Consider the following 57,671-nt stretch of genomic DNA (forward strand, 5'->3'; position numbering starts at 1 on the left):
GCACATCACTTCCTGTGTTAAAAATATTAACCGGTGTTCCATTGTTATCCGTAATAGTAAAATTGCTGAAGCGATATTTTCCATTGCCGCTGCGACCTGTACTGTCTAATAAATTATTATTTCTGCTTAAAGGATGATGGTAAATCTGGATTGCTTCCGATGCAGCACCCCGGAAAATGATTTTACCATTATCCAGCAGCATGGCACTTTTACATAGCCTGCTAATTGCTCCCATATTATGACTCACAAATAATAATGTTCTTCCATCCTTTTCGCTTACATCCTTCATTTTGCCAAGACATTTATTTTGGAATTCTGCATCGCCTACTGCAAGCACTTCATCCACAATTAAAATCTCCGGTTCCAAATGAGCCGCTACTGCAAAAGCGAGCCTTACATACATCCCGCTGCTGTACCGTTTTACAGGCGTATCAATAAATTGTTCGATACCGGAAAAGCTGACGATCTCCTCGAATTTATTTTTGATTTCCATTCTCTTCATACCCAGAATGGCGCCATTCATAAATATATTTTCACGGCCTGTAAGTTCCGGATGAAAACCCGTGCCTACTTCAAGCAGGGATGACACTCTTCCGTTCATTTCCACCCTCCCTGATGTAGGTTCTGTAATACGTGAAAGAATTTTAAGCAGCGTACTTTTTCCTGCTCCATTCTTCCCAATAATACCAATTACTTCCCCTTTTTGCACTTCAAATGATACTTCCTTTAGAGCCCAGAATTCAGCAGCATTATTTTTACGTCTTAAAAAAATATTTTCAATACGGTCAGAAATGGCTTCCCTGAAATTTCCGCTATGCCTTCTACCTATAGTATACTTCTTCGATAATTGCTCTACCCTGATTACTGGCTCCATGCTCTGTTCTGTTAAATGATGTCGGCAATCCTGCTCTCTGTTTTCCTAAAATAAAAAATACTGCTGACAAAAAGCAGAACAGTAATAGATAAACTATATAGTAAATACTGTTTTTCAGGTAAGGGAATATTAAGCAGGGACCACCGAAAAGCATCTACCAAAACAGCCATTGGGTTTAGGTACACTATCCATTTATATTCAGAAGGAATCAATGATGTAGGATATGCTATCGGAGTTATATATAATCCGATCTGAACCAGGAATGGGATGATGTATTGAAAATCACGAAAACGAATGGTAAGCGCACTAAGCCAAATTCCTGCTGAAAGAGATAATAATATTAAGATAAAAATTATGAAAGGCAAGGCAATAATCTGAAGCGGCGGAACCACATGGTAGCTGATTAATAATATTAAAAGGATTACAAAAGTGATGCTGAAATCTATTAAGCCTGCCAGGCATTTTGAAAAAGGAATAAGTAACCTTGGGAAGTAAATTTTAGTTACAAGTTGCTGTGCATTGATAATGGATTGTCCTGCCTGGGTAATCACATATGATAAATAACTCCAGGCCCACATTCCTGTCATGGCAAAAACAGGATATGGAATAGAGCCACTGTCAATTTTTGCAGCTTTGTTAAATACAAAAATGAATATTAGTAGCGTAAAGACAGGTTGAATTACAGCCCATACAATACCGAGCACCGTTTGCGCATAACGTATTTTAAAGTCACGATAAGCAAGCATCCATAGTAAGTCGCGGTAATAAAATATCTCCCGTAAATTTACCTTCCATTTTGATTGACCGGCTTCAATTACCGTTTTCATGGGTGTTTAAGTTCGCTGACGGTGAAGTTATAATTAATGTGAATCAACAGGCTTGCAATTGAAGTAACAACCACAGTGAGATATTTGAATGTATTAATTCCTAAGGTGGTATTAATCTTTAATAGTTATTGAATGGAATTCAAATTTAAAATTCCCTTATCGGTTCGATTCTCAGATTTTGATTCATTAGGCCACGTGAATAACGCGGTTATTTTATCTTATTTTGAAGAAGCAAGGATCCGATATTTTGAAGAAGTAATAACCGGCAATAAAGTAAATTGGTCAGAGAACGGAATAATACTTGCCAAAGTAATAATTGATTTTCGCAAGCCCATTAAGGATTATCATAACTATTTTGTGTTTATCTGTTGTTCCCGCCTTGGCACAAAAAGTTTTGATTTTTCATACAAAATTATTCAGGAGCTTAATAATGATATACAGGTGATGGCTGAAGGAATAACCGTTATGGTTTGCTACAATTATAAAACTGCGCAAACTATTGAAATGCCTTTGGGTTGGAAAAAGAAAGTGGAATTATTTGAAGGCAAAAGCTTATCTGCATAAGGGTGAACTGAATAACGCTTTTTGTAAACAGGTATTAGAAATGAGCTGATTGCGCACGCTCTATCACCGTTACGCTCCAGGCTTCTGCTTTAGAAGCAAATAATTTTTTTGATTTTACCCAGGTCTTTTTAAAAAATTCAGAGAAACGATAATGGTCCAGGTAATGCTCATCCTCCCAAATACTATATGTAAAAAAAATACTTGGATCACTCAACTCCTGTAACAATTCAACGTGGTGACAGCCATCGAAAGAAGCAATAGTCTCTTTTACTTCTTTAAATATGATGAGGAAATCACTTACTTTATCAGGCTGAAGGGTAATTTTTACTAATCGGGTAATCATAACAGATAATTTAATTATTTGGTGTTTTGCAGGCCCGCAAATTACTTTAAAGGTATTGAGCGAGAAAGAAATTAATTCTGCCCAAGCTCATAACTATATATTAATAAGTGACTAATTTCACCACCTTACAAAATATTTATGCCTTTAGATTTAATTGGGAAATTAATTACAATGCTTCCGGAACAAACCGGTCAGGGACAAAATGGAAATTGGTTTAAGCAGAGCTTTGTTCTTGAAACTCAGGATCAGTATCCTAAAAAAATATGTTTTACTGCCTGGAATGACAAAGCGGAATTTTTAAAATTATTAAAAACTGGGGACGAAGTAAAAGTTGCCTTTAACTTAGAATCCCGGGAATATAATGGCCGGTGGTATACCGATGCAAAAGTATGGAGGATTGAAAAAATGTCAGGCGGTGAGCAAAGCACGCGCTCTGAATATGCTTTAAACACGGAACCTCCGCAGGAAGACGTATCACAGTTTAGAGACGATCTTCCATTTTGATTAGCCTAATGGTTTAATGAATATCCTTTTCTATTATACTCAATAAGCTGTTATCTTTTTAACAATTAGCTGATCAAGCTGTTTTATAAAAAAAATATATCCGCAATTAGGGCATACAATACTAGTGTACCCCCAATAGAAAATGAAACTGCAAGAGCATGTACCATTTTTAAAGGAAGATAACAGCCACAAATGATCTTATTTTTTCCAGACAATAAGAGAGATTCAGTAACAGTGGTCATGATTGATTTTTTAGAATGAGAGATAAGTAAAATTATCTGTCACCGTTGCATCAAACAATAACACATTTGAGGTATGCTATACTTACTTCAGAAAAATGAAGCTGGATTTTATCGTCCGGCGATAACCAGATTCAGTGCTGTTAGTTATATAATCCTGGTCAATAGTTTAATAACCAAAAAGAAGAATAATCCTGTTCCAGTCCAGGCTCCAAACTCCACCATCCATTCCTTTAACTTGTCTTTCATTTGTTCTTATTTGCAATGCATTTTGGCAAATAATATGCAAGATAAAGAAGGAAAATACTTAGTTTAATTTATCATATGTAGGTGCTTGAAATACTTTGTATAAAAAATCTGGTATATGCAAAACGTGACAAATTAATGACGAGAGTCCGGATAAAGTTTTTACGGTTCGTCTTTGTTTAACTGATTACTTGTAATAAAATCAGACAACTACAGCGGCGTTTCTTAATATTTTTTCATAAAATGATTCATACATAGGTAATATCTTTTCTATATCATATTTTTTTGCTTGTTCTAAGGATTGCTTTTTAAATTGATTTAAGATTTGCTCATCTGATAATAAATAAACAGCATTTTCAGCCATTTCATCTGTTTTACCAACTGAACTCATGAAACCGGTAACGCCCTGAATTATAATTTCCGGAATCCCTCCTGCATCGGTAGCTATCACAGGCACCTCAGTAGCCATGGCTTCAAGAGCTGCTAAACCGAAGCTCTCAGTTTCAGAAGGCATTAAAAACAAATCACTAACCGCCAGAAGTTCTTCCACCGGGTCTTGCTTTCCCAGGAACCGTACGTCATCCATCAATTGTAAATCGCGGCACATGATCTCCATGGTCTGCCGGTCTGGACCATCCCCAACCAATAGAAGCTTTGAAGGTACCTGCTCGTGTACTTTATAAAAAACTTTTATTACATCCTGCGTGCGTTTTACCTTACGGAAATTGGAAGTATGAATTAATATTTTTTCTCCATTAGGCGCAATTGCCTTTTTAAAATGTTCCTTTTTTGCTTTCCGGAAACGTTTCAGATCCACAAAGTTGGGAATCACTTCGATTTCCTGTGCGATATTAAAATTTTTATACGTCTGTTTTTTCAGATCCTCTGATACAGCAGTTACTCCATCTGATTGATTTATTGAAAAAGTTACTACCGGTGCATATGTTGGATCTTTTCCTACCAGCGTTATATCAGTTCCGTGAAGGGTGGTTATGTATGGAAGCTCAAGACCTTGTGTCTTCAGGATTTGCTTCGCCATATACGCAGTGGCCGCATGTGGAATGGCGTAATGCACGTGGAGCAGATCCAAATGCTCAAATTTTGCTACATCCACAATTTTACTGGATAAGGCGGTTTCATACGGAGCCCTTTCAAATAAGGGGTAATCAGCAAAACTTACTTCATGGTAAAAAACATTTTCAACAAATGAGTCAAGCCTGGCAGGTGCACGGTAAGAAATAAAGTGCACTCTATGGCCTTTTTGCGCAAGCGCTTTTCCCAATTCGGTAGCAACCACACCGCTTCCGCCATAGGTAGGGTAGCAAACAATTCCAATTTTCATAGATACTTATTTATAATGTAAAGATACCTGCTTCGTAAAAGCATAGAGACAAACTTCACGAACATAAAAAATTCATCAATAGTTTAATATGCTTTAACTTATTCAATTGTATAATGTCAAATAATTCTTTTATGTGGATTACTATTTTATTTTTTAAGTTTTGGATCAAAAGCATCCCGTAATCCTTCCCCTATCAAATTGAATCCGGTAACCGTACTAAAAATCATCAATCCCGGAAATATTACCATCCACCATGCATGGTAATTACCTCTTGCATCATTTAACAGCGATCCCCATGTTACTAAATCGTGAGGCACACCCACACCTAAGAAAGACAGTGATGATTCTAACAGTATGGCATTTGCAATCCCAAATGAAATGGTAACAATTGCGGGTGAAATTGCATTGGGTAATGCATGGCGGAGGAGAATCCTGAGTTGGCTATAACCTAATGCCCGCGCAGACTGGATGTATTCCTGATTTCTGACCCTTAACATCTCCGCACGGGTTAGCCTCGCTATTACTGTCCATGAGGTAAACCCTATAATAAGTATTACGTTTAGGATGGAAGGTTTTAAAATAGCAGTAAGCGATAAAATAAGCATAAAAACAGGAAGCGAAACAAGGATTTCGATAAGACGGGATATAATGGAATCAACAGGGATGTATATCTTATTTTTTAAGAATGGTAGCTTACTGATCCATTTTCCTATATAAGTAAACAGGCCAATAAATACAATTAAATCAGACAGGATGAATATGGCTTCGAATAATATGGTGACGAATGAATTGCTGAATGTTTTACTTAAGATTCCTTTCCAGATTTGAATTCCATAAAACCAGCCTGCACAAATGCCTAAGATAACCATCCAAAATTCACCTCTTGTACTGATGAACGTGCGATCTCCGAAAAACCCTGCCAGCGAGCCCAGAATTAATCCGATGAAAGCTGCGATACCCATTGAAATAAAACCCACAGTAATTGAAACTCGGGTACCGTAGATTAAACCTGCCAGCAAATCGTTTCCCCGCTGTCCTGTTCCAAGCCAATGCCTGCAGCTTAAAGGAATTGGTAAAATTAAACCTGAAGGATTTAAAAATTTCTGTTTTTCAAAGGGACCTGTGAAGTTTGCATTCATAAAATCACTCTTCCAGGGAGAATACCGTATTGGAGCCCATATCACTGTTTCAAAATAAAATTGATTCCAGCTATTGTTATTTAAATCTATGGTTTCAGTGCTATCGTTCTGGCTATTCTTTATCTGGTATGAGTGCCTGAAAGTGAATGCAGGAAAAAAAAAGGATTTCTGATATTTAATCAGAAGCGGACGGTCATTTGCAATTACCGGTGCGAGTATGGCAATGAGCATCAAAAATGCGAGAAAATACAATGAAGCATATGCTCCTTTATTCTGTTTAAACTGACGCCAGAAATAGTGAGTAAAACTTGATCGATCAGTTTTCATTTCCCTAAACTGATATTACCATTTTAAAATTGGTGGAAGTGCTTTACACTGGTGATACTTTTCATTTTAATTGATATTCTTAACTAGTCCCGGCAGAAAATGAAATTCTTGGATCTGCGGCAGCATACAATACATCCGCAAACAAATATCCGGTAAGGGTCATTATACCTGTAATAGTAAATACTCCGACAATTACCGGATAATTCTGACTTTGAATTGCCTGAAATGTTTCAAGCCCCATTCCAGGTATCGTGAAGATGGTTTCAAGAATAACACTACCGCCAACTGCCGCAGGAAAAATATTGGAAAATACGGTGATAAGAGGCAACCAAGCATTACGGAGTGCATGTTTATAGATCACTGCTCTTTCACTCAATCCCTTTGCCTTAGCAGTGCGAATATAATCCTGATGAATTACGTCCAGCATGGCTACGCGCACAATCCGGCTTAAATAAGCCAGGGAGCTATACGTATAGGCAATAAGCGGCAAAATCAAATAAGGCAAACTGATCTTTATTTTCGCGAACACGGATGACTGGTCCGGGTACCCGGTAACAGGCTTAACTCCAGAGGCTGGAAACCAGTTAAACAATTCAACATTCGCAAACGTCAATAGTAATAAAGTTGCTACCCAGAATACCGGCATAGAATGTAAAAGGAACAGTATAACAGAAGAACGCCGGTCAAAGCGGGAGCCGTGTCTTACTGCCGCTTTTATGCCAATAAGAATGCTTATAAGGTAGGCAATGAATACAGATGAAAGCGTCAATATCAATGACCAGCCAATATGTTTTTTTATCTCAGCCATTACGGGTTCGCGCGTAACATAGGACATACCAAGGTCGCCACGGATAATACCCCGTGAGTAGATACTATGATTTCCTGTAAGCGCACTGCCATCTCCCAAGAGCCAGCGCTGGTATTGATTATCGGAATAAAAATGAATTGATGGAATAAAATTTTCCCAGCGCCCGGGCGACGTTACCACTTTTTCAAACTTTTCTTCCACCGTTTTCAATAATGCAGCAGAAGGATTTAAAAAGATATAACGGTAATACAAAGAGCTTAAGGCTTCTATTTTTAACTTAATTAATGCCGGATTACTTTCCGCTAATAAAGAATAAGTTTTTGAACGCGATTCAATAATAGCGTCATGAATCTCATTTATTGACATTTTCTTTTTTTCACCACTATCCAAAACTATTTCTTCCTGTGCCCTATTTAATTCCTGTAACGCGGCATGGTACTGTTCAATCCATTTCCAGTTTCCATATGCATAAATCAATTTAGCCATTGCATTCCGTACATTTTTGTCCGGAATTTTATATAAGGTATCCGGAAAGGCCATGGGTAAAACAGAAAAATAGAAAACAGGGAGATCGAGACCCAGACGATGCCTCCAGTAAATGCGTTGCTGTTGTTGTGATGCTGTGTTTGCATTTACAATATCTTCAGATGGAGAAGCGGTCATTAAACGCTCTACAGGATCACCCGGTGTATTTACATTTATTATAAATCCCAAAATTGAAATAAGGATAAGGATGGGAATAAAAAGAAGTATGCGATTAACCAGATATTTAAACATATTGCACCAGAAAGATATAAAAGACAGAGAAAGCAGCAGAACGTATTATTTTCTGCTCTGTGTAATTACCTTAGGCCTTGAAAGCAATTTCAGATCATTTACAATTACACCGGGAAGCTCCGAGGTGAGCGTCACATTCCCGAACCGCTTATGAACAATTACTTTCCGGTAAGGTGTATACATAAATATGCAAGGCTGATCATCATAAACAATTTTCTGAAGCCGCTTCACCATCGATATCCGCTTTTGCTCTTCAATGGTCACCTTTATAGAATCAATTAACTGGTCAGATGCAGCGGTGCCAAAGCCGCTATAATTACCTCCATTATCACTCCAGGAACGGGTATGCCAAAGTTGCGTGTAATCTTCGGGCTGCGAATTAGTGGACCAGGAAATGAATGCCATATCGAAATCATGCTTTGCAGCATTCATACGCAGCGTAGATTGGTCGGTGGTTTTTAAAATTAAATTTATACCTGCCGTTTTCATTGATTCCGCTATCACATTTACCAATTGTTGCATGGATTTTCCTGAAATGGTATAGATCAATTCGATGCTCATTTCTATTTTTTCACCATCCACTATTTTATCGCGAATACCATTTCCATCAGTATCTTTCCACCCTTCCTTATCCAATATTTTTTTGGCGCCCTCCACATCAAAAGAAATAAGTTTTAAATCCGGATTAAATTCTTTTTTAAGAGGAGAAACCATGCTGGGCCAGCGTTTTGCCTTACCTAATGCTATTACCTGGATAATCTGATCTACCGGCACCAGCATCGCCATCGCTTTTCTTACGTTAACATCTACCAGCAGTTTTTTTCTATGCGAGCCATCCGGTCTTTCATTCATAACAATCATAGTGCTGGTATACATCTCCATAAAGGCAGAATTGTAATTATGGTTAAAGGCAGAATCATTTTGCAGGCTCATAAGTGCCTGTGTAGTAAGCCAGGTAGAGACGTCAATTTGCTGGGATTCACATTCAAGCTTTGCTGCATTTTCGTCGCGTATAACTTTAAAAATAATTTTATCAGGAAAATTACTGAGGTACCTGTTGGGATGCTCCAGCTTTTGTACCCAGTTATTTTCTTTTCGCAGAAGCGTAATCGTCTGATCCCGATCCCAGGAAATTACTTTATAGGGGCCCTCACCAAACTGAAGACTCAAATCGTTGCCATATTTTCCCTCATTAAAATTATTTGCCCACGCGACAAGATCAGGGTGCTGGTCAGATTTTAAATTTAAATCGTCCAGTTGTTCCATGGAATAATTTGCCAGCACATTTGCGGAATCATAAAATTTATGTGAAAGAATAAAGTAGTCTGAAATCATCTGGAGGTTTGAAATACTTTTTTCTTTCATAACTATCGTAAACTTTTTATGGTTAGCAGAATCGGGAATAATGGTTTTTATATTCTCCAGATATGGCTTCATATTTGGATTATTCGTGAGCGGGCATTTATTTGCTTTAAAGGTAAAAATGACATCATCCGTTGTTATCGGCGTACCATCATCCCAGGAAGCCTCCTCCAATAGATCGTACGTAAATCTCAGATAATCATCAGAAATCACAGGCATGGCTTTTACCAGCATAGGAATTATCTGTTGGTTTGCCTGGTCATAAGTCAGCAGCGTAAAGTGAGTCAGCCGCAGAATCCATAAAGCATTAAAGAAGGATGTATTTACAGGATGAAGATATTGCGGATCAGATAACCAATGTACCACCAGTACATTATCTTTTGACCACGCGGGGTCAATATGTTGCGCATCCTTGAGCTGAACAAAAGCTCCGTGGTTTACATTAGAAATAGTAGTTCCTCTATCATTATGATTACACGAAGGGAAAAAAATACCTGAAAAAATAAAGGCCCAAATCACATACCGGAACCGTTTCATGAAAATGGTTTTGATCCATCTAATCTAAGTATTGAACAAATGCTCAATAGTTTTATTTTTAAAGTATCCTTACTTTCTGTTCCCCAAACAATCAGCATTATGGGGCGTTAATTATAAGATGGAAACCATTTTAATAACAGGAGGAACAGGATTGATCGGGAATTACCTTACTTCCTTTCTTCAAAATGCAGGATATAAAATAACTTATCTAAGCAGAAAAAAGAACACTACCGGAACAGTAAAGACCTATCTATGGGATCTTAAAAATTACCGGATTGATGAAGAAGCAATTACCACATGTAATCACATTATTCATCTTGCAGGGGCAAATGTAGCAGATAAAAGGGGACACCTGCCTATAAAAAAGAAATTGCGGACAGCCGCATAGAAAGTCTAAATCTCCTTTATGAATCTTTAAGTAAAATTCCGAACCAGGTACAAACCATCGTTTCTGCTTCCGGTATAGGCTATTATGGTGATCAGGGTAATGAATGGCTATCAGAGGACCAGCTAGCAGCGCGAAACAATGATTTTTTAAGTCTGGTATGCGATCAATGGGAGCAGGCAGCCCGAAAATTGTCACAATTAAATAAAAGGGTTATCATCATCAGGACCGGAATTGTGTTGACAGAAAAAGGTGGTACGCTTCCTCCTTTATTACAATCGCTGAAATTTGGAATTGCACCTATTTTCGGCAGCGGAAAACAATATTACTCATGGATTCATATCCAGGACCTTTGCCGTATGTATTTGTACGCAATAGAGAAAAAAAATTTAAAGAATGTTTATAATGGAGTGGCCCCCTGCCCGGAGCAATACCGTGAGCTGATTAATGCGATAGCCCGGGTAAAGAACAAAATAAAAATAAATATACCTGTGCCCCTTTCTTTGCTAAAAATTTTTCTTGGAGAATTTTCAGAGACTCTTGGAACGAGTATTCGATGCTCTTCAAAAAAAATTGAAGATGCCGGTTTTCAATTCCGGTACCGTGAGCTAAAAGAAGCATTAACTGATCTTATTTAAATTATTCTTCATTTTCCGAAATGTTATCTTCGCGCGATTTATAATTCGATGTCATCTGCTGTTATTTTTTCATGCATTATTTTATACTCCGTAGTTCTTTTTGCAATTACCTTTTTTACAAGCAGGAAGGCAGACAATGCGTCTTATTTTATTGGAAATAAATCATCCCCGTGGTATGTAGTAGCGTATGGCATGATTGGCGCGTCTTTATCAGGGGTTACATTTATGTCGGTACCCGGAGCCGTATACACAACTCAATTTTCATATCTGCAGGTAGTGCTTGGCTATTTGGTTGGGTATGCTATTATTGCTCTGGTCCTGATGCCGGTATACTACAGGCTCAACCTAACCTCCATCTATACGTATCTGGATCACCGCTTCGGCAGCGTGAGCTACAGGACTGGCTCACTGTTTTTCATTTTGTCAAGGACTATCGGCGCAGCTTTCAGGATGTATATTGTTGTAAATGTGCTTCAGACATTTGTGTTCGAGGGGTGGCATGTTCCCTTTGCTGTAACCGTACTTACTTTTATTGTACTCATTTTACTATATACGTTCAAGGGAGGCGTAAAAACCATTATATGGACGGATACTCTTCAAACAACCTTTATGCTGGTTGCAATGCTCTTTACAATAGTTTTTATTGCTCAGCAGCTTAACCTGGATTTTCTATCCCTGATAGAAAAAATTCATGGTGCAGATTATTCCAAAATTTTTGTGAGTGATGTAAAGTCTCCTAATTTTTTTATCAAAAACTTTTTGGGTGGTGCAGCAATTTCCGTAGCCATGACCGGGCTTGATCAGGAAATGATGCAGAAAAATCTTAGTTGCCGAAATATCCGTGAAGCTCAAAAAAATATGTTTACATTTTCAATGATACTGGTATTGGTCAATACCCTGTTTCTCATTTTGGGAGCAATTCTAATCTTTTATGCCTCCGAAAAGGGAATTGAAATTAACCCCTTGCATACTGATGATCTGTTTCCAACTGTAGCCTTACACTTTCTTACTCCCATAGCCGGCCTCATCTTTATTTTAGGGTTAATCTCTGCTGCGTATCCAAGCGCTGATGGCGCATTAACGGCACTTACTACTGCTTTCTGTTTTGATTTTTTGGGTATTCATAAAAATACCAGGCTTACACCTGAGCGACGGTTAAACATCCGCTACGCGGTTCATATTGCCTTTGCCATTGTTCTCCTGATCACTATTGTTGGTTTCCGGTTAATTAACAATGATGCTGTAATCAGAAATCTTTTTAGGGTTGCCAGCTACACCTATGGACCTTTGCTGGGTCTATACTCCTTTGGATTTTTTACTACCAGGAAACTAATGGAGCCTTTTGTTTGGATGGTATGTATTTTATCACCGGTAGCCTGTTACTTTTTATCAGAATATTCACCAACAATCTTTAATGGTTATCGTTTTGGATTTGAACTGTTGATCGTGAATGGATTATTCACTTTTTTAGGCTTGTTCTTAATCAGTAAGAAAAATACAGTGATCGCGGATGTTTAGAAGGCCAAATCGAGAAAACCAATTTTTTAAAAAAAATTTTACTTTTTATTTAATAGCTTACGTTAAAGCATATTTCAACAAGAGTAAACCAATTCATTTTTTCTTCACTCTTAGCTGCCTTGTTTGTTGCAATTTGATTAAGGCACAAACTCCGCCTGTTTTCGGCAATCCACTTGATATTCCCATCCAGCTTGCCGCTAATTTCGGAGAGGTACGCCCCGATCATCTCCATACAGGATGGGACATTCGTACGCATGAAAAGACGGGCTACCCGGTTCATGCAGCCGCAGATGGATACCTTTCAAGAATAAAAGTGTCGGCATCGGGCTTTGGACTGGTATTGTATGTAACACACCCTAACGGATATATGACAGTCTATGCGCACCTTGACCATTTCAATACCGCAATCGGTAATTTTGTTAAACAGCAGCAATATTTAAAACAATCTTTCGAAGTTGAACTGTTTCCCTCAATAGAAAAATTTGTGGTAAAAAAGGGAGATGTAATAGCTTATTCCGGAAATTCAGGAGCTTCAGGCGGGCCTCACCTGCATTTTGAGATTCGCGATGCAAGCGGTGAAACGTATCCGCTAAATCCTGCTCTTTTGGGACTGGTAATTGCAGACACAGTAAAACCTGTGGTAAGCAGATTGTATTTATATCCCCTATCCAATAATGTAAATGATACCTCGTATTATTATAAAGTACAAAAAGACAGCTGCGACTATTCTATAAAACCAGACTCCATTGTCAGTGATTACGCCGCCGTAGGCTTCGGAATAGTAGGTGCGGATTACAAAAATGGAAGCAGCAACGATTATGGAATTTATTATATAGAGGAAGCCCTGGATGGCAAGGATATCTTTAGTATAAAGTTTGACCGGCTGGACTTTTCAAATGCACGCTACGTAAATGCGCATATTGATTATGCAAAGCTTAAACAGGAGAACATTACAATTCACCGGCTTTACCGTCTTCCCGGCGATCACAACAGTATCTACAGGCATTTGGTTAATGACGGACATATCGTCTTAAAAGATACTTTTTTTCACCAGGTCGTAATTACTTGTAAAGACGAAATGGACAATACTTCATACCTAATCTTTTACCTTCGGTTTTCAGGAAAAACATTCCCGGCTGATAGTTCTATTGCTACAAATACTACTTTTTTTACATTTAATAAACCCCATGTTTTTTCTGCTGATAGTATCAGGCTGCAGTTTCCTTCAGACATTCTGTATACTAATTTAAATTTTCAATATTCCTGTTCTTTTTCTTCCTCAAAGGATATTTATTCTGCGATCTTTAATATTGGCAATGCTTCAATTCCCTTGCACAGTTACTACCAAGTATTTATTTTGGCGCGAGCTATTCCTGACTCTTTAAAATCTAAAGCGTTAATTGTTTATCAAAACTCCGGAAGGGAATCTGCATTGGTTTCTCACTGGACGAGTGAGGAATTAAATGCACGTGCAAGAGAATTCGGGTACTTTTATGTGAAGCTCGATACCATTCCTCCCAGGATCGCAACTGCGGGCATTAAACAGAATCAGCATATAAAAAAACTTTTCCTTCGCTTTTACATTTCCGATAAGCTATCGGGAATAGCCACCTACAATGGTTACCTGGATGGGAAATGGATCTTGATGGAATACGACCAAAAGAATAACCGTCTTAACTGTAATCTTCCCACAAATTTGACTTATGGTGAACACAGATTGAACCTGATTGTTACAGACCAGGTAAACAATAAAAATTCATTCACTCTGACTTTTAAGAAATAAAGGCATGGAAATTGGCTCTAACGCCCCATTGTTTAAGGGAAAAGATCAGGACGGGAATGTGATTGCGCTCTCAGATCTAAAAGGAAAAAAGGTGATCTTATATTTTTACCCTGAAGATGATACCCCTACCTGCACTCAGGAGGCCTGTAATCTTCGGGATAATTATCACGTATTAAAGGAAAGAGGATTTGAAATACTTGGAGTAAGTCCTGATGATATCAAAAATCATCAAAAATTCCGGCATAAGTTTAAACTGCCATTTTCCTTAATCTCAGACCCGGAAAAAAAAATTATAGAGGCTTATGGTGTTTGGGGGCCGAAGAATATGTTTGGTCATAAATACATGGGAGTATTACGGCATACTTTTGTTATTGATGAAAAAGGAAGAATTGAAAAAATTTTTAAGAAGGTTCGGAGCAATATTCATACTGATCAGATATTAAAAAGCTATGCTCAGTGAAAGAAATTCAAATAAATGAACCCAACGGATTATTTTCGCTCCCGATAATTTAGGGGTTACAACTAACAAACTCTAACAATGCGTAAATTAAAATTTGCTATAATATCGACTGTCTTATGTGGTCTTTTATTCGTTCAGATTCAGGAAGTCCATACACAATCGGCGCTACCTCCTGCGGGCAAAACCGGCGCTCCGGGTGAAACTACCTGTGGTGAAGTTGCCTGCCACAATACTACTCCTAACACCGGGCCGGGTAATGTGGCTATTTCTTTTAGCAGCAGTACAGCTTCCTATATCCCTGATACCACTTACCAGCTAACCGTAACTGTTTCTCAAGCTGATATTCACAAATTCGGCTTTGAAGCCACCGCCATTGATAGTATTGGCAACAGGGCCGGCAATTTCTCCTTAATAGATTTGACCAATACCTCTCTTCCTCTTGGCGGTTTTCAAGGCCGTCAGTATGTAGGTCATCGGTTTGCAAGCGCCGTAAATACATGGACCGTTAATTGGACTGCACCCGATCATAACATGGGTCCTGTTACCTTCTATGCCGCGGGAAATGCCGCCAATGGCAACATTCAAAATACCGGTGATGAAATTTATACTTCCTCTATGGAAATTGCGGGAGAATTTGGAACTGCCGCTTTAAGTCCTTCTAATAGTTCTGTTCCCTTTCAGATCGTAAATCCGGCACTTAATGCGATTGATATAAAATACCAGTTAAATGCTACAGGCCCGGTAACTATTTTTCTTTATGATGAAACCGGCCGGTTAATTCAGCAATTGTGGAATGGGGAAGAAGTAAAAGGTCTTCAAACGCATTCTTTTCCAGTCAGAACGTTTGTTAATCCAGGGGTATACCTTTTACAATTGAACATTAGAAACAATAGCCACAGTGAAAAAATATTTATACAATAACAACTACCATTTTGTTAGCTATGAAACGATTGATAATGATTGCGGCGGCAGTATCGGTAATTACGTCATTTTTTATAATTGATGGATGTTCTTTTGAGAAAGCTGAAGTAGCAGTACCGGGTGATACTTGTCTCCTTGCAGGCGATACCGTTTCATATAAAAATGATATAGTTCCTATACTTGAAACTTATTGTAATAATCCGGACTACGGAAGCTGCCACCAGTCGATTGATAATAATGGTTCGGGTTTTGATTATACCATCTATAGCGGAATTAAAATAGAAGTAGATAACAATCAATTACGAAGCCGTGTAATAGAACAGAAAAATATGCCTCCATCAAATTCAGCAGGCCCACAAAGCCTGACTGCATGCGATCTAAAGAAAATTGATGCATGGATTAACCTGGGAGGCCCCGAAAATTAATTGTTTCCAATACTGTTATTGCAATTATTCAACTTAAATCTTTTTAAATGAAAATGATTATTGTATTCCTGTGCCTCATAGGAAGTTATTTCCGGGCATCTTCACAGGACGTTCTTGTTAGTACCAATGGTTCTATTTCTTTTTTCTCAGAAACTCCCATTGAAAATATCGATGCTACCAGCAGCCAGGTGATAGGAGCCTTAAACGTGAAAACCAAGAGTATTTTTTTTAAAGTGCCTATGAAAACCTTTGAGTTTAAAAAAGCATTAATGCAGGAACACTTTAATGAAAACTATATCGAGAGTGATAAGTATCCTTATTCGACTTTTAACGGTTCCATTAATGAGGATATCGATTTGACAAAGGAAGGAACCTACCAGGTAACTGCTACCGGTAAGCTAAATATACATGGCGTAGAAAAAGAACGTACCATTCCCGGAACGATAGTGGTAAGTGCTGGCCAGATCGAAATTAATTGTGCTTTCGATACTAAGGTGGTGGATCACCAGATAAAGATCCCAACGGTAGTAGTGCAACATATTGCTGAAGTAGTAAATGTAAAAGTTCATTCAGTAATGACGCCAATCAAATCGGAGAGGTAAATTTTATTCTTCACTCATGAAACCCTCATGCGTTTTATATACATGAGGGTTTACTTTTAATAAAATAAATCGACCTTCATCTCTTAAACTTTATTAGTGCATTTATGTTAAATCAATCATCATGAGAAAAAATATTACTTTTTGTCTGTGTTTCATTTTTTTAATAGTACATGCTGCTTTTTCACAACAGGATTTGTCTGCTATTGTTGATGAGAATGCACCTAAGGAACCCTCTGAAAGGGTATCAGCTACATTTAAAGGTTACAAAATCATCAATGCTCAAACAATAGAAACAGCTAAAAAGCGTAACCTGTTTTTTAATATTGCCCATCGCTTTGGTGATATCGGCGGGATTGGAGGCGGGGCCCATTCTTTATATGGATTTGATGTATCAACGGACATTGTTTTTTCTTTTGACTACGGTATTACGGATAACCTGCAAATAGGTATCGGTCGCGCAAAAGGGATCCAGCCTTACACAGAGCTTTATGATGGAAATATAAAATATAAATTACTGGAGCAGACCGTTGATGATAAAATGCCTGTAAGTGTTTCATTGTATGGAATTGCAGGTATATCAGGACGGAGGCCCTCCATAGATACCACTTCCGATGCAGCATTTGATGACCTGACTCAACGGACTTCTTATGTAACACAGGCTATTATTGCCCGAAAATTTTCTCAACGTATTTCATTTGAAGTTTTACCAACCTGGGTTCACCGGAATTATGTGATTTTTGGTGATAAGAATGATTTTTTCTCCCTGGGAATAGGCGGAAGAGCAAAACTCACCAAGCGCTTTGCATTGATTTTCGATTACTTTCATAATTTTTCTTCTTTCCAGGAAGATGCAGTGGATGCTAATGGTAAAACTGTTTTTTTTGATCCATTGTCCGTAGGTGTAGAAATAGAAACAGGGGGTCATGTATTCACGCTCAGCTTTACCAACAGCACCGGTATCCTGGAAAATTCCTGGCTGCCAGAAACCCGTTCTAACTGGCTTGATGGACAATTCCGTTTCGGTTTTAATATTTCAAGAAATTTTGTGATTGGAGGAAAAAGCTGGTAGGGTAATTTTAATCAGTAGTTTTGTCAATCTGCTATATAGCTGCAAGTTATTCAAGTTAATTATGCCAGATGGTTATTCCTTTACCAGAAGGATCTTATACTGTAAATGCCTCCAAAGAATTTGTTCAATATGATTCTGATAAAGACAATCTAAAGGATCGGGCTGCTTCCTTGCTGGTGGATATAGTTCCTTTTCTGATAGCCACATCGCAGGATTTAATTGTAGTTGATCCGGGTCTGGGGTTGTTAAATTCAAAAGGAGAATATCATATTCAGGAAAATATAGCTATGCATGGCCATTCTGTTGATGATGTCTCAATAGTATTGCTCAGCCATTTACACAAAGATCACGCGGGTGGAATTAGCTATGGAAGAGAGAATGCATTTAATCTGATGTTTCCAAAAGCAAAATATTACTGCCAGGAAAAAGAAATGGAGTATGCTTTTACTAAAAAAAACTCTCCTTCATTTCTCCCTGACCGGCTTCACTATTTAAAACGCACTTCAAACCTGGAGCTTATAAATGGAAATGGCAAAATCGGTAATGATATTCAATATGAAATCAGTGGTGGTCATACACCTTTTCACCAGGTTTTTTTGATTGAATCTGATCAACAGAAACTTTTTTTTGGAGGCGATGTGCTTCCGCAACCTTCTCAGCTACAGCGAAAATTTATTGCTAAATATGACTATGATGGAAAGGCCGCCTCTGCAAAAAGAATAGAATACGGCAACCGGGCCTTTGCAGAAAATTGGATATGCCTGTTTTTTCATTCAGCAACCATATCAATGGCGAGAGTAAAAGAAAAAAATAGCAAGTTTCTTATTGAAAAAGTTTAGCAATGCAAAGCTGATTGTTTAATGATGACAAGTGTAGAACAGGAGCCAATTAAATTAGAGTACATGTATGTATGGTTCCAACTATCCGTGTTTATTCTTATAATAGCCGTCGTTACTTTGAAGCATCGTATACAATATGCCTTCTTTTAATGCATAATCCGACTGCATTATTTTCGTAATATTTAATTTCTCAATTACATATTGAATAAGAATAGCCGCCACCACCATCATTTCCGCCCGGAAAACTATTAAACCTTTAATTTTTTTTCTTTCAGCCAGATCTTTGCTGAGTAAATCTTTATAAATTTTATAGAATTGATCCACATCAATCCCGAAAGAAGGATTTGTTCGGAATATTTTGGGTGCGATGTTGGTAGAGATCATGCTGGCTATGGAATCAAAAGAACCGGAAGCTCCAATGAGCTGTATCACATTAAACCGGCTTGCTGCTGTGGTTAATGGACGAAGCTCTTTTTCAAGGTAGGCTATAATGTGTTTGACCTCCTTTTCTGTTATAGGCTCTGTTGTATGAAACCTTTGCTTTAATTCCGAGGCTCCGAGTGGAAAGCTTTGCTTCCAGAAAATGCTTTCGCTGTTGGCCAAAATAAATTCAGTGCTTCCACCGCCAATATCCATTAACAGCGAAGTTTCATGGTTCATTTGTACAGCTTGTTTTACGCCCAGATAGATTAACCCGGCTTCCTCATCGCCGGATATTTTCCTGAAATCCATTGGGCAAATGCTTTTAGCCGCTTCAATGAATTCATCTCCATTTATTGCCTTTCGGATAGCCGCTGTCCCAACCGCAACAATTCTATCAGGGTTGTATCGGTCTATCACCTGTTTATATTTTTTTAACTGAGCTAATCCACGTCGAAAAGGAGAGGGTCCTATTTTATCTAATCCATCCTCACCAAGCTTCACAAATTCTTCAGCCTTATAAACAACTTCGAAAGAAGAAGCGGAGACAGAAACAATCAACAGGTGGAACGTATTTGTACCCAAATCCAGGATTGCCCGGTACGGATTCATAATAAATGTAAATTAATTATAGAGACTGGGTGTTTCCACCTTACCGGTATCATATTTTTTAGATTTGAAGGCAAGTATCAGAATGGGAAAATAGTTACATTTCGAAAAAAAAAGAACTCTTTATGGACCATATTACCAGGCGCAATTTTTTAAAGCTTTCTGGAACTGTGGGTGCATGTGCTTGTGGCATAGGTGCATTCTCATTAATTGAAAGCTGCTCCACCACTGGCAAGTCGGTTGCAACAGCAAAACCAAACATCACTGAAACTGCCGACCAGCTTTTTTTTCCTAAGTCCATGGTTTCGGAAAAAGGATATATGCTCATTCAATCCCGCAGGTTTAAAGAACCAATATTTGCAACCCTTAACACTGATGGAAGCTATACCGCTGTTCGCTTGTTATGTACGCATAAAGGCTGTACACTGCACCCTGCCCAGGGGAAATTACTCTGCCCATGTCATGGTTCAGAATTCACAGTGGATGGAGCGGTAACAAAAGGCCCGGCAAAAACAGATCTCGAAAAATATTCTGTCACTTCAGATGAAACCAACGTATACATTCACTTTGCATAATCACACCAATCTTTAAGGCAATTTGTGAAGAATAAACCAGCTCTTTATGATTGGCTTATGCTGATTGTGCTTTCGCTTATCTGGGGCAGCTCTTTCATATTGATGAAAAAAGGCTTGGAGGTATTTGCTGCACCACAGGTAGCCGCCCTTCGTGTCATAATTACCGCTTTGATACTTGTTCCATTCGCATTTCTAAGAAGAAATGAGGTTCCAATTGCTAAAATTAAAGTGATTTTTATACAAGGGCTTTTCGGCAATTTTATTCCTGCCTTTTTATTCACTGCAGCTCAGCAACATATTGAAAGTTCACTTGCAGGCATTCTAAATTCGCTGAGTCCTGTCTTTGTTTTTATTCTAGGGATCTTCCTCTTTAACACTAAATACAATTGGAAGAATATAACAGGTTTGAGCATTGCCTTTGCAGGTGTAATTGTATTAATGCTTTTTCAAACGGGAAAAGATACGATGTCCGGGGGCTGGTATGGTTTACTGATTGTAATGGCAACACTCTGTTATGGCATCAGCGCTAACATTATAAAGAAGTATTTGGCTGATGTGCGACCCCTAACTATTGTAACATTTGCTTTTATGACGTTGCTTTTCCCGGCTTTAATCTGTTTGTCTTTTTCAAATGTCGGAGAAAGCTTTCAGGAAGGAAAAAATACTTATACCGCTCTGGGTTATATTTCCATATTAGCAATTGGCGGATCAGCACTTTCTTCTGTAATCTACAATAAGCTGATCCAGCGCACCACAGCATTATTTGCCGCATCAGTTACCTACCTGATGCCAGTTGTAGCCTTATTCTGGGGATTTGTAGCGGGTGAAACCATTAGTAGCATAGATTTTTATGGAATGGCTTTAATATTTTGCGGAGTATATTTAGTAAGCAGGTAACATGATGTCCTGTTTTCAGGATTTATTATAATAATTTTATTAATAAGTAAGTTTTAGCCAAAAATAATTGTGTGTGATTGAGCAAATGCAGAATTGAATTCTATGCACTTTCGCGATAAAAGAATAACATGCCGCGTGTAATGCAGATATTGAATCGATTAAACATGGGGGGCATTTCCCTTAATGCAGCGATTCTCTCAAAATATCTTGCACCGGAGTATGAAACTCTTCTCGTAACCGGCATGATAGATGAAACAGAAGAAAGCTCTGATTTTTTGCTCCATAATATGGGATTAAAGCCGGTTTATATTCCGGAAATGTATCGCGCTATTGATCCATTAAGGGACCGAAAAGCATATTTTAAAATTAAGCAGCTTATAAAGGAGTTTAAGCCTGACATCGTTCATACACATGCAGCTAAAGCCGGAACATTAGGCCGTCTTGCTGCTGCAGCGTGTAAGGTTCCTGTAATTGTGCATACATTTCATGGGCATGTATTTCATTCTTATTTTCCCGGCTGGCAAACCAGGATGTTTATTGGCATTGAACGTTTTCTGGCGGAGAAGAGCTCCTGTATTATTTCTATAAGTGAGCGCCAGCGCAGGGAATTGAGCAAGATCTATAAAATTTGCTCTCATGAAAAGATTGAGGTTGTTCCTCTTGGTTTTGACCTTTCCAGGTTTTCTGACATGAGCGGCGAAAAAAGAAAATTGTTTCGAAGCAAATATTTGGTGGATGATGATGAAATAGCAATTGTAATAGTCGGTCGCTTAGTGCCTGTAAAAAATCACGGGCTGTTTCTAAGATCTATACAAAGTGTGGCTGCACGATCAAGAAAAAAAATTCGAGCCTTTATAGTAGGTGACGGAGAGGAAAGAAAAAATCTGGAGGCCCTGGCTCAATCACTTGAACTGGATTTCACCGATTTTGAATCAGCCCCCAGGAAAGCTACCGTTACATTCACCTCGTGGATAAGGGATATCGATAACGTGTATGCCGGATCGGACGTTGTTGCGCTTACGTCCTTAAATGAAGGAACACCAATGAGCATTATTGAAGGGCTTGCAGCGGGTAAGCCTATTGTTGCTACACGGGTAGGCGGTATTACAGATATTGTTCACCCCGGACTAAATGCCCTTATTGCTCCACGAACAAGCGAAAGAGTATTTTCAAAACACCTTCTGCGCCTTGTTGATGATGATGCATTGCGAAATAATATGGCACAATATAAAGACGGCATTATGGAGCGTTTCAATTCTTACCGGCTGGTTAAAGATATGAGTCAGATCTATTCCCAACTACTTACTGCATCCTGAATTTTTTTGTTTCCTTACTTTTACTAATCCAATTGACCTATGCTCGTTGCATGCGATATACGTTGGGGGGGGATTATTGAACTTTTGTTTGACAATAAATAGAATTGATTGAAAAGAATTCATTGCGCACTTGTGATAATAATCTTATTTTCTTCCTGTAAGATTTTTTATCCCGACAGGTTATTTAAAGCGGATAGGGATTTTAAGCTATCTGACTCGATGAAAGTGGCTAAAGAATACGTGATCAGATCGGGAGACCTTCTTTCTATTGGTGTATTTTCGAATAATGGTTATGAGCTGATTGATGTGCTGGGGAAAGAGAATACTTCCTTTTCTTCTTTAAATTACATAGTAAAAGAAGATGGATTTGCATTATTACCTCTTCTTGATTCCGTTTTTCTTTCAGGAAATACTATAGGTGACGCAGAAAATTTACTGCAGAAAAAATACAGCTACTATTTCGTAAATCCATTTGTGCGCATTGAAGTAACAAACAGAAGGGTATATGTTTACCGTGGAAGGCTGGGAGCAGCAGAAATAACCCTTGATAAAGAAAATATGAACTTGCTGGAAATACTTGCAAAAGCCGGAGGTATTCCTCCAGGGGGAAGAGCAGATCACATTCGCATTTTAAGGGGAGATCTGAAAGACCCTAAAGTATTTGATATCGATCTTTCCACGGTGGAAGGTATGATGAAGGCAAATCTTAACGTGGAAGCAAATGATGTAATCTATATTCAAACCCTGCTTACTCCTAATGATGTTTTAGTTCAGATAACACCCGTGCTTACCTTGATTTCTTCTTTAATCCTGATCACTTATTCTATAATTACTCTTACCAAATAAGATGAGTGAAAAGCCAACCATATTAAGCCCTCTGCAACGCCTGCTTGGTGAAGACTTTAACCCGGCACTGCTGTTTATAATGATACGCAAGAGCTTTTGGTGGTGCCTGCTGATCCTCTTGCTTACTACCTTTGCAGCTTTTATTTATTTGCGTTACACACCACCCACTTATGAGGTAAGCGCTGCTTTGATTGTGAAGCCAATAAATACTGCACAGGCGCTCAACATTGAAAACAACAATAATTTGTTTCAGGGGAAGAATTCAAACATCGATATTGAAAAAGATATTCAGATCATGAAGTCGAACATGATCATAGACCGCGTAATCGATTCTTTACAATTACAAGTCAGTTATTATGTAGCCGGTAATATATTAGACGAGGAACTTTATAAAAGCAGTCCATTCCGAATTGTTGCGGAAGTAAAAGATGGCTCCCTGTATAATCAATCCATTAATTTCAAATTTATTTCTGATAAACAATTTCAAATCAGTTACCTGTGGAACAGCAGGGAAGAAGTGAAAAAAGGTGAATTCGGAAAAAAATACTCTTTACCCGCCTTTACTTTTACCGCTCTTTTAAATAACTCCATTTTTGAAACTGAAAATAAGGCTTCATTATATGCCAGTTATTTTTTTGTCATCAATACCAGAAGCTCCCTCTATTCTCAGATTCGCTCCGCCTTACAGGTGGCACCCAATGACCCTACGATCGGCATCCTGATGCGCAATCGTAAGCCGCAGAAGGCGACGGATATTGTAAATGCGGTATGCGAAGAATTTATCAGGTACGACAAGGAGAAAAAAACAGAAAGCGCAACACTCATCCTTAACTTTATTGAAGCCCAGGTAGACTCCATCAGCAATGATCTCAGGAATTATGAGGACCAGATGACTGCCTTTAAGCTTGCCAATGGTATTGCGATCGGAGGCATGGAAGAAGATCTGAACACTACTCTAAAAGATTTGAAACTGCAGTTAAATGAACAGGATCTGCAATACAGCACTCTTGAATATTACCGCAAATATTTTTTACGCTATCAGGACTCTACTAAGCTGTTATACGGAATAATTGATCCCCAGTACACTTCTTTGAATGATTATATTAAGAATCTTGACGATTTACAATCGAAGCATCAGGAAATGCTGCTCAGGCTTTCTCCTAATAATCCGGAGATGATCAACCTTGACGATCAAATAGCCGATATGAAGCATAATATCCTGGAGAGCATTCTGAACATGGAAGATAAGCTGCACGATAAAAGCAATATGCTGCAACAGGAAGTTCATAAAAATCTTGGGCAGTTTTCAAATGTACCGGCCATACAAGCAGAATTTTTGCGGCTTAGCAGATTGAGCGATCTTAAAGAAAAATATTACCTTCTTCTTCTTGATAAAAAATCTGCTTTCAGTATTACAAAAGCAGGTTTTGTATCCGATTATACCATTCTTCGCCGGGCAGATGTGCCTACCGTGCCGGTTTCTCCAAATACCAAGCTTATAAAATTACTTGGAATTGTTACAGGGCTCCTCTCCTGTTTTATACTTATTATCACCCGTTATCTACTACACAATAAAGTATTATCAGTTGCGGAAATAATGAAATACTCAGACGCTGGCTTACTGGGTGTAATTCCTAAATATCGCCAGCTGATGGATATTTCACAGCTGGTGGTGAACAAAAGCCCGAAGTCAATTATCTCTGAATGCTTCCGGTCTATGCGCACAAACCTGGATTACATATCTCCTTCCAGGAATTCACAGCTCATGACGGTTACCAGCACTGTTTCGGGTGAAGGAAAAACTTTTATTGCCGTAAATATGGCGGGCATTCTTGCAGTAGGAGGTAAAAAGGTGGTGTTGCTCGATTTCGATTTGAGGAAGCCGCAAATTCATAAAGCATTTGGCATAGATAATCAGAAAGGCATCAGTACCCTTTTAATTGGCAAGCATCAGCTCGACGAATGCATCAGGCATTCAGAATGGGAGAATCTGGATATGATCACCTCCGGCCCGCTGCCACCGAGCCCTGCTGAATTTATTTTATCTAAAGAAACGGAAGAGCTGCTAAGCAATCTGAAAAAAAGATACGATGTAATTGTGGTTGATACACCACCTATTGGCATAGTTACCGATGCACTTGAACTTATAAAAAAGGCAGACTTTCCAATCTATATTGTTCGGGCAGATTACTCCAGCCGCAATTTCCTGAATAATATCAACCATCTCGTTAATGATTATCACATCACCAAGCTTTCAGTAGTACTCAACGATATGGGAGAGGGTGCTTCCATCTACAGCTACAACTATGGTTACGGCTATGGTTACGGATATGGCTATGGCAGCGGCAATGCTTACCATCAATACGGCAGTAATTATTATACGGATGAAATGGTTTCTCAAAGAGGATTTTTTAAAAGAATGCTGGGCTTTGTAAAATCATTTTTCTAATAAGGTGAGTTTAAATCTTAATCCCGATACAATTTTTCTCTATATTGCTTATGTATGCTTTTTTTTGCTGTCAGTTATATTTTCTTTATTAATCAATGGCTTATTAATCCGCTTTACGCGGACCCTTGGTAATCGCCAGATTCAGCACCAACGGCATATGCGCTGGTCAAGCAGTGTAAAGCCATCCATTGGAGGATTTTCCTTCTATATATTATTTCTTGTAGCTGTTTCCATGACTGCCATTTTCAATCTCCGGACAAAAGATCCTATCAATGAGCATCTGCTTGGATTAATTTTTTCAGCCTCTATCGGTTTCCTAATCGGGCTGGCTGATGATGCATACAATACCAATCCATTATTAAAATTTTTAGGGCAGGTAACCTGTGGTATTTCACTTGTTGCAACCGGCACCTATATTCACGCAACAGGGATATACCTGATAGATGTTCTTATCACACTTATGTGGGTAGCAGGTATTATGAACTCCATTAATATGCTCGATAATATGGATGGAATCAGCGGAATAGTTTCTCTATTTATTCTTTTTGCATGTTTTCTTGTGTTGCTGATTGAAAAAGATTTGTTTTCTGTGTACTCAATACTGCTTATTGGCGTGGCAGGAAGTATTACAGGATTTCTTTTTTATAACTGGAATCCTGCACGTATTTATATGGGCGATACAGGAAGTCAGTTTCTTGGTGCTTTTATTTCATCAATGTCAATACGGATCCTGTGGAAATTTCACGATCCCGCTGGAAGCATAATCCAGTTTAGACAATTTTTAATTCCGCTTATAGCATTTACAATTCCTTTTATTGATACGGGCACTGTAGTTATCCGCAGAATTGCAAGGGGTCAGTCGCCCTTTATAGGTGGTAAAGATCACATCTCCCATCACTTCGCCTATGCGGGGCTTTCAGATCAACAGGTTATTTTTTTATTGGGAGGAATTTCATTTTTATCTGCACTCATTACTTCGGTTATTGTATATGTAAAAGAACAGTTGAATGAAACAACCATCATTCTATTTTATAGTTATTTTTTCCTGCTGTTTTTTATAGTGCAGTATTTTTATAATCGCGGAAAGCGAAAGCAAATAAATAAATCGCACAGGACAGAAACGGATAATTAGTTAAAGAGAAGTCTCTGAACGGAGGCTTTTCGAACTGCTCCTGACCATTATTCCGACAGTGAGTTTTTCACAGAGCCCGGATTCCTTGATTTTGTTTTTGCATATTCGGAGTAGTTGCTCAAGCAAAGGCTGTAATATTTCTTTTTTCATGATCTTTAATTTTTGATAAGAATATTTATACACAAAAAGTCAGGAAGCATGCACCAGAGTTATTGATATAATTCATATTGAACTTTATCCCGGTTTTACTTTTAGAATTTTTAATTTATTGAAATATTGAGGCTCATAATAAACCGTAAATAATTAACCGGTAGCAATGGTATTTAGCAGCAGTATTTTCCTGTTTTATTTTTTCCCTGTATTTCTGCTAGCGTATTTTATCACTCCGGTTCACTTGAAAAATTATACAGCGCTTATTGCAAGCGTTGCCTTTTATGCCTGGGGTGCACCGAAATTCATTTTCATTGTTCTTATCATCCTTATAGCAGATTTCTTCCTCGGTAACAAAATCTTTGAATCACGAGGCAACAAGAAAAAGTGGCTTCTCATCTTTTCTCTTTCAATTAACGTGGGTTCACTGCTCTATTTTAAATACGCGAACTTTTTTGTCGAAAACTTCAATGACACACTTCAAGCCTTAGGATTTAATGCAGTTAGCTGGGCACGCATTGCACTTCCGATAGGCATATCGTTTTTCACCTTCCAGGAAATGAGCTATACTATTGACATTTACAGAGGAGTGCATAAACCTCTCACAAAGTTCAGCGACTATATGCTTTTTATTTTCATGTTTTCACATTTGATCGCCGGCCCCATTGTTACCTATCATATCCTTGCCGATGATATCGTGGAACGGCGACACCAGCTTAATTTAAACTACAAAATACAAGGTGCTCTTCGTTTTACTATTGGCCTGGCTAAAAAAGTTCTTATAGCCAACCAGTTGGCTGTAGTTGCGGACCAGGTGTTCGGGCAGCCCGCTGGGCAACTTAATTTTTATTCATCCTGGATGGGTGCTATAGCTTATACATTTCAATTGTACTTTGATTTCTCCGGCTATTCAGATATGGCTATAGGGATTGGAAAATTCCTTGGCTTCAACTTTCCTGAAAATTTTAACAATCCCTACATTTCACAGAGCATTACTGAATTCTGGCGGAGGTGGCATATTACTCTGGGAAACTGGATGCGCAACTACCTTTATATTCCTCTGGGGGGCAATCGCGTTTCTATATCCAGAATGTATTTCAACCTGTGGGTTGTATTTCTGATTTCCGGATTTTGGCACGGTGCAGAATGGACGTTTGTGGTTTGGGGAATCTATCATGGTCTCTTTATAGTATTAGACCGGCTATTCCTGGTTAATCTTCTGAAGCCTGTAAGCAAAATATTCCGCATCGCTTTAACCTTCTTAATTGTAGTGCTGGGATGGATACTTTTCCGCTCAACCAGCTTAGCACAGGCATTTAACTTTTATCACTGCATGTTTTCATTTAACCTGACAATGGCATCTCCTGACCTTGATTATAAATTTATTTTCTTTCTGCTAATAGCCATTTTTTTTTCATTCTTCGGAGTGGTTAATGCTATAGAACAAAACCAGATAAAATGGTTTAATCCCGAGCGATGGTTAATTCCAAAAATATTAAGTTCCATATTGTTAATGTTTTGGTGCCTTGCAGAAATTTCATCCGGAAGCTTTAATCCATTTATATATTTCCGTTTTTAATGAAAGTAAAAAAATTTATATCGCTTTTTTTATGGATCAGCATTATTGCAATACCAATGACGCAAACCATTTTTCATTGGCCGGTTATAAAGCAGCTAAACGGAGCGTATGTTAAACCACTAAAGCCAGCCTTATCCTTGCACACATGGAGTAATGGCTCTTTCCAGGACAGCATGAATCAATATGCGGAAATTTATATGGGCTATCACCCTACCTTAGTGCGTATCAGAAATCAACTTGATTATTCCTTCTTTGACATTATTCATGCGAATGATGTTGTGAAGGGTAAGCACGCACAGTTATTTGAGAAAACATATATCGAAAAATATTATGGAATAGATACCACCAATCAGCATGCTCTTTTTTCTATTATCGAAAAACTGAAATTCCTGCAGGATACACTTGCCCGCGAAAATAAATTGGTAATGGTAGTAGTTGCGCCAGGAAAAGCGCACTTCATGCCAGAAAATATCCCAAAGGGATTTGATTCTTCCAACATCAGGAAATCAAACTACAATCTGCTGATTCCTTTATTGAATAAGAATAATATAAATTATATTGACTTTAACAGCTATTTTCTTTCCATAAAAAAACACTCACCTTATCCGTTGTATGCTACAGGGGGAACACACTGGAGCGTATATGGCGCCATGTTAGCCGCTGATTCAATGACCCGATTTTTGAAAATGAAATCACATTTACCGGTTATCTCATATGACATTTCGCATGGCTTCTGGTCGAAAAAACCATTACAGGGTGACGATGATTTAGTTTCTATATTAAATCTTTCCTATCACGTAAATACTGAATCCCTTTGGTATCCCTGGACTATAACAGATACTACCCAGGGAATAAAGCCGGATGTTTTAGTAATCGGTGACAGTTATTACTGGCGGATATTAGGTAATTATTTTCCGTACGAAGTTTATGGACCAAACTTCAGCTATTGGTATTACGGTTGGCAAGCCTGGCCCGAAAGCAGCATCAATGGAAGGGAGGCCGCAGTAGGCCACATGAACCTGAAACAAGAAATTGAAAAGAGGCAAGTGATCCTATTTCTCGATGGAGAAGCTAATTATGCCGATATCGGCCATGACCTGATACAGAAGCTCTATGCTCTCTACCATCCTTAGCCATTACGCCTTTTTAGCTGGCGGGTTAATTCTTTTGCATTCTTTATTGCGTAACCATCCCTGTCATTATTAAAATAAACCCAGACCCGCATAGCTTTACTTGCTACAATACGCTGCACCCATTCAGCGAGCTCCTGCTGAGTATAATCATGCCGATACCATTTTTTAATACCATGAAATCGTATATAAACATCATCCGCTGTTTTAATTAACTCATCGGGCAACCTTGGTGCACTGCAGCAACAAAATATGATTCCGGCTTTCCGGAAGGCAGTGTATACCTTTTGATTCCACCAACTGGCGTGCCGGAATTCGACGACGCTTTTTCTTTCAGTGTCTAACTGGCTAACAATCGCTTTTAATCGTGCAGGAGTATAGTGATAACTGGGTGGCAACTGGAATAAAAAACATCCCATTTTAGACTTTAATAAATCTGCAATTAATCCAAAGTCCTTCACATGCTCCCCTGTTTGGCTAAAGCGTCTGGTATGCGTAATTAGTTCATTGACCTTTACCGTGTAAATAAATTTTCGGCGACCTACCTGCCTAACCCAGGAGTTAACAGTGCCCAAGGTTGGCCATGAATAAAACGGAGCATTTAGCTCCACTGTCTTAAAGTGACTGGCATAATATTCAAACCATTTATTGTTCTCCAGGGTGGAGGGATAAAAAATATCCCGCCAGTGCCAGTAAAACCAACCGGAACATCCAATATAATATTGCTGAACAGAATTAGCCGGAATATGGCTTTTTAAAACAGATCGTTTTTTTTGTGATTCGAATTTAAGTCTTGCCTGATGCATCTTTTCTGCACGTAGAATATTCTGCAACCGCTGCTTTTCCCTGCGTTCCTCGCGTTTTTGCCGGCGTTCTGTAAGAGTTAAAATGGCAGGTGTTTCCATTAGCTGTTAATAGTTTCGTAACTCAGTTATTTCAGCCCAACCAATCAATAATATCTATAAAATGGTTCACTATTTCTTTTCAAAAATTTCCTTTAGCTTTTTTACGTAGGCGACTTGTCGCCATGCTTCACGAGCTTCCTGTGCAGGATATCCAAAGTATGTTTTACCCCCTTCCAACGACTGCGAAACACCTGATTGCGCAAGCACCACTGCACCTTTGCCGATTACTAAATCTTTATTTACGCCCACCTGCCCCCACAAGATCACATTATCTTCAATCTTCGCTACACCTGCCACACCTACAAAGGCTGCAAACAGACAATTCTTACCCACCACGGTATCATGCCCGATATGCACATGGTTATCCAGTTTGGTTCCGTTGCCAATTTCTGTAGTTCCCGACACGCCCCTGTCTATTGTGCAGCAAGCGCCTATTTCCACCCTATTGTGTATGGCTACATTTCCACAGGAATACATTTTTATATAACCCAGATCCGGATATCTTTTAAAATAAAAAGCGTCTGCCCCAATCACAGTACCCGAATGAATAACACAATCATCGCCTATTTCACAATGGTCATATATACTTACGTTAGAGTGGACCAGGCAATTCTTTCCTATTGTAACATAATTTCCAATAAATGCCCCGGGCTGAATGATGGTTCCCTCACCTATGACGGCCAAATCTGAGATGCTTTTTGTGGCATTCTCAAAGGGACGGTAATTCATCACCAGAAAATTATAATCCCTGAACGGATCGCTGGAAATAAGAAGGTGTTTGCCTAAAGGTGGGTTTACTTCCTTATTAATCAGGATTACTGATGCATCCGATTTAAGCGCCTTATCGTAATATTTCGGATGATCTACAAAGGTGAGGTCACCTTGCCGCACCATGTGGATTTCGTTAATACCTTTCAGAAGATAATTTTCATCCCCGATTAATTGTGCCTTAATAAGCGAATTAACAACTGAAAGTGTAACGGGCGGGTTAAGATTCATGGGTACAAATATTCCTGCTGCGAAGGTAGCCAGAAGTAATCTTAATCATTTATGTAGGCCAAATACTGTAGTGGACTTTTTATAAAATAGGAATATAAACCGTTCCTCCTGTTTCCGAATATCATCCTCTAAAATCTATCTTTGTGCGATTTAAATTTTTATCCTGATATGAAGACCACTCCTTTAACAGAAATCCATATACAGCTTGGAGCAAAAATGGCGGAATTTGCCGGTTATAATATGCCTATTTCATATTCAGGAATTAACAATGAGCATCAATGCGTACGGAATAATGCCGGTATTTTTGACGTTTCCCATATGGGTGAATTTGTTTTGCGTGGTCCGCGTGCGCTTGAACTAATACAGAAAGTTACTTCAAACGATGCATCAAAACTCCAGGTGGGTAATGTTCAATATTCCTGCATGCCCAATGAGCAGGGAGGTATTGTAGATGATTTGCTGGTTTATCACCTGCAGGAAAATTCTTACATGATGGTAGTAAACGGATCGAACATTGAAAAGGACTGGAACTGGGTTGTACGAAATAATAACCTTGACGTAGATCTTAGAAACATCAGCGACCGTGCAGGTCTACTTGCAGTTCAGGGTCCTAATGCTGTTAAAATTCTGCAAAAGCTCACGGATGTCGACCTTTCTTCAATCCCTTATTATTCCTTTGAGCGCGGGGTTTTTGGTGGAGTAAAAAATGTATTGATGTCTAATACAGGTTATACCGGAGCAGGAGGTTTCGAAATCTATTTTGAAAATACAGATGCCGAACACTTGTGGCGAAAAATTCTGGACGCAGGAAAAGAATATTCCTTAATGCCTTGTGGGCTTGGTGCCCGGGATACATTACGATTAGAAATGGGATTTTGCCTTTACGGAAATGACATAGACGATACCACTTCACCTCTGGAAGCAGGTCTCGGCTGGATCACGAAGTTTTCGAAGGATTTTATCTCGAAAGAAATCTTAGAAAGGCAAAAAACAAATGGCGTATCCCGTAAATTAGTGGGTTTTGAAATGGTTGATAAAGGTATTGCACGCCATGGCTATGAAATAACTGATAGTACTGGAAATAAAACTGGCGAAGTAACCAGCGGCACCCAATCTCCCACTTTACAAAAAGCAATTGGGCTGGGATATGTTTCAGCGGACAATGCAAAGCCGGGCAATACCATTTTTATTGCGGTAAGAGGTAAAGATTTAGAGGCAAAAGTGGTGAAAATTCCTTTCCTTAAAAATGCCTGATGCACACAGTTCCGGTAATCAGCTTTTCCGTTTCATAAAATTCTGTTAAAAGCTATGCCCGATAAATCAACACTCGAAGTTTGTCTTTCTCCTGGTTTATTACCACTCTATCCTGTAGATGGAAAAGTAGTGGTAGTAATAGATGTTTTACGAGCTACTACTACCATGTGTGTAGCAATTGACCAGGGTGCGGATAAAGTTATTCCAGTAGATACCATAGAAGAATGTCTTTCTTACAAAGGGCGGGCGGGATATATACTTGCCGGGGAACGAAACGGAAGAAAAATTGAGGGATTTGATTTCGGTAATTCACCCTTCGAGTTTATGAATGGAATAGTGAAAGGCAAAACTCTTGTTCTTACTACTACAAATGGAACGCGTGCAATTGATATGACGAAGCACGCCCACCAGGTAGTGATTGGTGGCTTCTTAAACTTTACTGCATTAACACGGTGGATTATAAGTGAAGGTAAAGAGACGCTGCTGGTTTGCTCCGGCTGGAGAAATAAGTTTAACCTGGAGGATACTGTGTTTGCAGGAGCAGTTATTCATCACATAAAAGAATTTTTCCTGGTAGATTCTGATTCCGCTTTTGCAGCTGAAAAATTATACCTTAATTCAAGAAAAAATATGCTGCACTTCATGAAGCAATCATCGCATTACCGGCGCCTGGCACATCTGGGTGTGGTTAACGATATTAAATATTGTTTGCGCCCAGATCTTACCAGCGTAGTACCGGTATTAAAAGATGGTGCTTTAGTGAAAGCAGATGTGCATACAGACCTTGAAGGAGAATTTTTTTCCCTGAATCATACCCGATAATTAAGATCATCTTGAATTATTACTATACAGCGGGATTAAATCTGAATGATCCGCTTACCACAGGATTATTTTTTACCTCTCTTTAAATTAAACTTACTCCGAGGCTATATGGCAGCTTAGTAATATTGTTTTTAAGCTTACTCAATTGAGGTTATATTTGTTTCACATTTGTACTTATGGGACCTGCTTCTCTGATCGTACTTACTTTGGCGGCCATATTTTTTTCTGCTGGGGGAATATTATTTTCCAGGCTTATCCTGAAGCCAACAAAGAATCCTCAAAAAGGTGAAACGTATGAATGTGGAGTAACTACGCAAGGTCCGAGTTGGGTTCAGTTCAACGTTGGGTATTACCTCTTTGCTTTAATTTTTTTGATTTTTGATGTGGAGTTGATTTTTCTATATCCATGGGCAGTGGTAGTGAAACAAACCGGTTTACCTGCTTTGGCAGAACTTGTTATATTCCTGTTTATTCTTTTCATGGGTTTTTTATATGCGCATAAAAAGGGTGCATTAAAATGGTTGTAATGATTGCTCGTTCTCCAAATGCCGGTGAATTGTTGTAAATTTCTATTCAGCGTTAAAAGAATAGGCCTGTTTCCAAATTAAAATTTATTTGAAAGTTGTCTAATATAGAAAAACCGTCTGCAGATTCCTTTCCGGGGAAGGTGCATCAAACTCCTGGTGGCGGCATTCTAACCAGTACTATCGATGATGTGATTAACTGGGCACGATCTAATTCGTTATGGCCTTTAGTATTTGGTACCAGTTGCTGCGCAATAGAGATGATGTCAACAGCCTCTGCAAAGTACGACTGGTCACGTTTTGGTTTTGAAGTAGCCCGCGCTACTCCTCGTCAGGCAGATGTAATAATTATTGCAGGAACTATAGTAAACAAGATGGCTCCCGTCCTGAAAAGGTTATACGATCAGATGGCAGATCCTAAATACGTGATTGCGATGGGCGCCTGCGCAACCAGTGGAGGTCCTTTTTTCTATAACACCTACTCCGTTGTAAAAGGGGCCGACCATGTGATACCTGTCGATGTCTATATAGCCGGTTGTCCACCCAGGCCGGAGGCACTATTGCATGCCTTAATCACGCTTCAGGAAAAAATTAAAAGTGGCGCTACACGGGAACAAATCAAAAATGAGATCAGGGTATAATTTCTAAGGGTGTTTTGTTTCTTCGTGTTTAAAAAAAGAATTGTGCTTAAACAGCTTTTAGATTCTATAAAATAGCTGACAGAAATGAAGATTGATGATCTTAAAGTAATTATTGCAGAAAGCTTTTCATCTGCAACATTTGAAGAAAATGGAGAATGGTTAAGTGTAATTATTGATTCGGATGTTTGGCAACCATTTGCCAAACAAATATTTGAAAATCCCAAGCTTCAATTTGATTACCTGTTCTGCTTAACCTGTGTGGATTGGAAAACGCATCTTACTATGGTGTATCACATTACCTCAACCACCTTCAGGCATTCAATGGTTGTCAAAGCAAAGCTGGATCGTAATAACCCAGAAATAGAAAGCGTGGCACACCTCTGGCGTACTGCAGAATTCCATGAGCGTGAAGTTTTTGATTTATTTGGTGTGAATTTTATCCACCATCCCGATCTAAGAAGGTTATTCTTAACGGATGACTGGGCAGGGTTTCCTCTCCGGAAAGATTTTGAAGATCCTATCAATCTAATTAAATTATGATAGTGATCCTGATTGGTACTATTATGTAAACGGAAGTTTAAAAAATGCTTGAAGAAATAGCAACCACGGAGCAAGGGGATCTGATCATAAACATTGGACCACAGCATCCTTCCACACATGGCGTACTGCATCTGGTGGTGACGCTCAATGGTGAAACCATTAAAAATGTAGAACCTCATCTGGGCTACATTCACCGCTCTATTGAAAAGATGTGTGAGTCACTCAGCTACCGCCAGTTCATTTATGTTACCAGTCGTATGGATTACCTTTCTTCACACATTAATAACCACGGCTGTGCTTTATGTGTTGAAAAAGGACTACAGATAGAAGTGCCGAAACGTGCGCAGGTGATCCGGGTATTGATGGACGAGCTAACGCGACTTGCTTCTCACCAGCTGTGGTGGGGTGCAATGGCAATGGATATAGGAGCATTAACCCCTTTCTTCCATGCATTCCGCGAACGCGAAATGATCAACGATATTATGGAAGAAACCTGCGGAGCGCGACTTACCATGAATTATATGGTGCCGGGGGGAGTAATGTTCGATCTGCATCCTAATTTTCAGCTTCGGGTAAAGGAATTTATTTCTTTCTTCAAAAGCAAAATTGATGAATACGATGAATTGCTTACAGGCAATGTAATTTTTATTAACCGGATGAAAGACATTGGTATTATTTCAAAAAAAGATGCTATCTCTTACGGCTGCACAGGCCCCACTGCAAGAGCAAGCGGCGTGAATTGCGACATCAGAAAATTGTATCCTTATGAAATATACGGTCAGCTGCAGTTTGAAGAAGTGACAGAAGATGGTGGTGACTGCCTTGCCCGCTATGCAGTGCGCATGAAAGAAATGCGGCAGTCACTTCATATTATTGAAGAACTTATTGATAACATTCCCGAAGGTGAAATACAGGCAAAAACAAAGGCTGTATTAAAGCTTCCCAAAGGAGAATTCTATTCGAGGGTAGAAACTGCGCGGGGAGAATTTGGAGTATATATTATAAGTGAAGGCGGAACTACACCATACAGAATCAAATTCCGCTCACCAGGATTTTCTAATTTATCTGCTCTGAACCATATGGCAAAAGGGCATAAAATCGGCGACCTCGTCGCAATCATGGGAAGCCTCGATTTGGTAATACCGGATATTGACAGATAGCATTTCGAATTGGTGATTGTAGAGTGCGAATAACAATAAATGATCGGGGAGTAAATTTTTTATATAAACTATGGAGGGTTAACTATAATTTAATATTTGAAATGAAAGAAAAGTCAGAAGAACTTAAGCAAAGGACTAAAAATTTTGCTTTAAAAATGATTAAATTATACAGAAGCTTACCTCATGGAAAAGATTGTGATGTAATTGGATACCAGATGCTCAAATGCGCAACTTCTGTAGGAGCGAATTATAGAGCGGCATGCCGTGCACGATCTAATGCGACTTTATATCAAAAATTACATTTGTTGAAGAAGAAGCCGATGAATGTGGTTACTGGCTGGAATTAATTATTGAATCGGGATTAATGCAGAGAGAGAAAGTAATGAATTTACTTAATGAATCAAACGAACTGACTGCTATTTTTACTGCTTCGGGAAAAACAGCAAAAATGAAGAACAATATACAACCAGTAACCGGAAAGCAGCTGATTAAATCCACAATTCAAACTCCGCAATCCGCAATAAAAAATGTTTAGCCTTCAGGGAATAACAAATACAATCTATTCATGGCTGAACAGCACATTCAACTCAGCGTGGGCTTTATTGTTTGAATTTGTTATTGTAGGAATATCAGTGATCAGTTTGTTTGTCATTCTCGGGCTGGTATTGATCATGATGGAACGCAAGGTATCGGCATACATGCAGGTGCGCTTAGGTCCCAATCGGGTAGGTCCTAAAGGCATGTTCCAAACACTTGCCGATACGCTGAAGCTAATGGTTAAAGAGGGACTTACGCCCAATGGAGCTGATAAATTTCTTTTCAACCTTGCGCCCTTTATTGTTATCATTATTGCTATGCTCATAATAATTCCTATCGCTTTTGCGAGCGGATTCCAGATCTGGGATATCAATATTGGTGTGCTGTATGTTACTGCCGTTTCATCCCTTTCTGTAATTGGAATTTTAATGGCTGGATGGGCAAGCAACAATAAATATTCATTACTAGGTGCCATGCGAAGCGGAGCCCAAATAGTGAGTTATGAATTATCAGCAGGTCTTTCCGTTATTTCGATTGTCATATTATCGGGAAGCCTGAGGATCTCTGATATCATTGCATCACAACAAGACGGATGGTGGATTTTCAAGGGTCATATTCCTGTGATTATCTCTTTTGTAATATTTTTAATAGCAGTAACGGCTGAGACAAACCGTGCTCCCTTTGACCTTGCGGAAGCTGAATCAGAATTGACTGCCGGCTTTCACACCGAATATTCAGGGATGAAATTTGCTCTTTTTTTTCTTGCAGAATACGTAAACATCTTCATAGTATGTGCCCTTGGTGCTACCTTGTTCTTAGGCGGCTGGATGCCCTTTCATATAGGTAAATGGAATAGCTTCAACCATGTAATGGACTATCTGCCCTCTTCTATCTGGTTTCTTGGTAAGACATTTTTTTTAATTTTTCTTATCATGTGGTTTCGCTGGACATTTCCCCGCCTTCGGATTGATCAGCTATTAAACCTGGAATGGAAATATCTGCTGCCTATCAGTATGTTCAACCTGTTACTGGTTGCCCTTATTGCAATTATGGGCTGGTACTTTTAAGCAAAGAAGAAAAAACACTTACTATAAATGTAACTGCGATTAAAAGTGTTTGAACCTTCGTAAAATTCATGTGACAAATGTTTTACAATCAAATATTTAAAAGACAAATTTGTGACATGACTATTTATCAGCAATAAATATCAGAGCTAATGTTGCTGGTTCATTCATCTGTGCAATCATTATATTTTTTCTGATTTTATTTCACCAATCTTATTAAATTGAAAATAACAAGTCTGAAAAATATTAATTGGCTGTTGCTGCTGATCGTTGCCACAGGCACCGCTTTGCGTTTTTATCGGTTACCTTTTATTCCATTCACATATGATGAAGTAAGCGCATGGGCACGCACAGGGTTTAGCAATTTTAAAGACCTGATAGAACAAGGTGTAATGGGAGATGGGCACCCGGCGGGTATACAGGTATTTCTTAACTATTGGCGAATGCTATTTGGTGACAGCGAGATATCGTTTAAGCTTCCCTTTCTAATGATGGGGATATTATGCATCTGGCTGGTATTCCTGATAGGAAAATTCTGGTTTAATGAAACCGTAGGTTTATTGTGTGCAGCTTTTATTGCTACTATACAATATGCAGTGGAATACAGCCAGATTGCAAGGCCCTATATAAGCGGACTTTTTTTCTCACTGATGGCAGTTTGGTGCTGGACTAATTATTTGTTTAATACAGGCAAAATGACAAAGAGATTTCAGCTTACCGCTTATATTCTGTTTGCATCTTTATGTTGCTACAACCATTATTTCAGCTTGTTGTTTGCATTCATTATTGGTGTTACTGGATTATTTTTTGTTGATGTACAAAAGCGCTGGCTGTACATTTTTGCAAACCTTGTTGTTGTAATTTTATTTCTTCCTCATCTTATCATCACTTTAAATCAATTTAAAATTGGGGGTGTGGGAGGTTGGCTTTCCAGGCCCGATTATTATTTTTTTTTCAGGTACCTGAATTATGTATTTCAATTTTCATGGTGGACAAAAGGCATCGTATTACTGCTGATCGCACTTGGTTTTTTTTATCCGGATAATAATATTGCTTCAAAAAATAAATTTAGAATTATTTGCATACTATGGTTCTTCTTGCCCATGCTTACCGGGTATTTCTATTCCGTTTACAGGAACCCGGTACTGCAGTATTCTGTGCTTATTTTTTCCTTTCCCTTTCTCTTATTTTTCCTGTTCTCTTTTTTAAAACCCTTTAACCTCAGCGTAAATTTTTTACTGGTTGCAGGGGTAATGATTACCTGCAGCTATGCACTGATCTTTCAGCGAAAACATTATACTATTTTTTATCATCAGCCAATAGAACAGATTGCAAAAAACTGCATTCACATAAATCAGGAATTAAATGGAAACGAAACGGTTTTGATCAATGAGCCTTCAAAATATTTTGGTTATTATTTGAATAAATACCAATCAAATATTAAGGCTTCCTACTGGCAGGATTTAAATATTCAATCATATATTCAATTTAAAAATTACCTGAAATCACTCGATCGCAAATTCATTATTGCAGGAAATATTCCGAATGATTACCTCGCACTTATCAGGCAACGATTTCCATTTATGATTAGCAGGGAAACGGGATTCACTTATAACTTTTTCTGCTTCTCAAAAATTAAGGAAGGTGTAAAAGTATTCAATGATGTAATTTTTAATGATACACTAAATTTTAAACAACCTGATAAATATTGGATATCAGCAATTCCGCCAGCAGGTAGCTTAAACGATTCAGCACATTTTTCTATGGATGCCACACAAGAATTCAGCCCTGCATTTTATGCACCACTAAAAGATATTGCGAACAGCCATTACAATGTGGTCACTGTTTCAGTGCATGTAAAAAATCTTAATTGGCCAAATCAAACCTCTCTCGTTTTTAGCTTTTCAAATGGTGATTCTACTTTTTTCTGGCAGGAAAAGTCTCTGTCCCTTTTTATGGATTCTTCGGAATCATCAGGAACAGCTTTTTACAGCATCAGTCTCAGAGATGTGGATGTTGATATGAAACACACATTCATAAAAACGTATTTGTGGAATAAGAATAAAGAACCGTTTGATATTGATTTTATGAACGTACAACTACAGGAAGGAAATCCAGTTATTTATGGTTTAATAGAAAAAGTGAACTGAGCTCTTAGTAAATTCGAATGATGTATAAAAATAAATCAGTACTTACTTTTTTTTATTTCCTGCTGATAGCCCAGTACTGCTTTTCGCAGGACATGAAATTCATTCCCTACCGCTTTAAAGATCTGTGGGGATTTTCCGATACGAAGGGGAACGTAATACTTCCCACACGGTATCAGCAAGCGAATCCATTCAGTGAAGGCTATGCTGTTATAGAATCGGACAATCATTTTTCATTTATTGATGATGATGGAGATTTAAAAATGCCCTTTAAGTATGATTACATAAGCAATTTCCATAATAATGTTGCAGTGGTTTCCTTGGCTGAAAAGTGGAAAGTGATTGATACCCGCGCCCATGTGCTTACGAAGAATGACTATGATGCTATAGGCGAATTTTCAAATGGACTGGCGCAGGTAAAAGCCGCAAATCAGTATGGATTTATTAATGACAAAGGTGATATTGTGGTAAAGCCACAATTCGATAATGTGCTTCCATTTTCCGAAAATATGGCAGTAGTTCAATCAGGCAACCTGTTTGGGTTTGTGAATCAGAAAGGCTTTATTGTTATACCGGTTCAATATGAAGGCGCAGCATCTTTTCATGATGGTTTGGCGCTGGTGAAAAAAGATTCACTGGTAGGGTTTATAGATAAATCAAATAATGCAGTAATCCCGTTCCAATATAAAAGCGCAAATATTTTTTCAGAAGGGCTGGCACCTGTAATGAAAGATGGAAAAGTCGGTTTCATAAATACAAAAGGCGATGTGGAAATTCCAATTCAATATGAAAATGCAAATCCTTTCAGGGAAGGATTTGCCTTAGTGCAGAAAAATGGTTTGCTTGGTTACATTGATAAAAAAGGACATGAAATAATTGCCCCCGAATTTAATATCGCTGATGATTTTCATGAAGGGTTCGCTTTAGTGAAAGACAGCAGCTGGAAATTTGTTAATGCCGAAGGAGAAAAATTGATGCTCGATATTCACTACCAGGAAGTAAAAGATTTTAGCAATGGGCTTGCACGGGTTAAAGGGAACGAAGTGTGGGGATATGTGAATCAATCAGGAAATGAAATAATCGAGCGGAAATATGAAGACGCCCAGGATTTTAATAACGGATATGCACTTGTTAAGCTCAATGGCAAATGGGGATATATAGATAAAACCGGAAAGGAATTTTTTAAAGAAAAGTAATTTCTCATTCTAAAATGAAATACTAAGCAGTCTTTTTATATGCTTAAACTCACCTCTTCTTTTAACCTGTTCTTGATCACCATCAACTCAGTTTCCATCTTCTCTACCAATGCCAGCAATTCGTCCTTACCTCTTAGTTGTTCCGGAATTTCACTACTGATGTAGTTGCAAAATTTCCATACTTCTTTTACGTCATTGATATCAATTTCATACGGTTGGTAAGCTGTATTAAGTGAATGAAGCTCTAATTTTTTCTTTCGGCTAATGAGGTTATGAGCTATTTTGAAAACAATTCCTTCATCCTGAGTTAATAAAATACAAGCATCGCCATTTTTAATGTCGTTCCAGTTTTCAATGTATTCACCGATCACCCAGCTCTTGTCAGGAATGGGCAGCATAGAATCTCCATCAATCTGGAACATGCGGTATTTACGATCATCGAAAAGAATGGGCAATTGGAAAGTCGAAAGTTTTTTAATAAAGTCGGGATCGGCATATCCATTCTTATAACCTGCTTTTGCTTTTAACGGCACCGCTTCAATATTTTCTTTGTTCCCGCTATCTACAGTAGTGGCAAGCACCCGCAGCTTGCTGCCTGTTATATACACATCATGCCCCTTTTCCAATTCTGATAATTGAAAGCCGGACAGCTTGCTGAGGTCCATCTTTATGAGGGTATCCACGGAGACCTTAAAATATTTTGAAAAGCCTACGAGTGCCTGGAGTGTGGGATTTTTTACGCTTCCGTTTTCATAGCTGTTTAATGTAGAGCGGCTCATGTTTAATTCGCGTGCTACCATATCCTGGGTTTTGCTTCGTCTTGTGCGAAGAAGCCTGATATTATTGCTGAAGATCATGTCAACTGTTTTTGAATGTTAATTACCTGGTGAAAAGTTGGACCCGGGGCACGAGAAGCAAATTTAAATTCACGTACCATATCACACTTTGAAAGCCCGGACTCACGCCGCAGCAATACTATGCTGTTAACCAGGAAGTGCGCCGTGTAGTCGATTAAATAAAATTCTGAAGTGGCACGGCTGAATTTTTCCTTATCCAACCCTTTTGCAATGGCAAGGTGCGGATGGAAGTGATTTTTTACCGCAAGCTTCAGTTCCTGTTTTAACTTTTTGCTGACCTCTGAAACTTCTTCCGGGTTAACAATTTTATTGAAGATTGTATGAGGTTTAAAATGGTCGAAGCCATCCAGCTTTAAATGAAAGGGCTCGCATCTTTCGCTCACTTTCGCAATGGCACGAACCATTTCGGGTTCCATGGTTTCACTCTGAAGAAAGTTACAAAGTATAATATCGGGTTTGGAAGCAATGGCCTGGTAATGATCAAACTGACGGTGAAATCTTTTCTTCAGGGATTCAATCTCCTGCCTGATGTGCGGAGGCGGGGCAATTACCAGCAGGTATTCATATTGTTTGGAAGAGGGAACTACTACCGGCATGGCTATTGGATCGGGCTTTGAACGTGCAATCGACTCTGCATCATTTTCATACATCACATAATCGAGCTTTTGCATTTCGACTACATCGATGCTGTAAAATCCAAAGTCTTCCACCACCTTTCCTTTTATCCAATAACAACCCTTTCCCCGAAAGGGAAATCTTTTTGTGATATCGGGAAAATGAGTAGTGTCGAAGAAGAACCCGTCTTTATCAAGGAAGGTACCGAACATCATTACTTCACCCTTAATGGTGGTTGTGGGCTTATAAGTAACATAGTACCCCATTATTTCTACTGCCCTTCCATGATTGATTTTCAACCTGGCAGCCACCAATTCACTTTGCAGGGGCTGTTTTATAAGTGTGAATGGCGGGCAGAGAGGAAAACCAAGGATTTCTATTTCATCCCTTGCATCTTCAAAAGGATCATTATATAATTCAGGCAATAAAAAATTCTTATATCCATTATCAAATAATTCCTTTCGTGCTGTAGATCTCTTTTTACTTCCTATTACTGTATAAATATCCCACAGTAATTGTTTTTTTGTTCTTCCTGTAAAGCTAAATGCACCAACCCTGATAAGGAGCCGAAGCTGCTCTGCTGCAATAGAAACACGGTTCATGAAATCAACTAAATCTTTAAAGCCTCCATACGTTTTTCGTTCTTTCAAAATGGCTTCCACTGTTTTTTCTTCCAGCTCTGCCATATGTGTAAATCCTAAAAAAATATCTTTACCATACACCGTTGTAACGCAGTCACTTTTATTAATGTCGGGTGCATGAATGGCGGCACCTGACATGCGCGCCTCGTGAACGTAATATTCTGTACGGTAAAATCCGCCAAAGTTGTTAATCACACCTACCATAAATTCGATGGGATAATAGGCTTTCAGAAACATGCTTTGGTAGCTTTCCACAGCAAAAGACGCGGAATGCCCTTTAGCAAAGGCATAGCCTCCAAAGCTTTCAATTTCGCGCCATACTTCATTCGTTAATGCGTCAGGATAGTTTTCCTTCTTACAGTTTGTGAAAAACGTCTGCCTGATCTTTTGAAACTCCGCACGGCCCCGGTATTTTCCACTCATTCCCCTTCGCAGCATATCCGCCTCGCCCAGAGTAAGCTTTGCAAAATAGTGGGCTACTTTAATCACATCTTCCTGGTACACCATTACTCCAAAAGTGTCCGGCATTATTTTCCAAAGCTCGGGGATAGATTCTTTCTGGCCGTGAAGCGGATCATGAAAGCGGCGGATATATTCGCGCATCATACCGCTGCGGGCCACACCGGGCCGTATGATAGAGCTTGCGGCTACAAGATCCAGGTAAGTCTTTGCACATAGCTTTGCAAGCAATCCCCGCATAGCCGGAGATTCTACGTAAAAGCAGCCGATCAGTTTTGCATTGGTAAGGTGCCACTCCACTTTCTTATCTTCTTTAAACCGTTTTACATCGTGGATATCAATTTCTTCATTCCTGTTTTTTTTAATGATCTCTACTGCTTCCTTTATATGACCCAAGCCACGCTGACTGAGAATATCAAACTTTGCAAAGCCCACGTCTTCCGCCTCCAGCATGCTGAACTGAGCGAGGGGAAATCCTTTAGGTGGATTGCTTAATGCAGTATAATAGGTGATCGGTTTATCTGAAATCAAAATGCCCCCTGCATGAATGCTGAGGTGGTTGGGAAAATCATGGATGCCCCGGCTGTATTGATAGATGAGCCTGATGATGTCATCGTCGGTTTCAGGAAACTCTTGCGGATCAAGAAGGCCATCAATCTGTGCTTTTGGCAAGCCAAATACCTTTCCCAATTCACGCACTACAGCATTGGCCTGAAAGGTACTGTAGGTTCCTAAAAGCGCCGTATGGTTTTCCCCGTATTTTTTGAAGATGTATTTAATAATCTCATCACGGTCTTTCCAGGAAAAATCTATATCAAAATCCGGAGGGTTAATGCGTGATGGGTTAATAAACCGCTCGAAATAAAGATCAAGGTCAATAGGATCTACATCCGTTATTTTAAGTAAATAGGCAACTATTGAATTGGCGCCACTGCCTCTTCCCACATAAAAAAAATTCCGTAAGCGCGCGTGCTTTACAATATCCCAGTTGATTAAAAAGTAAGAGGTAAACTGCTTTTCCTTAATCAGGTCAATTTCTTTTTTAAACCGCTCGCGGATCTTTTCATTAGCATTGGGATAGCGGTACTGCATGGTCTCTTCACACTCATTAAGTAATAATTCCTCATCACTCTTTTCGCTTCCCGTAAAAAACTTTTTGTTTTTATATTGCTCAAACTGAAAATCAATCACGTCGCATTTCAGGAGTAATTCCTCTGTGTTTCGGATGATCACCGGCCAGGAAGAAAATATTTTTTTTAACTCTTCTTCCGGAACCATTATTTCATCCGGTGCTGCCTGTTCATTTAGCGGAAGCTTGCTCAGTAATGTATTGTTATCGATAGCGCGTAAAAGGCGGTGAATATTAAAATCTGATTTATTCCTGAATGTAACAGGGGCGAGGATCACCAACCTATCAGGTTGGTTTTTCCAGGGTGAAAAAGGAAGGCGGGTAAGGTCGCCCGGTTTAATACCTATAAATTCATTTTCTTTCAGGGGCAAGCGTGAAGCGGACAAATCTCCTCCATCACGCCGTGGCTGCGCTATTTGCAATGATGCAAAAGGATAGATTACAAATGCATTCTCAAGCGCAGGTGCACGGGCGGGAATTATTGCTTCCCTGCCGGTTAATCCGGGTTCGGCTTCCTGCAGGCACTTAGAAAGAAACTGGTTTAATTCATGAAAACCAGTATGGTTTTTTGCAATGCCAACAAAATGCTGCTGCATTCCATTTCTGAAGTCAATGCCTGCTACAGGTGTTACAGGATAGTTTTTCGCATGACGATGGAAATCTATAATGGCGGACGTATTATTAATGTCGGTCAACACGAGCTTTTGCACGCCTTTCGCAGCGGCCTCCTTTAGCAAAGCCTCAGGACTCATGGTTCCGAACTTGAAGCTGTAATAGGTATGGCAGTTGAAAAACATGATAGGATTAGTACTTGCGACAGTGTCTTGCCGGATGATTACATTACAATCTTTATTACAGATTGCAATTTAATCATTATTCTAAAACTAACAATGCAGGGTGATATAAATAAGGCAACACTTCATCACTGCAAAAGGTATCACTGCAAAATTATAATCAATATAAAAGAATAAGCCGGTTCATCATGCTGAACCGGCTTATTTCAAAATTTTCTCTAATAAATCAGAGCTTTAAAAACTGTGACTGCAGTTTTTGGGTTGAAGAGAGCACGGTGATCAAATATATTCCTTTTGCAAAGCCGCTCAGGTCTAAAGCATCCTCATTGGAAAATAGATTTTTTGAATAAAGAATTTGACCCAGTGAATTAGAAATTATCAGCTTTCCTTCCTTTTCCGGCATTGCCACATTTATTGTATTCGAGGCAGGATTGGGATATACTTTCAACTGGCTTCCTCCATCATCTGCAGCACCAACGATCACGCTTCCTTTACATTGATGCGATACTTCTACCTTAACCTTATTGCTGGATACAATGCCGCAATCATCTGCAACGTTGCACCGGTACGTTCCTGGTTGAGCTGCCGAATACGAATTGTTTGTTTCCCCGGGAATTGAAGCATTATTTCTTTTCCACTGATAGCCTGTTGCATTATTGACGGATACCGATAGAACAACAGATTCACCTTCACAAAGAGAAGTTGTTCCATTAGTGGTAACTGTTGCTACACATTGGTTGGATATTAAAGATGCACAATGATCCCATCTTGCCGGATAGGAAGCATCGTAACCAGGAATTATAATTGCCCGGTTATAACCGCCAAATCCATCCGGTAAACCACAGTTCGCATTTAAAAACGTTGCGCCGGGATTGCCTTCACTGTAATCGGTATAATTGTCGTTCCATATATCATTTCGTACAAATAAGAACTGCAGGGTTTCGCCGGCTGAAGATGAAGGAAAGTCCACATCAATGGAATACGTTGAAAAACTGTCGAGTGTCAATTGGCTTCCGGGAGCATCCGGTTGCCAGTCGGATTGAATGGTGGTTGATCCGGCAGAGGCAAAAGTGCCAGCAATATGCATACCACCTGGCCCAATATTAATTCCCTTCATGTCTACTGCAAAAGTGATGGTAACCTGCGAAAAGCCGAAGGAGCTGATGAGGAAGAATGCTCCCATTAAAAATGTCTTTTTTGTTTGCATAAAATGTAATTTTAGTTGAAGAGTATTAATAGTATTATACTTCGTGAATTAACTGCAGTTTATCAACCATTCAATCAGGTTGAAGAATGATGAATTAGTGAATTCTGCTAACTAAAAGGGTTGCTCCATTTCTTAGACAAAACGAATATACTTCCGGCAGAAGCAAAAAGCAAGTGATTCTAAATATATTTAAAACATTTATATCAATAGGATATGAATACCTATTTCAATAAATCTTCTTTTGATTTTGGCTTTTTATCAATCAGCCACTCAAAATTTTTTAATCGTGATTCTTCGGCAGGAAATTGATCAAGGGGAAAGAACGTAGCATCTGGCTGTGTAATAAAATAGATTCGATCCACCTTTTTGTCTTCAAAATGAATGGTGATATTGCTGCAAACAGCTTTATTTACACCAATAAACCGGGAGCTGTCATCTTTAGCATAATAGACACTTTCTCCATTACCAATGCATTCCATCTTTCTCAATTCACCTTTGTCAAAGTAGCCATACATATTTTTGCCCTGCACCTGGTTAAATAATTCCGCCACAGTTGAATCGGCCTGGTTCGCAGCAAATGCATTTTGAATCAGCTCCATTTTGTACAATGTTTTGTTTCGAAGCTGAAACCACATAGTATCTGCAGTCAGCTGGTTGTTATCGACCCACAATGCTGGGTTACGGAAGAGGCGAAATGTAGAGTCGGTATCGCTGTAGCTTATGGAATCGCAAATGCCCTGCAGGTCACTTTTGAAAATTTTTACATGATGATAGGCATATATGCTTCGATACTTATCGGAAGAGTCTAAGGTGGTATAAAAAGTATCTGCCCTCATGTACATTGAATCGGTATCCATTACTGCAACCATGAGCGGATGTCCAGTAGCTAAAACAGTTTTATGCTTATCAAAATATTCTGCAAAGTTCCCGGTAAGAGTAACCTGCGAAGAGCTATCTACCATTTTCATTTTGGATCTGGCGAAGCCAAACCCGTTTATACGTTCATAATAAATAGTATCTGCACTAAGAGCTTGTGGGGGCCGTACTAACCGCGCATGTTTTTCAAACTGAGCGATATCGTCCGCCGTATTATAATAGCCTCCTTCACAATACACATTAAATGAATCGCCCGTGATGGTAGTCGGGCTTAAAAAAAAAGCCGTTTTGCTGTTTACATTATATCTCAGCGTATCGGTGTTCAATATGTAGTCAGGGTGGGCAAGCTTCACATCTTTTTTAAAATAGACATCCCCTGTAGTTGCGAAATAATAGCCGTGATTGCTTGTGAGCACAGCACTGTCATTCACTATAGTTCCCTGCTGCAGGTAGGATGCGATACGGGTATTTAGATCGTAATTAAGTACCTCCGTGGTGAGCACCATGTGTGTATTGGTCAGCCGTACGTTTTTTGTCAGCTGTGCCATCTTACTATTTCCGTCGTAGTGGAGCTGATCACCATAGATATTAATGGTATCTGCTTGCTTGATATGGACGTTGCCGGTGGCATCTACCACGTTTTTTTCCTGATCGAAATCGGCATTATCGCAAATGAGGGTTACATCCCTTTGCTGAAGTACTACATTACCCACCAGGTGCTTTGCTTTACTTCCTGAAGCTTCATTGTAGGTTAGAGCATCTGCATTCGTTATAGTGATGGGTTCTCCCTGCTGCGCAGCCACCCTGGTACCATATACAATAAGAAACAATCCCAGCCAACCCTTAGTCAATACCATTTTTTAATAATTCATATAAAAGGAATAATTCTGCTCTTCAAATAACGATTTAACAGTAAAATATTTTATTAAAAATCAATGAGCAGGCGGCGGTGCAGAAGCGGGCTTATCTTTTTTTCCGAATACCGAGATCCTAACGTACCTGCCAGGGTTTGCTTTCAGGTCATAAAGCAGCGCATCCAATGATTTTGCGGAGGCATTCAGGTTATTATACAGGCTGTCGTTGTTCACCAGTAAGCCCATGGATCCTTGTCCGTCATTGATCTTTTGAATTACATCCCCAGCCTGAAGCAAAACTTGCTTCGCATTATTGATAGTGGCAGTGATATCGCTCCTGCGTATGGAATCGCTGATTGCAGAAAGATTTGATAATAAAGCAGTGATATTATCCTGGTGTTTATTAAGGTTGGAGGTGAGAGATTCGATATTTGCAAATATCTTATTGAGCCTGCTTACATTATCCACCATTACATCGTTCACCTTTGCCGTAGTCTGATCCAGGTTATTAAGTGTGCTCTGAATGCTTTTAATACTCTTCTGAAGATTGGCTTTTGCCTCATCGTTGAATACTGCTTTTACTACCATTACCACTGAATCAAGTGAATTCATCAGATTTTCGGCCTTTGCTTTAATAGGTGCAAGCTCTGCCTGCACTGATTCCTTAATACCTCCCTGGACCTTTGAAGGTATCGTATCACCTTTATTATAATAGTCAGTAGATTTGGAAAATTCAAGCTGCACAATCTTAGTTCCAAGAAGGTCAGGGCTTGTAATGATGGCAGTACTTCCCTTCGGAATTTTAATTACCGGATCTACTGCAATCGTTACCATGATATCGAGGCTGGAATCCCTCACCAGCTGCAAATTCTGAACGTGACCTACGTTCATACCATTCACACGCACATGGTTGGGAACTACCAGCCCGTCCACCCGCTCATATCTTGCATAATAGATATCCTGTTTGCTAAAAATAGGGTTTCCTTTAAGCAGGTTGTATCCAAGTATCAGGAGCACAATAGACACCGCAGCAAAAATTCCCACCTTGGTTTCATTAGATACTTTCAAAAATTTTTTTAAGTGAGCAAAAGTAAAATTTAATAACAATGTTTAGCTAGCTGCTGTCTTCTTTAAAATATAGTAAGGGCTGGTCAACAAACAGGCGTGACTTCTTTGAACGTTTACTTTGATTCTATAATGTAAGGAGATACATTTTATTTTTTTACACTTAGTGAAATTTCATTGTAATTCAGCTAAAGGCTTTGGGCCCGAAAGACTACTATTCTTCAGGAAGCATCCAACCCTTAACTTCCTGAATTAAGTAAAATAAAAGTAATATTATCAGTAACTTAAACAGAGATTTATACATTCGAATATTTGCTTTCTTAACCTTTCAAAATAACTGTCCATGAAAACAACTTATACCCTTTTATTTGTATCCCTTTTCATTAGTTTGTCACTGAGTTTGCGTGCGCAAAACATCACATTAGGTAAAGAGCAAATTATCAGGGACTCCTTTTATGTTGTGCATAGTGGGGAAGGAAATAATACTTTAACCGGACTATCCAATATCTATCTCATCAAAGGGAAAAATGATACAGTTTGGATCTTCGGCGCGGGGTATGGGAATAAAAACGGAACGGTACCACCGTCGTATCCCTTGAGTGATATAGCCTATTATGGTCGGGTTACGGCTTACCGCAATGCCATTGATGATGCCCGCATAACGGATACCATCATTCATTCCAATTTCGGAATTAGCAAATCCAGCGCAAAGCTTATGTTTATAACTCCACATGGTCATTTGGATCATATAAATATGGAATTCCTGTCATCGCTTTGCGACAGTCTTGGATACAATCGAAATGCATTGAATATTTTTGTACATGGAAATGATTACAAGCTGGCATCGTGCAATAAGCCCTATTGCGGAGATACCCTGCATCCACAAGATCCAAATAACCCTTATTTCGGTGCTCCATTCGATGTGCCATGGAATAACACTTATATAAAAAAATTCAAAAAACTTGGAGCATCGAAAGATTCATGCAACCAGGTTGTTAAGACCTTTACATCTGTGCTGGGAACCTGTTATGTAGTGAAAGGCAAGTCAGTCGCCAACGGAGGCCACACAGATGGAACTGTAAACCTTGACAATCCAAGTCATAAATTTCGTATTGATGGCGCCGGTGCGGGAACACAGTGCCGGGTCGATCCTTCGTGGATAATATATCACATTCATGGCAACCTGCCGGGCAATTTAGCAGTGAGCCGTTTATCGCCTCCAAAAGAAAAAAATGAATTTGTAAAAGTTTTTCCAAATCCTTCCCGCGATGAGCTCAACTTTCTGTTAAGCTCAGAGCTTGAGAATGGTAATATTGCAGTTTATGATGCTTTCGGAATTAGAAAAGTTGCCTTTACCCTATCCGCAGGTATGAGTAAAAAAATTTCGTGTGGTCAATGGCCACGTGGTTTTTATTCCATCGTATTTAGCAATGGGAATAATATAAGGAGCGAAAAGATCGTACTAATTGAATGATTTTGTTCTAAAAGAATATCTCCTGAAAGATTCAAGCAGACTCACTACAAGCTTTTTTTATAGAGGGCTATAATTCCACAAACTGCGTTATTTTATTGGCCGCTAAGCTTCTGTTGTGTAGTAGCAGATATTCAGTATCAGAAGAAATCATCTACCGCCCAATATAACCTTTACAGTATTGTGCAGGTAAGGGTACGTACTTAGTTTCGGTACCGTTAATAGAATCCTCGAAATAATAATTCGACGTTTTTCGTTATGAAACCTTTCAAGTTACTGCTATTCAGGGGTGCTCTATAGTTATGTTTCCAAGTTTCTTTCGAATAAATTTGCCGGTAATGAAAATAAAAGCGGGCAGGAATTTAGGGTGGATATTAATTTTAAGCATCGTATTTAATTCCTGTCTTGTCACCCGTCAGGTGAAGAATGGCGACATGCTGTATAAGGAAAAGCAGTACACATTGGCCGCTGACCTGCTTCAAAAGGAGTTAAACGCTGAAACCGACCCCCAGTTAAAAGCAAAAGAAACCTTCGAAGTGGCAGAATGCTACCGCCTTTCCGGCCAATCGGTTCCTGCAGAAGAGTGGTATAAGAAAGCCGCCGACTACAACCTTGACGACCGTGCGCAATACCTCTATGCCCTCATGCTTAAAAACAATGAGAAATACGATGATGCGGTAAATGCCTTCAATGAGTATCTGAAAGTTGCACCCTACGATGAAGAAGCACGCGCACAGGTGGAAGCGTGTAATCTTGCTTCGCAATGGCAAAAGGAAAAATCAAATAAGAAAGTTACCGATGTAGAATCATTGAATTCTCCTGCTTATGATTATGCGCCCGCATTTTATGGAAAAAATGGAATGGTATTTACTTCTGACAGAAGTAATGCAGCCGGCGAAGATATCTACGGCTGGACCGGTGAAAAATTTAGTGATATATATGTTGCCTACCGCGATTCAGGAAACCACTATGGAACACCGGTGCCGTTCAGCGATGTGCTAAACTCACCTGCAAACGAAGGCACCGTATGCTTCAATAAAGATTTTACGGAATGCTACTTCACGCGCTGCATAGGAGGCGTATCGTATAATATCTTTTGCAAGATCTATTATAGCTACCGCACAGGAGAAACCTGGAGCGATCCGCAATTAATACCCATGTTTGAAGATAGCTGCAACGTAGTGCAGCCTTGTCTCTCTGGTGATGGAAAGGAGCTATATGTCTCCTCCGATGCTGATGGTGGCTATGGCGGAAAAGACCTTTACGTACTTTCAAAAACGGCTGATGGCTTGGGCAATCCACAAAGTTTGGGTCCTGTAATTAATACTACCGGTGATGAAGGGTTTCCGTATGTAGCACCTGAGGGCACTTTATATTTTTCTTCGAATGGTTTGGACGGCATGGGCGGGCTTGACATTTTTTCAGCAAAGCGAATAAATAACCAATGGGGAAATGTTCAGAATTTAAAAGCACCCGTTAATTCCGGAGCCGATGATTTCGGTTTTATTTCTGAAAAAGTAAATCCGAAAGATGTACACGCCATAAGATCGCAGGGATATTTTTGCAGCAACCGGCCTGGCGGCAAAGGCAAAGATGATATCTATCATTTTGTAGAAGAGAAAACCAAGGTGTATTTGGTCGCTGGCGATGTAGTGCAAAAAAAGTTTGAAAAAGAAAATGACCCTAACAGCAACGTTGTTGGCTTTGACCCTTTACCGGCTGCTGCTGTAACGCTGGTGGAGCTTGATAAATCAGGAAACCCGGTTAACGGCTCTCAGAAAAATTTGAAGACGGGTACAAATGGAAAGTTTCAGTTTGCCCTGGAAGCAGAAAAAAAATATAAGATCTCTGCGGCTCACACCGATTATTTTACTAAGTCCGAAGATGTAACTACCGTTGGTCTGATAAAGGTTGATAAGGATACGGTAACTGCTACGGTCCGGATTATTCTGGATAGAATTTACAAGAATGTGCAGGTTAACATTAGTAATATCTATTACGATTACAACAAAGCGAATATCCGTGCGGATGCTGCCAAAGTGTTGGATACTCTGGTAGTGCTCCTCAAAGAAAATCCGAATGTGAAGGTGGAGATTGGGTCACATACGGACTCCCGCGGTAAAGATGAATATAACATAAATCTTTCACTGGCGCGCGCGCAGTCCGTAGTAAACTACCTGGTGAATAACGGTGTGGATGCTGCAAGGCTTTCTGCGAAAGGATATGGAGAGACCCAGCCGGTTAATGAATGTGTAAATGGTGTCAAATGCACAGAAGAACAGTTTCAGGCAAACCGGCGCACCACCTTTAAAGTGATATCCGATACTTACAGCCTGGAATCAAAACCACCCGATACTATCATACAGAATCCAAATAAAAAAGACGAGCAATAATAATTACTGCGGATGGGTAACGATCTGAAGTATAATGAGCGTGGTGTTTCCGCCTCAAAAGAAGAGGTGTATCAGGCTATAAAAACACTTGATCCAGGCTTATTTCCTAATGCCTTTTGTAAAATTTATCCCGATTTTTTTCTCCATGATCCTGAGTGGTGCAGCATCGTGCATGCGGATGGAGCGGGTACAAAGTCTTCACTTGCTTATTTGTACTGGAAAGAAACGGGAGATTTATCTGTGTGGCGGGGTATTGCACAGGATTCTTTGGTAATGAACACCGATGATTTGAGTTGCGCCGGAACTGCCGGACCTTTTCTTTTTTCCTCCATCATAAATCGTAATAAGCACCTGATCCCTGGCGAAGTGCTTCGGGAAATTATAGAAGGCACTGCTGCTTTTATCGATAAAATGAATTCTTTCGGAATCCAAATTAAATACATGGGCGGTGAAACAGCTGATCTTGGCGATATCGTACGCACTGTAACGGTAGATTCCACCATCAGCTGCAGGATGAAGCGATCGAACGTTGTAAAAAATGAGATTCGACCTGGCAATGTAATTATCGGCCTGGCTTCATTTGGAAAATCAACTTATGAAGAGGAATATAACAGTGGTATCGGTAGTAATGGACTTACTTCAGCAAGGCACGATGTGCTAACACACGAATATTACAAAAAATATCCGGAGACATTTGATCTAAATACTAAAGAAGATTTGATTTACAGCGGTACTAAAACGGTCAGGGATTCTTTTGAGGATGCACCCCTGAATATTGGAAAGTTATTACTTTCTCCCACACGCAGTTATGCACCGGTTTTAAAAGTGGTGCTTGAAAAATTTCAGAAACACATTCATGGCTTGATCCACTGCAGCGGCGGCGGACAGAAAAAGGTGATGCACTACGTTAATAACCTTCATGTCGTAAAGAATAACTTATTCGCTGTTCCTTATGTCTTCCGGTTAATTCAATCGGAATCAAAAACTCGGTGGCAGGATATGTATCAGGTTTTTAATATGGGCCACCGGCTGGAAATATATTGCGGAGAGCTAATTGCATCTGAAGTGATAAGTATTTGCGCTGAATTTAATATAGAAGCAAGAATAATCGGTAAATGTTTTTCTTCGGAAGAAAAAAAACTGACTATAGAAAGTGATGATGGAACGTTTACATATTAAAATGAAGTCTCTCAGAAGGAATAGGCAAACACCAGTCTCGCATTAAGTTTTTCATCATCTTCCAGAGTGCGTCCTCCATTTTTTAAGTCAATTATCTGGGGCAATGCTGCAAATGAAAGCCACCAGTTTTCCTGTCGGTAAGAAATATTGGGACCTATATACAGTGCGGAATGCTCGAACCCTTCATCATGTGAAAAGACATTATTGCTGCGTGCTTCCAATCCTATATTAAACGATTTGGTAATAGCATAAGAAAGACCATAATCCGCTTCTAGCTTGGTTTCGCGCTTCCATACAGTCTTGCTGTTTTGCTCTTTTGCTTCCCATTCTAATTCGCCAACCAGGTTAAATGCAGTAAGGAAGCGATCTATATTTTTATCAAGTATAACCTTGCCTTCCAGCTCAAATTCATTGGAAAAAATGGTTACTTCACAATATAGAGCTGATCCTATAGTATTGGTAATTGGATCTGTGAGCTGGTATTTCCATTCATTTGAAAAGCCTATATCGAATTTTGTTTTCAGGTCTGTCTGCGGCTCAAAAATTGTTTCACCTGTAGTCGTTGTAATGGGTATGTAAGTGGTGAAAGGCACGGTAGATGCGCCGAGGTTTAAATAAAATGATGTCTGTAACTTTTTTCCCAACCCAACCTCAAATTCAATCCTGTTTTCAACGGCAGAAAAAAAATCTTCGCGTCCATATTTATAGGTTGTCCAGACTTCTAAATCCCGTAACCCGCCCTGCAAGGTTCGGCTTTCATAAACAAAAGCAAAACTTCGATCCGTTGCACGTAAATTATGTGTTCCTAAAATAAATGCGATCAAGAAAAGAAAAAATAAATTGAGGTATCTGTTCATTAATATATCTGAAATAGCATTAGGATAATTTGCATTTATCGTTCTCACCTAATTTGAATTTTTATTGTTAACGCTAGGGAATCAGCTTTTGAAGTACAGTTAACAGATTTTCCCCTCGCAGGTTAGAAGCCACGATACGGCCTTCTTTATCGAGAAGATAATTTTGAGGAATAGACTGTATTCCATAGGTCTGGCAGATTGCGGATTTCCAACCCTGTAATTCACTCACGTGGTTAGGCCACATCAAGCCATCCGATTTTATTGCATTCAGCCATTTGTCGCGGTCCGTATCCAGAGAGACACTATAAATTGTAAATCCCTTATCCTTATAGGACTGGTACGCTTTCACTACATTGGGATTTTCACGCCGGCACGGACCACACCAGGAAGCCCAAAAATCGACCAACACGTATTTACCACGCAGTGTTGAAAGCTTTAAAGATTTTCCATTGGCATCGTTTAGCTGGATATCAGGTGCAATGGCTCCGGTTGCGAATTTGGGATCGTTTTGATTTTGCTGACTTCCACCCCGCTGATCGGCCAACTGCTTAAGAAAGGTCTGTACAAAAGGAACACTTCCAAATTTGGTTTTTATTCGGTTTTCCAATGAATCAATTACGTTTTTATCCCGCTGATAATTGAGATTATAAGCCGCAAAAATGGCGAGCACAGGATTCTCAACTGTATCAATATACTTTGTATTGTAGGTCCGGAAAGCTGCGTCTGCAACCCGCACCTTTTCCTCATATATTTTTTTTATGGAATCGGGAGTTTGTTCGCCGGCGTTCGAATTGTACTCCTCCATAGCAGCATGGAATTGCTCGCCATATTGCTTTGTTTTCATTATATAACCCCGCAATTGCTCAGAAGCTGGTGAACCCGAAACGTGGTAATTGAAAGAGGTGAAATCAGACGTGTCTGCAGTAACCTGTACAGCTGAAGATTTATCGTCAAGCACCAGGAGGAGTGCTCGTTCCTGTCCCATACGCAACTGGTAGAGTCCATTACTTTTTATCGATCCCTGCATTAAAAAATTTCCGGTAGCATCTGCCTTTGCTGTGTCTACGCCACGGGTAGAATTGTAATTAATCTCTTCGAGATATATAGGAGTATTTACAGCAACATTTTTTATTTGACCCTTCAGGGTAAACTCCTCACTCTTCATCTGTGATTGACACGAATAAAGAAAGGAAAGGGAACACGTGATGAACGCTAATAAAAATATTTTCATTTTATAAGAACTAAAGAGGTTATTCAATGATCTTTTTGGTTAAAACTTAAATTAGAATTACGTTATGTTATTGCTTCCTGCAAAGCCCAGATTTGTTCACTATACTTCTTCAGTGCAAAACTACTAAAGCAGTTGTTAACGAAAGCTGAACATTTAAATTTGCCACAAAAAATATTGATTACATTATGTCTGATTACAATATTAAAGAACATGGGGCTGACAGCTTTTTTGTAGTTTCGCATCAATTGATTTAAAATGAAAAATATTATTCTTGCGTTTTTACTCGGGATTACCTTGTACAGCTGCAAAAAGAATTCATTACCGTTTGATCCCGGTCAGATAGGAACAGGGGAAACTGGTGGTGGAAACGATTCATCGGGCACTATATTGATCCATGATTATGAAGGTGGTTACCATGGAATCGTCCACGAAAAGGGAGTTATTGCCTATAGCCAGCCGTTCATTAAATACGATACTACATATGAATACACTATTTCTGTATTATCTGCAGGAATTAATCTTATTAATATACAGGGAACTGAAAATATTGACAGCATTATAGTAGATGATTCAGGCCATTTTGCCTTCCAGGATTTTCACCGCACCATTGCCGGACGTTTTA

General features: G+C 39.1%; 50 protein-coding genes and 1 pseudogene (2 of these 51 cut by a window edge). 34 read left to right on the forward strand and 17 right to left on the reverse strand.

From position 1 onward, the window contains the following. Together H0W62_10475 and H0W62_10480 are read right to left on the reverse strand one after the other, a co-directional pair. A protein-coding gene (locus H0W62_10475; protein MBA3648956.1) for an ABC transporter ATP-binding protein crosses the window boundary here: on the reverse strand, positions 1 to 874 show its 5' portion. Its footprint begins 368 nt before the window's first position; 874 of the gene's 1,242 nt are visible here — the first part of the coding sequence; the start codon lies at positions 872 to 874; its stop codon lies off the left edge, out of view. Between the two features lie 11 nt (positions 875 to 885). Then, entirely contained in the window at positions 886 to 1,701 is an 816-nt protein-coding gene (locus H0W62_10480; protein MBA3648957.1) for an ABC transporter permease, read from the reverse strand. 132 nt (positions 1,702 to 1,833) lie between these two features. Between H0W62_10480 and H0W62_10485 the strand changes: the two genes are divergently transcribed. Continuing rightward, complete coding sequence (locus tag H0W62_10485) at positions 1,834 to 2,265, forward strand: acyl-CoA thioesterase (GenBank protein MBA3648958.1); 432 nt, start codon at positions 1,834 to 1,836, stop codon at positions 2,263 to 2,265. A 34-nt stretch (positions 2,266 to 2,299) separates the two neighbouring features. Here H0W62_10485 and H0W62_10490 read toward each other — a convergent pair whose 3' ends face one another. Then, positions 2,300 to 2,608 (reverse strand): antibiotic biosynthesis monooxygenase, encoded by a 309-nt coding sequence (locus H0W62_10490; GenBank protein ID MBA3648959.1) that lies wholly within the window; start codon positions 2,606 to 2,608, stop codon positions 2,300 to 2,302. Between the two features lie 138 nt (positions 2,609 to 2,746). On the opposite strand from H0W62_10490, the gene H0W62_10495 reads away from it, so the two are divergent. Next, complete coding sequence (locus tag H0W62_10495) at positions 2,747 to 3,112, forward strand: DUF3127 domain-containing protein (protein ID MBA3648960.1); 366 nt, start codon at positions 2,747 to 2,749, stop codon at positions 3,110 to 3,112. Positions 3,113 to 3,799: 687 nt separating this feature from the next. Here the strand turns inward: H0W62_10495 and bshA are convergent. From bshA to H0W62_10515, 4 genes are all read right to left on the reverse strand, one after another. Then, positions 3,800 to 4,939 (reverse strand): N-acetyl-alpha-D-glucosaminyl L-malate synthase BshA, encoded by a 1,140-nt coding sequence (gene bshA, locus H0W62_10500; GenBank protein ID MBA3648961.1) that lies wholly within the window; start codon positions 4,937 to 4,939, stop codon positions 3,800 to 3,802. A gap of 146 nt (positions 4,940 to 5,085) precedes the next feature. Further along, positions 5,086 to 6,405, reverse strand: coding sequence for an ABC transporter permease (locus H0W62_10505; protein ID MBA3648962.1), 1,320 nt, complete (start codon positions 6,403 to 6,405; stop codon positions 5,086 to 5,088). Between the two features lie 79 nt (positions 6,406 to 6,484). Then, on the reverse strand, positions 6,485 to 7,990 hold the full coding sequence (locus H0W62_10510; protein ID MBA3648963.1) for an ABC transporter permease: 1,506 nt from the start codon (positions 7,988 to 7,990) through the stop codon (positions 6,485 to 6,487). Positions 7,991 to 8,035: 45 nt separating this feature from the next. Next, positions 8,036 to 9,889: a hypothetical protein gene (locus H0W62_10515; GenBank protein MBA3648964.1), complete on the reverse strand. Its 1,854-nt coding sequence runs from the start codon at positions 9,887 to 9,889 to the stop codon at positions 8,036 to 8,038. Between the two features lie 118 nt (positions 9,890 to 10,007). Here H0W62_10515 and H0W62_10520 point away from each other — a divergent pair, with 118 nt between their 5' ends. The 10 genes from H0W62_10520 (at position 10,008) to H0W62_10565 (ending at position 18,529) form a co-directional block, all read left to right on the forward strand. Further along, positions 10,008 to 10,277: an NAD-dependent epimerase/dehydratase family protein gene (locus tag H0W62_10520; protein MBA3648965.1), complete on the forward strand. Its 270-nt coding sequence runs from the start codon at positions 10,008 to 10,010 to the stop codon at positions 10,275 to 10,277. Further along, the gene (locus H0W62_10525; protein MBA3648966.1) at positions 10,259 to 10,912 is read left to right on the forward strand and encodes a DUF1731 domain-containing protein; all 654 of its coding nucleotides are present in this window, start codon (positions 10,259 to 10,261) and stop codon (positions 10,910 to 10,912) included. Before H0W62_10520 ends, H0W62_10525 begins: the two co-directional genes overlap by 19 nt. Before the next feature lie 48 nt (positions 10,913 to 10,960). Then, complete coding sequence (locus H0W62_10530) at positions 10,961 to 12,430, forward strand: sodium:solute symporter (protein MBA3648967.1); 1,470 nt, start codon at positions 10,961 to 10,963, stop codon at positions 12,428 to 12,430. Between the two features lie 133 nt (positions 12,431 to 12,563). Then, the gene (locus H0W62_10535) at positions 12,564 to 14,213 is read left to right on the forward strand and encodes a M23 family metallopeptidase (GenBank protein ID MBA3648968.1); all 1,650 of its coding nucleotides are present in this window, start codon (positions 12,564 to 12,566) and stop codon (positions 14,211 to 14,213) included. A 4-nt stretch (positions 14,214 to 14,217) separates the two neighbouring features. Beyond that, positions 14,218 to 14,673: a thioredoxin-dependent thiol peroxidase gene (gene bcp / locus H0W62_10540; protein MBA3648969.1), complete on the forward strand. Its 456-nt coding sequence runs from the start codon at positions 14,218 to 14,220 to the stop codon at positions 14,671 to 14,673. Between the two features lie 78 nt (positions 14,674 to 14,751). Beyond that, positions 14,752 to 15,594 (forward strand): T9SS type A sorting domain-containing protein, encoded by an 843-nt coding sequence (locus H0W62_10545; GenBank protein ID MBA3648970.1) that lies wholly within the window; start codon positions 14,752 to 14,754, stop codon positions 15,592 to 15,594. A gap of 20 nt (positions 15,595 to 15,614) precedes the next feature. Next, positions 15,615 to 16,019 carry a hypothetical protein gene (locus H0W62_10550; protein ID MBA3648971.1) on the forward strand — a complete coding sequence of 135 codons (405 nt, stop codon included), beginning with the start codon at positions 15,615 to 15,617 and terminating at the stop codon, positions 16,017 to 16,019. A gap of 47 nt (positions 16,020 to 16,066) precedes the next feature. Next, the gene (locus tag H0W62_10555) at positions 16,067 to 16,621 is read left to right on the forward strand and encodes a YceI family protein (protein ID MBA3648972.1); all 555 of its coding nucleotides are present in this window, start codon (positions 16,067 to 16,069) and stop codon (positions 16,619 to 16,621) included. Between the two features lie 121 nt (positions 16,622 to 16,742). Further along, positions 16,743 to 17,690 (forward strand): hypothetical protein, encoded by a 948-nt coding sequence (locus H0W62_10560; protein ID MBA3648973.1) that lies wholly within the window; start codon positions 16,743 to 16,745, stop codon positions 17,688 to 17,690. A 68-nt stretch (positions 17,691 to 17,758) separates the two neighbouring features. Further along, complete coding sequence (locus tag H0W62_10565) at positions 17,759 to 18,529, forward strand: MBL fold metallo-hydrolase (GenBank protein ID MBA3648974.1); 771 nt, start codon at positions 17,759 to 17,761, stop codon at positions 18,527 to 18,529. An 81-nt stretch (positions 18,530 to 18,610) separates the two neighbouring features. On the opposite strand, the gene H0W62_10570 is transcribed toward H0W62_10565, so the two are convergent. Then, entirely contained in the window at positions 18,611 to 19,561 is a 951-nt protein-coding gene (locus tag H0W62_10570; protein MBA3648975.1) for a phosphatase, read from the reverse strand. Between the two features lie 122 nt (positions 19,562 to 19,683). On the opposite strand from H0W62_10570, the gene H0W62_10575 reads away from it, so the two are divergent. From H0W62_10575 to H0W62_10610, 8 genes are all read left to right on the forward strand, one after another. Continuing rightward, positions 19,684 to 20,133: a Rieske (2Fe-2S) protein gene (locus tag H0W62_10575; GenBank protein ID MBA3648976.1), complete on the forward strand. Its 450-nt coding sequence runs from the start codon at positions 19,684 to 19,686 to the stop codon at positions 20,131 to 20,133. Positions 20,134 to 20,157: 24 nt separating this feature from the next. After that, entirely contained in the window at positions 20,158 to 21,030 is an 873-nt protein-coding gene (locus tag H0W62_10580; GenBank protein ID MBA3648977.1) for a DMT family transporter, read from the forward strand. Positions 21,031 to 21,158: 128 nt separating this feature from the next. Then, positions 21,159 to 22,346 carry a glycosyltransferase gene (locus H0W62_10585; protein MBA3648978.1) on the forward strand — a complete coding sequence of 396 codons (1,188 nt, stop codon included), beginning with the start codon at positions 21,159 to 21,161 and terminating at the stop codon, positions 22,344 to 22,346. Positions 22,347 to 22,454: 108 nt separating this feature from the next. After that, on the forward strand, positions 22,455 to 23,192 hold the full coding sequence (locus H0W62_10590) for a polysaccharide biosynthesis/export family protein (protein ID MBA3648979.1): 738 nt from the start codon (positions 22,455 to 22,457) through the stop codon (positions 23,190 to 23,192). 1 nt (position 23,193) lies between these two features. Further along, positions 23,194 to 25,641, forward strand: a complete 2,448-nt coding sequence (locus H0W62_10595; GenBank protein ID MBA3648980.1) for a polysaccharide biosynthesis tyrosine autokinase — start codon at positions 23,194 to 23,196, stop codon at positions 25,639 to 25,641. A gap of 4 nt (positions 25,642 to 25,645) precedes the next feature. After that, complete coding sequence (locus tag H0W62_10600) at positions 25,646 to 26,773, forward strand: undecaprenyl/decaprenyl-phosphate alpha-N-acetylglucosaminyl 1-phosphate transferase (GenBank protein ID MBA3648981.1); 1,128 nt, start codon at positions 25,646 to 25,648, stop codon at positions 26,771 to 26,773. Positions 26,774 to 27,089: 316 nt separating this feature from the next. After that, the gene (locus H0W62_10605; protein MBA3648982.1) at positions 27,090 to 28,502 is read left to right on the forward strand and encodes an MBOAT family protein; all 1,413 of its coding nucleotides are present in this window, start codon (positions 27,090 to 27,092) and stop codon (positions 28,500 to 28,502) included. Then, entirely contained in the window at positions 28,502 to 29,635 is a 1,134-nt protein-coding gene (locus H0W62_10610; GenBank protein ID MBA3648983.1) for a hypothetical protein, read from the forward strand. Before H0W62_10605 ends, H0W62_10610 begins: the two co-directional genes overlap by 1 nt. Here H0W62_10610 and H0W62_10615 read toward each other — a convergent pair. Continuing rightward, entirely contained in the window at positions 29,632 to 30,537 is a 906-nt protein-coding gene (locus tag H0W62_10615; protein MBA3648984.1) for a DUF72 domain-containing protein, read from the reverse strand. The genes H0W62_10610 and H0W62_10615 overlap by 4 nt on opposite strands. A gap of 69 nt (positions 30,538 to 30,606) precedes the next feature. Next, positions 30,607 to 31,536, reverse strand: coding sequence for a UDP-3-O-(3-hydroxymyristoyl)glucosamine N-acyltransferase (locus H0W62_10620; GenBank protein MBA3648985.1), 930 nt, complete (start codon positions 31,534 to 31,536; stop codon positions 30,607 to 30,609). A 168-nt stretch (positions 31,537 to 31,704) separates the two neighbouring features. On the opposite strand from H0W62_10620, the gene gcvT reads away from it, so the two are divergent. The 10 genes and pseudogenes from gcvT (at position 31,705) to H0W62_10670 (ending at position 41,421) form a co-directional block, all read left to right on the forward strand. After that, complete coding sequence (gene gcvT, locus H0W62_10625) at positions 31,705 to 32,790, forward strand: glycine cleavage system aminomethyltransferase GcvT (GenBank protein ID MBA3648986.1); 1,086 nt, start codon at positions 31,705 to 31,707, stop codon at positions 32,788 to 32,790. 54 nt (positions 32,791 to 32,844) lie between these two features. Further along, complete coding sequence (locus H0W62_10630; GenBank protein ID MBA3648987.1) at positions 32,845 to 33,612, forward strand: 2-phosphosulfolactate phosphatase; 768 nt, start codon at positions 32,845 to 32,847, stop codon at positions 33,610 to 33,612. A gap of 176 nt (positions 33,613 to 33,788) precedes the next feature. Further along, positions 33,789 to 34,139, forward strand: coding sequence for an NADH-quinone oxidoreductase subunit A (locus H0W62_10635; GenBank protein ID MBA3648988.1), 351 nt, complete (start codon positions 33,789 to 33,791; stop codon positions 34,137 to 34,139). A 95-nt stretch (positions 34,140 to 34,234) separates the two neighbouring features. Next, positions 34,235 to 34,777: an NADH-quinone oxidoreductase subunit NuoB gene (nuoB, locus tag H0W62_10640; GenBank protein ID MBA3648989.1), complete on the forward strand. Its 543-nt coding sequence runs from the start codon at positions 34,235 to 34,237 to the stop codon at positions 34,775 to 34,777. 84 nt (positions 34,778 to 34,861) lie between these two features. Further along, complete coding sequence (locus tag H0W62_10645; GenBank protein ID MBA3648990.1) at positions 34,862 to 35,317, forward strand: NADH-quinone oxidoreductase subunit C; 456 nt, start codon at positions 34,862 to 34,864, stop codon at positions 35,315 to 35,317. A 44-nt stretch (positions 35,318 to 35,361) separates the two neighbouring features. Beyond that, entirely contained in the window at positions 35,362 to 36,477 is a 1,116-nt protein-coding gene (locus tag H0W62_10650; GenBank protein ID MBA3648991.1) for an NADH-quinone oxidoreductase subunit D, read from the forward strand. Positions 36,478 to 36,578: 101 nt separating this feature from the next. Beyond that, a pseudogene (locus H0W62_10655) lies at positions 36,579 to 37,012 on the forward strand (four helix bundle protein). Then, the gene (nuoH, locus tag H0W62_10660) at positions 37,005 to 38,081 is read left to right on the forward strand and encodes an NADH-quinone oxidoreductase subunit NuoH (GenBank protein ID MBA3648992.1); all 1,077 of its coding nucleotides are present in this window, start codon (positions 37,005 to 37,007) and stop codon (positions 38,079 to 38,081) included. Before H0W62_10655 ends, nuoH begins: the two are co-directional and overlap by 8 nt. Positions 38,082 to 38,299: 218 nt before the next feature. Beyond that, positions 38,300 to 40,228 (forward strand): glycosyltransferase family 39 protein, encoded by a 1,929-nt coding sequence (locus H0W62_10665; protein ID MBA3648993.1) that lies wholly within the window; start codon positions 38,300 to 38,302, stop codon positions 40,226 to 40,228. A 17-nt stretch (positions 40,229 to 40,245) separates the two neighbouring features. Then, positions 40,246 to 41,421 (forward strand): WG repeat-containing protein, encoded by a 1,176-nt coding sequence (locus H0W62_10670; GenBank protein MBA3648994.1) that lies wholly within the window; start codon positions 40,246 to 40,248, stop codon positions 41,419 to 41,421. Between the two features lie 35 nt (positions 41,422 to 41,456). On the opposite strand, the gene H0W62_10675 is transcribed toward H0W62_10670, so the two are convergent. From H0W62_10675 to H0W62_10695, 5 genes are all read right to left on the reverse strand, one after another. Continuing rightward, entirely contained in the window at positions 41,457 to 42,278 is an 822-nt protein-coding gene (locus H0W62_10675) for a LexA family transcriptional regulator (protein MBA3648995.1), read from the reverse strand. After that, positions 42,275 to 45,919, reverse strand: coding sequence for a DNA polymerase III subunit alpha (dnaE, locus tag H0W62_10680; GenBank protein ID MBA3648996.1), 3,645 nt, complete (start codon positions 45,917 to 45,919; stop codon positions 42,275 to 42,277). Before dnaE ends, H0W62_10675 begins: the two co-directional genes overlap by 4 nt. 223 nt (positions 45,920 to 46,142) lie before the next feature. Then, entirely contained in the window at positions 46,143 to 47,123 is a 981-nt protein-coding gene (locus tag H0W62_10685) for a T9SS type A sorting domain-containing protein (GenBank protein MBA3648997.1), read from the reverse strand. Between the two features lie 221 nt (positions 47,124 to 47,344). After that, positions 47,345 to 48,856, reverse strand: a complete 1,512-nt coding sequence (gene lptC / locus H0W62_10690; protein ID MBA3648998.1) for an LPS export ABC transporter periplasmic protein LptC — start codon at positions 48,854 to 48,856, stop codon at positions 47,345 to 47,347. Between the two features lie 75 nt (positions 48,857 to 48,931). Next, positions 48,932 to 49,921 (reverse strand): MCE family protein, encoded by a 990-nt coding sequence (locus H0W62_10695; protein MBA3648999.1) that lies wholly within the window; start codon positions 49,919 to 49,921, stop codon positions 48,932 to 48,934. A 340-nt stretch (positions 49,922 to 50,261) separates the two neighbouring features. Here H0W62_10695 and H0W62_10700 point away from each other — a divergent pair, with 340 nt between their 5' ends. The 3 genes from H0W62_10700 (at position 50,262) to H0W62_10710 (ending at position 54,961) form a co-directional block, all read left to right on the forward strand. Continuing rightward, positions 50,262 to 51,392 (forward strand): T9SS type A sorting domain-containing protein, encoded by a 1,131-nt coding sequence (locus H0W62_10700; protein MBA3649000.1) that lies wholly within the window; start codon positions 50,262 to 50,264, stop codon positions 51,390 to 51,392. A gap of 335 nt (positions 51,393 to 51,727) precedes the next feature. After that, positions 51,728 to 53,782, forward strand: coding sequence for an OmpA family protein (locus H0W62_10705; GenBank protein MBA3649001.1), 2,055 nt, complete (start codon positions 51,728 to 51,730; stop codon positions 53,780 to 53,782). A 12-nt stretch (positions 53,783 to 53,794) separates the two neighbouring features. Beyond that, entirely contained in the window at positions 53,795 to 54,961 is a 1,167-nt protein-coding gene (locus tag H0W62_10710) for a phosphoribosylformylglycinamidine cyclo-ligase (protein ID MBA3649002.1), read from the forward strand. 11 nt (positions 54,962 to 54,972) lie between these two features. On the opposite strand, the gene H0W62_10715 is transcribed toward H0W62_10710, so the two are convergent. Together H0W62_10715 and H0W62_10720 are read right to left on the reverse strand one after the other, a co-directional pair. Next, the gene (locus tag H0W62_10715; protein ID MBA3649003.1) at positions 54,973 to 55,866 is read right to left on the reverse strand and encodes a hypothetical protein; all 894 of its coding nucleotides are present in this window, start codon (positions 55,864 to 55,866) and stop codon (positions 54,973 to 54,975) included. A 25-nt stretch (positions 55,867 to 55,891) separates the two neighbouring features. Further along, positions 55,892 to 57,049 carry an AhpC/TSA family protein gene (locus tag H0W62_10720; protein MBA3649004.1) on the reverse strand — a complete coding sequence of 386 codons (1,158 nt, stop codon included), beginning with the start codon at positions 57,047 to 57,049 and terminating at the stop codon, positions 55,892 to 55,894. Positions 57,050 to 57,304: 255 nt separating this feature from the next. Here H0W62_10720 and H0W62_10725 point away from each other — a divergent pair, with 255 nt between their 5' ends. Further along, on the forward strand, positions 57,305 to 57,671 hold the 5' portion of the coding sequence (locus tag H0W62_10725) for a hypothetical protein (GenBank protein ID MBA3649005.1). It continues 104 nt past the right edge of the window; the window shows 367 of its 471 coding nt (coding positions 1-367); the start codon lies at positions 57,305 to 57,307; the stop codon falls past the right edge of the window.

This window comes from Chitinophagales bacterium (genome assembly GCA_013816805.1).
Lineage (GTDB): Bacteria > Bacteroidota > Bacteroidia > Chitinophagales > UBA10324 > MGR-bin340.

Excerpts from the sequence above, each read along its gene's own strand:
- H0W62_10620 (MBA3648985.1), bottom strand. The coding sequence starts at position 31,536 with ATGAATCTTAACCCGCCCGTTACACTTTCAGTTGTTAATTCGCTTATT.
- dnaE (MBA3648996.1), bottom strand. The coding sequence starts at position 45,919 with ATGTTTTTCAACTGCCATACCTATTACAGCTTCAAGTTCGGAACCATG.
- H0W62_10595 (MBA3648980.1), top strand. The coding sequence starts at position 23,194 with ATGAGTGAAAAGCCAACCATATTAAGCCCTCTGCAACGCCTGCTTGGT.
- H0W62_10555 (MBA3648972.1), top strand. The coding sequence starts at position 16,067 with ATGAAAATGATTATTGTATTCCTGTGCCTCATAGGAAGTTATTTCCGG.
- H0W62_10710 (MBA3649002.1), top strand. The coding sequence starts at position 53,795 with ATGGGTAACGATCTGAAGTATAATGAGCGTGGTGTTTCCGCCTCAAAA.
- H0W62_10575 (MBA3648976.1), top strand. The coding sequence starts at position 19,684 with ATGGACCATATTACCAGGCGCAATTTTTTAAAGCTTTCTGGAACTGTG.
- H0W62_10605 (MBA3648982.1), top strand. The coding sequence starts at position 27,090 with ATGGTATTTAGCAGCAGTATTTTCCTGTTTTATTTTTTCCCTGTATTT.
- H0W62_10495 (MBA3648960.1), top strand. The coding sequence starts at position 2,747 with ATGCCTTTAGATTTAATTGGGAAATTAATTACAATGCTTCCGGAACAA.
- nuoH (MBA3648992.1), top strand. The coding sequence starts at position 37,005 with ATGTTTAGCCTTCAGGGAATAACAAATACAATCTATTCATGGCTGAAC.
- H0W62_10615 (MBA3648984.1), bottom strand. The coding sequence starts at position 30,537 with ATGGAAACACCTGCCATTTTAACTCTTACAGAACGCCGGCAAAAACGC.
- H0W62_10585 (MBA3648978.1), top strand. The coding sequence starts at position 21,159 with ATGCCGCGTGTAATGCAGATATTGAATCGATTAAACATGGGGGGCATT.
- H0W62_10705 (MBA3649001.1), top strand. The coding sequence starts at position 51,728 with ATGAAAATAAAAGCGGGCAGGAATTTAGGGTGGATATTAATTTTAAGC.
- H0W62_10645 (MBA3648990.1), top strand. The coding sequence starts at position 34,862 with ATGAAGATTGATGATCTTAAAGTAATTATTGCAGAAAGCTTTTCATCT.
- H0W62_10520 (MBA3648965.1), top strand. The coding sequence starts at position 10,008 with ATGGAAACCATTTTAATAACAGGAGGAACAGGATTGATCGGGAATTAC.
- H0W62_10565 (MBA3648974.1), top strand. The coding sequence starts at position 17,759 with ATGGTTATTCCTTTACCAGAAGGATCTTATACTGTAAATGCCTCCAAA.
- H0W62_10700 (MBA3649000.1), top strand. The coding sequence starts at position 50,262 with ATGAAAACAACTTATACCCTTTTATTTGTATCCCTTTTCATTAGTTTG.
- H0W62_10485 (MBA3648958.1), top strand. The coding sequence starts at position 1,834 with ATGGAATTCAAATTTAAAATTCCCTTATCGGTTCGATTCTCAGATTTT.
- H0W62_10670 (MBA3648994.1), top strand. The coding sequence starts at position 40,246 with ATGATGTATAAAAATAAATCAGTACTTACTTTTTTTTATTTCCTGCTG.
- H0W62_10530 (MBA3648967.1), top strand. The coding sequence starts at position 10,961 with ATGTCATCTGCTGTTATTTTTTCATGCATTATTTTATACTCCGTAGTT.
- H0W62_10610 (MBA3648983.1), top strand. The coding sequence starts at position 28,502 with ATGAAAGTAAAAAAATTTATATCGCTTTTTTTATGGATCAGCATTATT.
- H0W62_10490 (MBA3648959.1), bottom strand. The coding sequence starts at position 2,608 with ATGATTACCCGATTAGTAAAAATTACCCTTCAGCCTGATAAAGTAAGT.
- bshA (MBA3648961.1), bottom strand. The coding sequence starts at position 4,939 with ATGAAAATTGGAATTGTTTGCTACCCTACCTATGGCGGAAGCGGTGTG.
- lptC (MBA3648998.1), bottom strand. The coding sequence starts at position 48,856 with ATGGTATTGACTAAGGGTTGGCTGGGATTGTTTCTTATTGTATATGGT.
- H0W62_10505 (MBA3648962.1), bottom strand. The coding sequence starts at position 6,405 with ATGAAAACTGATCGATCAAGTTTTACTCACTATTTCTGGCGTCAGTTT.
- H0W62_10650 (MBA3648991.1), top strand. The coding sequence starts at position 35,362 with ATGCTTGAAGAAATAGCAACCACGGAGCAAGGGGATCTGATCATAAAC.
- H0W62_10545 (MBA3648970.1), top strand. The coding sequence starts at position 14,752 with ATGCGTAAATTAAAATTTGCTATAATATCGACTGTCTTATGTGGTCTT.
- H0W62_10675 (MBA3648995.1), bottom strand. The coding sequence starts at position 42,278 with ATGATCTTCAGCAATAATATCAGGCTTCTTCGCACAAGACGAAGCAAA.
- H0W62_10570 (MBA3648975.1), bottom strand. The coding sequence starts at position 19,561 with ATGAATCCGTACCGGGCAATCCTGGATTTGGGTACAAATACGTTCCAC.
- H0W62_10560 (MBA3648973.1), top strand. The coding sequence starts at position 16,743 with ATGAGAAAAAATATTACTTTTTGTCTGTGTTTCATTTTTTTAATAGTA.
- H0W62_10510 (MBA3648963.1), bottom strand. The coding sequence starts at position 7,990 with ATGTTTAAATATCTGGTTAATCGCATACTTCTTTTTATTCCCATCCTT.
- H0W62_10630 (MBA3648987.1), top strand. The coding sequence starts at position 32,845 with ATGCCCGATAAATCAACACTCGAAGTTTGTCTTTCTCCTGGTTTATTA.
- H0W62_10635 (MBA3648988.1), top strand. The coding sequence starts at position 33,789 with ATGGGACCTGCTTCTCTGATCGTACTTACTTTGGCGGCCATATTTTTT.
- H0W62_10515 (MBA3648964.1), bottom strand. The coding sequence starts at position 9,889 with ATGAAACGGTTCCGGTATGTGATTTGGGCCTTTATTTTTTCAGGTATT.
- gcvT (MBA3648986.1), top strand. The coding sequence starts at position 31,705 with ATGAAGACCACTCCTTTAACAGAAATCCATATACAGCTTGGAGCAAAA.
- H0W62_10720 (MBA3649004.1), bottom strand. The coding sequence starts at position 57,049 with ATGAAAATATTTTTATTAGCGTTCATCACGTGTTCCCTTTCCTTTCTT.
- H0W62_10550 (MBA3648971.1), top strand. The coding sequence starts at position 15,615 with ATGAAACGATTGATAATGATTGCGGCGGCAGTATCGGTAATTACGTCA.
- H0W62_10480 (MBA3648957.1), bottom strand. The coding sequence starts at position 1,701 with ATGAAAACGGTAATTGAAGCCGGTCAATCAAAATGGAAGGTAAATTTA.
- bcp (MBA3648969.1), top strand. The coding sequence starts at position 14,218 with ATGGAAATTGGCTCTAACGCCCCATTGTTTAAGGGAAAAGATCAGGAC.
- H0W62_10685 (MBA3648997.1), bottom strand. The coding sequence starts at position 47,123 with ATGCAAACAAAAAAGACATTTTTAATGGGAGCATTCTTCCTCATCAGC.